39 protein-coding genes and 3 pseudogenes (2 of these 42 cut by a window edge) are annotated in these 57,671 nt (G+C 72.0%); 21 read left to right on the top strand and 21 right to left on the bottom strand.

Going from position 1 to position 57,671, the window contains the following annotated elements; translation table 11 throughout:
• A protein-coding gene (locus L6444_RS02230; RefSeq protein ID WP_236980129.1) for a lysylphosphatidylglycerol synthase transmembrane domain-containing protein crosses the window boundary here: on the bottom strand, window positions 1–910 show its 5' portion. It extends 266 nt beyond the left edge of the window; 910 of the gene's 1,176 nt are visible here — the first part of the coding sequence; it begins with the start codon at window positions 908–910; its stop codon lies off the left edge, out of view.
• A gap of 130 nt (window positions 911–1,040) precedes the next feature.
• Between L6444_RS02230 and L6444_RS02235 the strand changes: the two genes are divergently transcribed.
• Entirely contained in the window at window positions 1,041–2,180 is a 1,140-nt protein-coding gene (locus L6444_RS02235; protein WP_236980131.1) for an AI-2E family transporter, read from the top strand.
• Between the two features lie 131 nt (window positions 2,181–2,311).
• On the opposite strand, the pseudogene mmpL3 reads toward L6444_RS02235, so the two are convergent.
• The 3 genes and pseudogenes from mmpL3 to trmB form a co-directional block, all read right to left on the bottom strand.
• Window positions 2,312–5,247: pseudogene (gene mmpL3, locus L6444_RS02240) on the bottom strand (trehalose monomycolate exporter MmpL3).
• Window positions 5,248–5,323: 76 nt separating this feature from the next.
• Window positions 5,324–6,073 carry an NYN domain-containing protein gene (locus L6444_RS02245; RefSeq protein WP_236980133.1) on the bottom strand — a complete coding sequence of 250 codons (750 nt, stop codon included), beginning with the start codon at window positions 6,071–6,073 and terminating at the stop codon, window positions 5,324–5,326.
• Window positions 6,070–6,816, bottom strand: a complete 747-nt coding sequence (gene trmB / locus L6444_RS02250; RefSeq protein WP_236980135.1) for a tRNA (guanosine(46)-N7)-methyltransferase TrmB — start codon at window positions 6,814–6,816, stop codon at window positions 6,070–6,072. The genes L6444_RS02245 and trmB overlap by 4 nt, the downstream gene beginning before the upstream one ends.
• A gap of 135 nt (window positions 6,817–6,951) precedes the next feature.
• On the opposite strand from trmB, the gene L6444_RS02255 reads away from it, so the two are divergent.
• From L6444_RS02255 to L6444_RS02285, 7 genes are all read left to right on the top strand, one after another.
• Window positions 6,952–7,950 (top strand): hypothetical protein, encoded by a 999-nt coding sequence (locus tag L6444_RS02255; protein ID WP_236980137.1) that lies wholly within the window; start codon window positions 6,952–6,954, stop codon window positions 7,948–7,950.
• Window positions 7,947–9,476, top strand: coding sequence for a hypothetical protein (locus L6444_RS02260; protein ID WP_236980139.1), 1,530 nt, complete (start codon window positions 7,947–7,949; stop codon window positions 9,474–9,476). Before L6444_RS02255 ends, L6444_RS02260 begins: the two co-directional genes overlap by 4 nt.
• 178 nt (window positions 9,477–9,654) lie before the next feature.
• Complete coding sequence (locus L6444_RS02265; RefSeq protein WP_236980141.1) at window positions 9,655–11,475, top strand: phosphoenolpyruvate carboxykinase (GTP); 1,821 nt, start codon at window positions 9,655–9,657, stop codon at window positions 11,473–11,475.
• 428 nt (window positions 11,476–11,903) lie between these two features.
• Window positions 11,904–13,178: a sodium:proton exchanger gene (locus L6444_RS02270; protein ID WP_236980142.1), complete on the top strand. Its 1,275-nt coding sequence runs from the start codon at window positions 11,904–11,906 to the stop codon at window positions 13,176–13,178.
• Between the two features lie 43 nt (window positions 13,179–13,221).
• Window positions 13,222–14,745 (top strand): fatty-acid--CoA ligase FadD4, encoded by a 1,524-nt coding sequence (gene fadD4, locus L6444_RS02275; protein ID WP_236980144.1) that lies wholly within the window; start codon window positions 13,222–13,224, stop codon window positions 14,743–14,745.
• Window positions 14,746–14,748: 3 nt separating this feature from the next.
• Complete coding sequence (locus L6444_RS02280; protein WP_236980146.1) at window positions 14,749–15,684, top strand: enoyl-CoA hydratase/isomerase family protein; 936 nt, start codon at window positions 14,749–14,751, stop codon at window positions 15,682–15,684.
• A 148-nt stretch (window positions 15,685–15,832) separates the two neighbouring features.
• Window positions 15,833–16,834, top strand: a complete 1,002-nt coding sequence (locus L6444_RS02285; RefSeq protein WP_236980148.1) for a MaoC family dehydratase — start codon at window positions 15,833–15,835, stop codon at window positions 16,832–16,834.
• A 58-nt stretch (window positions 16,835–16,892) separates the two neighbouring features.
• Here the strand turns inward: L6444_RS02285 and L6444_RS30375 are convergent, their stop codons facing one another.
• Both L6444_RS30375 and L6444_RS30380 read right to left on the bottom strand, forming a co-directional pair.
• Window positions 16,893–19,100: a PE family protein gene (locus L6444_RS30375; RefSeq protein WP_459551899.1), complete on the bottom strand. Its 2,208-nt coding sequence runs from the start codon at window positions 19,098–19,100 to the stop codon at window positions 16,893–16,895.
• Between the two features lie 1,557 nt (window positions 19,101–20,657).
• Entirely contained in the window at window positions 20,658–22,475 is a 1,818-nt protein-coding gene (locus L6444_RS30380) for a hypothetical protein (RefSeq protein WP_459551900.1), read from the bottom strand.
• Window positions 22,476–22,706: 231 nt separating this feature from the next.
• Between L6444_RS30380 and L6444_RS02310 the strand changes: the two genes are divergently transcribed.
• The 3 genes from L6444_RS02310 (at window position 22,707) to L6444_RS02320 (ending at window position 24,344) form a co-directional block, all read left to right on the top strand.
• Window positions 22,707–23,486, top strand: a complete 780-nt coding sequence (locus L6444_RS02310; protein ID WP_236984662.1) for a hypothetical protein — start codon at window positions 22,707–22,709, stop codon at window positions 23,484–23,486.
• 420 nt (window positions 23,487–23,906) lie between these two features.
• Window positions 23,907–24,116 (top strand): hypothetical protein, encoded by a 210-nt coding sequence (locus L6444_RS02315; RefSeq protein ID WP_236984665.1) that lies wholly within the window; start codon window positions 23,907–23,909, stop codon window positions 24,114–24,116.
• Window positions 24,117–24,122: 6 nt separating this feature from the next.
• Window positions 24,123–24,344, top strand: coding sequence for a hypothetical protein (locus L6444_RS02320; protein WP_236980150.1), 222 nt, complete (start codon window positions 24,123–24,125; stop codon window positions 24,342–24,344).
• A gap of 731 nt (window positions 24,345–25,075) precedes the next feature.
• Here L6444_RS02320 and L6444_RS02325 read toward each other — a convergent pair.
• From L6444_RS02325 to L6444_RS02360, 8 genes and pseudogenes are all read right to left on the bottom strand, one after another.
• Window positions 25,076–25,447, bottom strand: a complete 372-nt coding sequence (locus L6444_RS02325; RefSeq protein WP_236980152.1) for a hypothetical protein — start codon at window positions 25,445–25,447, stop codon at window positions 25,076–25,078.
• 482 nt (window positions 25,448–25,929) lie between these two features.
• Window positions 25,930–26,730, bottom strand: coding sequence for a hypothetical protein (locus tag L6444_RS02335; protein WP_236980154.1), 801 nt, complete (start codon window positions 26,728–26,730; stop codon window positions 25,930–25,932).
• On the bottom strand, window positions 26,690–28,114 hold the full coding sequence (locus L6444_RS02340; RefSeq protein WP_236984666.1) for a hypothetical protein: 1,425 nt from the start codon (window positions 28,112–28,114) through the stop codon (window positions 26,690–26,692). The genes L6444_RS02335 and L6444_RS02340 overlap by 41 nt, the downstream gene beginning before the upstream one ends.
• Complete coding sequence (locus tag L6444_RS30385; RefSeq protein WP_459551901.1) at window positions 28,018–30,918, bottom strand: PE family protein; 2,901 nt, start codon at window positions 30,916–30,918, stop codon at window positions 28,018–28,020. Before L6444_RS30385 ends, L6444_RS02340 begins: the two co-directional genes overlap by 97 nt.
• 203 nt (window positions 30,919–31,121) lie before the next feature.
• Window positions 31,122–31,550 (bottom strand): hypothetical protein, encoded by a 429-nt coding sequence (locus L6444_RS30005; RefSeq protein WP_255731135.1) that lies wholly within the window; start codon window positions 31,548–31,550, stop codon window positions 31,122–31,124.
• A 354-nt stretch (window positions 31,551–31,904) separates the two neighbouring features.
• Window positions 31,905–33,859 (bottom strand): annotated as a pseudogene (locus L6444_RS02355) (PE family protein); the annotation flags it as partial.
• Window positions 33,860–34,210: 351 nt separating this feature from the next.
• Window positions 34,211–34,405: a hypothetical protein gene (locus L6444_RS30390; RefSeq protein WP_459551902.1), complete on the bottom strand. Its 195-nt coding sequence runs from the start codon at window positions 34,403–34,405 to the stop codon at window positions 34,211–34,213.
• Window positions 34,402–36,969 carry a PE family protein gene (locus L6444_RS02360; protein ID WP_459551903.1) on the bottom strand — a complete coding sequence of 856 codons (2,568 nt, stop codon included), beginning with the start codon at window positions 36,967–36,969 and terminating at the stop codon, window positions 34,402–34,404. The genes L6444_RS30390 and L6444_RS02360 overlap by 4 nt, the downstream gene beginning before the upstream one ends.
• 343 nt (window positions 36,970–37,312) lie before the next feature.
• Here L6444_RS02360 and L6444_RS02365 point away from each other — a divergent pair, with 343 nt between their 5' ends.
• Together L6444_RS02365 and L6444_RS02370 are read left to right on the top strand one after the other, a co-directional pair.
• Window positions 37,313–38,452 (top strand): CoA transferase, encoded by a 1,140-nt coding sequence (locus L6444_RS02365; RefSeq protein ID WP_236980157.1) that lies wholly within the window; start codon window positions 37,313–37,315, stop codon window positions 38,450–38,452.
• Window positions 38,446–39,749, top strand: a pseudogene (locus L6444_RS02370) (amidohydrolase family protein). The gene L6444_RS02365 and the pseudogene L6444_RS02370 overlap by 7 nt, the downstream one beginning before the upstream one ends.
• Here L6444_RS02370 and L6444_RS02375 read toward each other — a convergent pair.
• Window positions 39,734–40,642, bottom strand: a complete 909-nt coding sequence (locus tag L6444_RS02375; RefSeq protein WP_236980159.1) for an alpha/beta hydrolase — start codon at window positions 40,640–40,642, stop codon at window positions 39,734–39,736. The pseudogene L6444_RS02370 and the gene L6444_RS02375 overlap by 16 nt on opposite strands.
• 387 nt (window positions 40,643–41,029) lie before the next feature.
• Here L6444_RS02375 and L6444_RS02380 point away from each other — a divergent pair, with 387 nt between their 5' ends.
• The 6 genes from L6444_RS02380 (at window position 41,030) to L6444_RS02405 (ending at window position 48,616) form a co-directional block, all read left to right on the top strand.
• Window positions 41,030–42,229, top strand: a complete 1,200-nt coding sequence (locus tag L6444_RS02380; RefSeq protein ID WP_236980161.1) for an alpha/beta hydrolase — start codon at window positions 41,030–41,032, stop codon at window positions 42,227–42,229.
• 43 nt (window positions 42,230–42,272) lie between these two features.
• Window positions 42,273–43,682: a WS/DGAT/MGAT family O-acyltransferase gene (locus L6444_RS02385; protein WP_236980163.1), complete on the top strand. Its 1,410-nt coding sequence runs from the start codon at window positions 42,273–42,275 to the stop codon at window positions 43,680–43,682.
• 59 nt (window positions 43,683–43,741) lie between these two features.
• Complete coding sequence (locus tag L6444_RS02390) at window positions 43,742–44,518, top strand: crotonase/enoyl-CoA hydratase family protein (protein WP_236980165.1); 777 nt, start codon at window positions 43,742–43,744, stop codon at window positions 44,516–44,518.
• Window positions 44,519–44,748: 230 nt separating this feature from the next.
• The gene (locus L6444_RS02395) at window positions 44,749–46,242 is read left to right on the top strand and encodes a class I adenylate-forming enzyme family protein (protein ID WP_236980167.1); all 1,494 of its coding nucleotides are present in this window, start codon (window positions 44,749–44,751) and stop codon (window positions 46,240–46,242) included.
• Entirely contained in the window at window positions 46,239–46,535 is a 297-nt protein-coding gene (locus tag L6444_RS02400; RefSeq protein ID WP_236980169.1) for a hypothetical protein, read from the top strand. Before L6444_RS02395 ends, L6444_RS02400 begins: the two co-directional genes overlap by 4 nt.
• Before the next feature lie 272 nt (window positions 46,536–46,807).
• Window positions 46,808–48,616 carry a PE family protein gene (locus L6444_RS02405; RefSeq protein WP_236980170.1) on the top strand — a complete coding sequence of 603 codons (1,809 nt, stop codon included), beginning with the start codon at window positions 46,808–46,810 and terminating at the stop codon, window positions 48,614–48,616.
• Between the two features lie 51 nt (window positions 48,617–48,667).
• Here L6444_RS02405 and L6444_RS02410 read toward each other — a convergent pair whose 3' ends face one another.
• Window positions 48,668–50,134 carry a PE family protein gene (locus tag L6444_RS02410; RefSeq protein WP_236980172.1) on the bottom strand — a complete coding sequence of 489 codons (1,467 nt, stop codon included), beginning with the start codon at window positions 50,132–50,134 and terminating at the stop codon, window positions 48,668–48,670.
• A gap of 188 nt (window positions 50,135–50,322) precedes the next feature.
• The gene (locus tag L6444_RS02415; protein WP_236980173.1) at window positions 50,323–50,934 is read right to left on the bottom strand and encodes a TetR/AcrR family transcriptional regulator; all 612 of its coding nucleotides are present in this window, start codon (window positions 50,932–50,934) and stop codon (window positions 50,323–50,325) included.
• Window positions 50,935–51,237: 303 nt separating this feature from the next.
• On the opposite strand from L6444_RS02415, the gene L6444_RS02420 reads away from it, so the two are divergent.
• Window positions 51,238–52,017: a crotonase/enoyl-CoA hydratase family protein gene (locus L6444_RS02420; RefSeq protein WP_236980175.1), complete on the top strand. Its 780-nt coding sequence runs from the start codon at window positions 51,238–51,240 to the stop codon at window positions 52,015–52,017.
• A gap of 140 nt (window positions 52,018–52,157) precedes the next feature.
• Here L6444_RS02420 and L6444_RS02425 read toward each other — a convergent pair whose 3' ends face one another.
• Window positions 52,158–53,627, bottom strand: a complete 1,470-nt coding sequence (locus tag L6444_RS02425) for an aldehyde dehydrogenase (protein ID WP_236980177.1) — start codon at window positions 53,625–53,627, stop codon at window positions 52,158–52,160.
• Between the two features lie 98 nt (window positions 53,628–53,725).
• A complete protein-coding gene (locus L6444_RS02430; protein ID WP_236980185.1) occupies window positions 53,726–54,493 on the bottom strand; it encodes a class I SAM-dependent methyltransferase in 768 nt (255 codons plus the stop codon).
• Window positions 54,494–54,536: 43 nt separating this feature from the next.
• Between L6444_RS02430 and L6444_RS02435 the strand changes: the two genes are divergently transcribed.
• Window positions 54,537–55,691, top strand: a complete 1,155-nt coding sequence (locus L6444_RS02435; RefSeq protein ID WP_236980187.1) for a glycosyltransferase family 4 protein — start codon at window positions 54,537–54,539, stop codon at window positions 55,689–55,691.
• 65 nt (window positions 55,692–55,756) lie between these two features.
• On the opposite strand, the gene L6444_RS02440 is transcribed toward L6444_RS02435, so the two are convergent.
• Together L6444_RS02440 and L6444_RS02445 are read right to left on the bottom strand one after the other, a co-directional pair.
• On the bottom strand, window positions 55,757–57,439 hold the full coding sequence (locus tag L6444_RS02440; protein WP_236980189.1) for a hypothetical protein: 1,683 nt from the start codon (window positions 57,437–57,439) through the stop codon (window positions 55,757–55,759).
• A 5-nt stretch (window positions 57,440–57,444) separates the two neighbouring features.
• A protein-coding gene (locus L6444_RS02445) for a PorA family protein (RefSeq protein ID WP_236980191.1) crosses the window boundary here: on the bottom strand, window positions 57,445–57,671 show its 3' end. The gene runs 1,057 nt beyond the window's last position; only the last 227 of its 1,284 coding nucleotides appear in the window; its start codon lies beyond the right edge, outside the window — the gene reads right to left on this strand; its stop codon occupies window positions 57,445–57,447.

Raw genomic sequence — 57,671 nt, forward strand, 5'->3', positions numbered from 1 at the left:
CCACCACCAGCAGCCCGCCCGGCATCAGCGGGATCGTCCCGACCGCGCGAGCGGCCGCGTACGCGACCGTCAAACCCGCCACCGACGCGTGGTCACCGGCGGCGTACGCGGCAAAGCCCAGGCAGGCGACGTCGGCGACCCAGTTGAACAACGACCAGCTGAACGCCACCCCCAGATCGCGACGGCTCAGGCTCACCGACTCGAGCTGCATCAGGATCTCGCGCCACTTCGCCGCACCGGCGTCGGCGGGCTTGCCGCGGACCGAGTTGACCCACGACAGGACCTTGACGCCGATGCCCTCGATCAGCTCCGGCCGCGACGCCACCGCCTGCGCCAACAGCAGCAGCACCACGAACCCGCCCAGGGTGAACAGCAACGTGAACGGGTTGTTCCTGGCGCCCAGGAAGAATGCGCCGCCCAGCCCGAGCACCGCCAGCCCCACCGCCTGCAGCGCCCCCGACATCACCAGCTGCCACGACGCCACCACCGTCGAGGCGCCCCAGATGCGCTGCTGGCGCAACAGGAACGTCGCCGAGATGACCGGGCCGCCGGGCAACGTGGTACTCAGTGAATTCGCGGCGTAAAACGCCGCCTCCGAACGCATCTGCTTGACGTGCACGCCGGCCGAGGTCAGTAGCGTGCGCTGGATCTGGGCGAAACTGTGCATCGACGCCGCGGCGGCGATCATCGCGGCGACCAGCCACCACCACTTGGCCTCGAACAGGCTAGTCCACGCCTTGGCCAATTGGTCGCGGACCAGCGCGATCTCGACGACGAGCACGATGGCCACCACCGCGAGCACCACCCAGCGCAGCCACCAGTACCTGCCGCGCGGGGCCGCCGCGCTGCTGCGTGCGACCGTGCTCGGCCACCAAGCCACGAGCTTGCGGGCCACGGCGTCCGGTGACATCGAACTAGGGTAACCGCGCGTGCCGCGGTCCCATCGACGCACGTCGCCGACGTGTCGGGGTCGTTCCAGGGTCGTAACCGGATCGTGCCGGGCGGGTTTGCCGGTGCAGCCGGCCGGATAGTCTTGCCGCATGTCTGTCGACGACGACGCGGTGAGCCCACTGGTACGCAAGACCGCGGCCTGGTCGTGGCGGCTGCTGGTCATTGTGGCGGCCGGGGTGGCGCTGCTGTGGGTGGTGGAAAAACTCGAGGTCATCGTCGTTCCGGTGCTGCTCGCGTTGATGTTCAGCGCGTTGCTGATGCCGCTGGTGGACTGGCTGGACAAGCGGGGGGTGCCGCGCGGCGTGGCGGTGACGCTGGTGTTGCTGGCCGGCTTCGCGATTCTGGGCGGCATTCTGACGTTCGTCGTCAGCCAGTTCATCGTCGGGCTGCCCGACCTGGTCACCCAGGTCGAGCACAGCATCGACTCCACCCGCCGATGGTTGATCGAGGGCCCAGCGCACCTGCGTCGCGAACAGATCGACAACGCGGGCAACTCCGCGATCGAGGCGCTGCGCAACAACCAGGCCAAGCTGACCAGCGGTGCGCTGTCCACCGCGGCCACCATCACCGAGCTGGCGACCGGGGCGGTGCTGGTGCTGTTCACCCTGATCTTCTTCCTCTACGGAGGGCGCAACATCTGGGAGTACGTCTCCAAGATCGTGCCCGCGCACGTTCGCGACCGGGTCCACGAGGCCGGCAAGGCCGGATATGGCGCCCTGACCGGATACATCCGCGCCACGTTCCTGGTTGCGCTGACCGACGCCGCCGGGGTGGGTGCGGGGTTGGCGATCATGGGTGTGCCGCTGGCGCTGCCGCTGGCCTCGCTGGTGTTCCTCGGTGCATTCGTGCCACTGATCGGTGCGCTGATCTCCGGGCTGCTGGCGGTCGTGGTCGCTTTGCTGGCCAAGGGCATGGTGTATGCGCTGCTGACCCTGGGCTTGCTGATCGTGGTCAACCAGCTCGAAGCGCATGTGCTGCAGCCGCTGGTGATGGGGCGTGCGGTGTCGATCCATCCGCTGGCTGTGGTGCTGGCCATCTCTACCGGCGGTGTGTTGGCCGGGATCGTCGGGGCTTTGCTGGCTGTGCCGACTGTGGCGTTTTTGAACAACGCTATGCAGGTGCTGCTGGCCAAGGATCCCGAGGCCGAGGCGGAGGAGCAGGCGGAGGGGGAGACCGGCGCGATCGTTGCGGCCCAGCCCGACAAACCCCACGCGGTGGCCGAGGACTGACCTCGCTGCGCCCCGTGCGTGCGCGAGCAGGGGGCGTGAGCGGCCGCAAATGTACGGTCCACGGCGCTTTTGGACGGCATTTTGGGGCCGCTCACGGCGTGGGGGCGCGCAGCGAAGGGACGTCCGCCAGCTCAGATGCGGCGGCCCTCGCGGCGCAACAGATCCTGCGCGGACAGTCCGCCGCCGCCGGTACGCCGACGCCGCCCGGGGTCCACCGCGTTCTCGTCCTGGATGTCGCGCGCCTTGAGTTTCTCGGTGGCGGTATCGGAGTCGTTCTCGGCAGGACGTTGGGCCGGCAGGGCAGCGGTCTTGTCGGCCGGGTCCCCCGGCTCCGGCTTGGTGGCCGAGCGGCCGCCCGCGGCGGGCATCTTGTTGGTCTCGCCCGCGGAGGGCGGCGGAGTGGTCTTGGCCGGCGGAGCGGTCTTCGGCGCCGGAGCGGTCTTGGGCGTCTGAGCCCGCAGCGGCGCGGTCGGCGGGGCGGGTGCCGACGGCGCCGAGGGTGCGGTCGGCGCGGAGGGCGCCGCCGAGGCTGCGGGCCCGTTGCGCGGCGCGCCGCTCTGCGGAGCCGACAGACGCGTCGTCGGAGCGTCCGCCGGCTGACTCGCAGGCTGAGCCCGAACCGGCGCCGGCGGACCTCCCGCGGGGCCGTTGGACGCGGAGCCCAGCTCGGGCCGACCAGCCGGGCGCGGCAGCGGCGCCGGGTGCGTCGGGTCGTGCGGCGCCCGCGGGGTCGCCGCCACCAGCCCGGCCGTCACCGGCGGCCGCGCCTTATTGACCGGTCGCTTGCGTTCGTCGGGCAACTGGATCTCGCCGAGGCCGATGCGGGTCTGCAGGCGCCGCATCCAGCGCGGCGCCCACCAGCAGTCGTCGCCGAGCAGCTTCATCACCGACGGCACCAGGAACATCCGGACCACGGTGGCGTCCAGCAGCAGCGCCGCCATCAGGCCGAATGCCAGGTACTTCATCATCACCAGGTCGGAGAACACGAACGACCCGGCCACCACGGCCAGCACCAGCGCGGCCGCGGTGATCAGCCGCCCGGTGGTCGCGGTGCCGATCCGGATCGACTCCTGGGTGGACATGCCGTTCTCCCGGGCCTCGACCATGCGGGAGACCAGGAACACCTCGTAGTCGGTGGCCAGGCCGTAACCGACCGCCACCACCAGGGCGATGATCACCACCATCAGCGGCGTCGGTGTGAAATTCAGCAGTCCGGCGCCGTGCCCGTCGATGAAGATCCACGTCAAGATCCCCATCGTGGACCCGAGCGTCAACACGCTCATCACCGCCGCCTTGATCGGCAGCACCACCGATCCGAACGCCAGGAACATCAGCAACATGGTGGTGGTGATCAGCACGATCACCATCAGCGGGGCCTTGTCCACCAGGCTGTGAATCGAGTCCTGCTCCAGCGCGGGCGTACCCCCCGACAAAGATCTGGATGCCCTTGGGCGGCGTGATCGACCGCAGTTCGGCGAGTTTCCTCGCCGAATCCGCCGGGTTCGTCAACGCGTTCTGCAGCACCCGCACCGACGGGTCCTTCGAGGCCCCCCGGCGCCTGCGACCGTTCCTGCCACATGTTGGCCGGGTTGTTGTCCTGCTCGATGAAACCGCTGATCGACATGGCCTTGGCGCGGACATCGGCGATCTGCTGGTCGGTGACCGGCTGATGGTTGGTCGACTGGATCACCAGCGTCAGCGGATTGGTCCGGTAGCCGGGGAAGAGCTGGTCGAAATGCTCCTGAGCTTGGCGTGCCGGGTTGTCCGGTGGCAGGTACTTCTCGCTCATGCCGCCCAGCGACATGTTGCCCAGCGGGATCCACAGCAGGATCATGCCGAAGGCGATCGGGATGGCGAACGCCAGCGGCCGTTTCATCACGAAGTTCGTCAGCTTGCCCCAGAAACCCGCCTCGACCTCTTCGCGGGTCTTGGTCTTCTGCAGCCGGTCGGCCAGCCAGTTCAGGTAAGCCCGCGACACCTTCCAGTTCCGCAGGAACGGCACCCGGAACGCGGTCCGCACCCCCAGCGCGTCGACATGCTTGCCCAGCACACCCAGGCAGGCCGGCAGCAGCGTGATGGACAGGATCGCGGCCAGCGAAACCGCGGTGATCAGGGCGTAGGTCAGCGACTTCACGAAGCCCTGCGGCAACAGCAGCAGGCTGGCGCCCGACGCGGCGATCAGGACCGCCGAGAACACCACCGTCCGGCCGGCCGTCATCACCGTGCGGCGGACGGCGGACTCCGTGTCATACCCCTCGGCGATCTCCTCCCGGAACCTGCTCACCACGAACAGCCCGTAGTCCACCGCGATGCCCAGGCCGATCAGCGACACGACCGGCTGGGCGAAGAAGTGCACCGGCCCGAACATCGCGATCAACCGCAGGATGCCCAGCGAGCCGGCGATGCTCAGGCCGCCGACCATCACCGGTAGGCAGGCCGCGACCGCGCCGCCGAACACCAGGAACAACACCACCGCGACCAGCGGCAGCGCCAGCACCTCCATGCGGCGCTGGTCGGTGGCGATGGTGCCGGTCAGCGCACTGGCGATCGGCTGCAGCCCGGCCAGTTGGACGGTGCCGCCGTCCAGCTTCTGCAGCGCGGGTTCGATGTCTTTGAAGTTGGTCAGGATGGTGTCGTCGTCATCGCCCTTGAGTGGGATGGAAACGAACGTGTAGTGCTTGTCGTCGGTGGCCATGCCCTTGATGACCGGGCTGGTGCTGTCCGGGGCGCGCAGGTAGCCGGCCCAGCCGAGCACCTGCTTGGGGTGGTCGGACACAAACTGGTTGAGCTCGTCGGTGATCTTCTTCGACCACGCCGGGTCGTTGACCGTCTTGCCGTCCGGAGCCTTGAAAATGGCCACGATGTGGCCGGTGCGGTCGCGCCCGTAGACCTCGTCGCCCAGGATCGAGGCCTTGACCGACTGGCTGCCCTCGTCGTAGAACCCGCTCTGCGTGACGTGCTTACCGAGGCTGAGCCCGAAAATGCCGCCGCCCAGGCACAGCGCCACCGTGACCCCGATTACGATGTACCGCAGTCGGTACACAGTTCGACCCCACCAGGCGAACACGTATGCTCCTCACCGGATCTGTAGCGACCCACGCATTGAACTGCACTGCTTTTCGATTTTCTCCGACGCTCGCTCCCTATACCCGCGAGGTCAACAGCGAGGACAGCGGCCGGAACGGCTGCAACCATGCTCCCTGCTCGGGTAGCGAATCCAGGCCGATCCGCGGCAGTGGCTCCCGGAAAACACCTGCGATGTCCTCCAGGTCGACGAACTCCAAGCTATCCGACGCTAGCGCCCAACTAGCGTGTTCACGAAATCCAAGCACTTGAACAGGGGTTCCGCCGCGCGCCACCTCCTCCAGCGGCAGCCGGAACGCCTGGCCGTCGGCGGAAGCCACCATCAGCGCCGCCAGACCCTCCCGATACCGCAGCTCGATGTGCTCGAGCATGTCGCGGTCGACGTCGCTGTCCTCGTCGATCTTCGGCTTGGCGAAGACCGCGAAACCGACGTTGCGCAGCGCGTCCACCCACGGGCGCACCACCTCGGCGCTGCCGGGGGCGATATTGGTGAAGACGGTTGCCTCCGGCTCGATCCGGACGTCCGGCTCATCGACCATCCGATTGGCGATCTCGGCGGTGCGGGCCAGCAGCCACCGGCCCAGCGCATCGAAGCGGGGCCGTTCCACGCCCGTCGGACGGCGCCCCAGGATGGAGCCCAGCCCCATGTCGAGATTGGGCGCGTCCCACACCAACAGGACGCGCTTCACCGCCTGCTGGGCCGGGGCCGCCAGGCCGGCCAATCCTTCCTGCACCATGTCACCGGCCGCCAGCATCGGGCGGGCCAGGGCTTCCGACGGTGGGGTTTCATCGGTTTCGGTCAGGCTCATCTGTCTTCGCGCCTCTTCCATACGAACTCGCAGACGCTGCTGCCCGCTTCTTGAGCTTTCGTCTCGTACTTGGTGGTGGGACGGGTCACCGAGATCGGCAACGCTTCGGCGCCGGGGTCGACGCGCACCAGCCGGTGCTCGGCGTCACCGACCGCGGCAATGTGCTCGGCGTAGCCAGGGTGATCGGTGGCCGCGTGCAGCACACCTGCTGGGAGTAGCCGATCCGCGATCAGGGAAACCGTGCCGGTCTGCAGCAACCGGCGCTTGTGGTGGCGCGCTTTGGGCCACGGGTCGGGGAAGAACACCCGGACCCCGGTCAGCGAGGCGGGCGCGATCAGATCCTTGAGCACGTCCACGCCGTTCCCGCGGATCAGGCGGATGTTGGTGACGCCGGCGTTGTCGATCGCGCACAACAGTTGCGCGAGGCCGCGCCGGTAGATCTCCACAGCGATCACGTCGATGTCCGGTTCGGCCTGTGCCATCGCCAGCGTCGAGGTGCCGCTGCCGCAGCCGATCTCCACGACCAGGGGGGCGTCCCGGCCGAACCAGGCACGCGTATCCAGCGGCGCACCGTCGTCGGCCTGCCGTCCGAGCTGCGGAAACAGCCGGTCCCAGGTCTCCCGCTGGGTGTCGGACAACGCCGAACGCCGAGACCGGAAACTGGTGGGCGGCAGATAACCCCAGGGCGTGTCGGGCCGTAACCCCACCCCGGGTTGCGCATGCATTCGTCCATGGTGGCCCATGAACCGCGGATGTAGCCGCCTCTGGTCCGGATTGATACCTAACAGTTGCCTTCGGCTGGTAACGGGGGACACCTGGCTCGCGCGCCGTCGGCGACAATGCCACCATTCGGTGGGGGCTGGCACGGGCCAGGAAGCGTGAACAGGACGAGGAGCAGGGGGCACCAGATTTTCGTCGACGAGCTGACTTTGTTCGCCCGACACGCCGCTGACCAGCGGATAACGGCCATCGCCGATCGAGTCGCCGCGCCGCTGGCGGTGGCCGTCCGCGGCCGTCGAGGCGTGGGCGGCAGCACCGTCGCCCGGGTCCTGGACCGCGCGGGTTCGGGCATCCGGGTGCAAAGCACGGCCGCCGACCTGACCGTCCACGTCCTGGCCGAAGTCGTCAAACCCGAGGACACCCGGGCGCCGCGTCCGTCGCTGGCGGTGCTGAACAAGGCCGACGCAAGCCTGGCCGGCGGTGGGTCCCCCGGCGCGTGGTGCGACAGATTCGCCGAGTTGCTCGGTGCGCCGGTGGTGGCGATGAGCGGGTTGCTCGCCGCCGCGGCGCTGGACGACCTCGACGCGCAGTGCTGGGCGGGTCTGCGGGAGCTGGCCGCCGACCCCGGCGCGTTCGCCGGGCTGGACGGCTCCTTCGACGGTTTTCTGGCCGCGCCGCTCGCGGTGGCGTCGTCGACGCGGGCCCGGTTGCTGCAGAAGCTCGACCTTTTCGGAATCGCTTTGACGGTGGCGGCGCTGCGTCGCGGCGCCGGCCCGGCGCAGGTCCGGGCGTTGTGGTGGCGGGCCAGCGGCGTCGACGCGGTGCTGCGGCAACTGGCGACGTCCGGCGCCGAGGTGCGCTACCGGCGGATGCTGCGCGCGGTCGACGAATTGGAGGCGCTCGCGGTGCGCGACGACGCGGTGGGTGCGTTCCTGTCCCGCGACGACACGGTGACCGCCCGGATGACGACCGCCCTCGACGTCGTCGACGCCAGCGGCCTGGACCCCGGTCCGGACGCTCCGCTGGCACGCGCCGTGCACTGGCAGCGCCGCGCACCGCGCAGTGATCTGCATCGCGCCTGTGCGCGCGACATCACCCGGGGATCGCTGCGACTGTGGTCGCGAACCGGCGCGCTGCCACGTCGGGAGTCGGTGTGACGCGCGACGACCCGGTCGGCCGGGTCGACGCCCTGGTGGGTTCCATCGGGCCGAACCTGACGGCGCCGGTGGTCAACCGCCGGGACGTGGTGCTGGTCACCGGCCCCTGGCTGGCCGGGGTGACCGCGGTGGCCACCGCGCTGCGCCAAGGGCTGCCGCAGCACACCTTCGTCGAGTCGGCCGAGCTGGAATCCGGTGCAGCGCCCAAGGCGGTGGTGTTCGTGGTCTCGGCGGCCGCCCCGCTGACCGATTCCGACTGCGCCCTACTGGACGCCGCCGCCGAGAACACCGACGTGGTGGTGGCCGTGGTCACCAAAATCGACGTGCACTACGCCTGGCGCGACGTGCTGGCCGCCAACCAGGCCAAGCTGGCCGGGCATGCGCCGCGCTACGCCCAGGTGCCGTGGGTCGGAGTGGCCGCCGCGCCGGAAGTGGGTGACCCGCAGGTCGACGACTTGATCGCCGCAGTGCAGGGGCAGCTGGCCGATTCCGACACCGCCCGGCGCAATCGGCTACGGGCCTGGGAATCGCGGCTGCAGAAGGCGGCGCAGCGGTTCGACCGCGACGCCGACGGCGCCGGGCGCCGGGCCCGGGTCGACGCGCTGCGCGAGGAGCGCAGCGCCGCGTTGCGGCAGCGCCGCCAGTCCAGGTCCGAGCGCACGATCACGTTGCGCGGCCAGATCCAGCAGGCCCGGGTCCAGTTGTCGTACTTCGCGCGAAACCGGTGCTCCTCGGTGCGCACCGAGCTGCAGGAGGACATCGCGGGCCTGCCGCGGCGCGCGATGGCCGGGTTCGAGGAGCAGGTGCGGGCGCGGCTGGGTGAGGTCGCCGACGAGGTGGCCGCCGGCGTCGACACCGACCTCGTCGAGGTCGCGCGCCACGTCGGCGTGCCGCTGGAGCTGCCCGCCGCCGAGCGCCCGACCGTCCCGGTGCCGCCGGCCCAGCTGAAATCCCGCCGGCTGGAGACCCGGCTGCTGATGGTGTTCGGGGTGGCGTTCGGGCTGGGTGTCGCGCTGACGCTGAGCCGGGTGGTGGCCGGTCTGGCACCGCGGCTGCACCCGGGCCTGACGGCCGCCGGGATCGCGGTGTGCTTGGCGCTGGGTTTGGCCATGGCGGCGTGGGTGGTGCACATCCGCACCCTGCTGGGTGACCGGGCCGCGCTCGACCGCTGGGTGGGGGAGGCGACGTCGGCGTTGCGGTCGGTGCTGGAGCAGACGGTGGCCAGCCGGGTGGTGCTCGCCGAGTCGCTGCTGAGCACCGAGGTGACCGCCTACGACGAGGTGGAGAACGCGCGGGTGACCGACAAGGTGAGCCTGATCGACGGTGAACTGCGCGAGCACGCCCTGGCCGCGGCGCGTGCCGCCGCCGCGCGCGATCGGGAGATGCCGACGATCCAGGCCGCCCTGGATGCGGTGCGCGCCGAACTCGGCGACCCCGGCCACCCCTTAGCTCCTGAAGCAGCACCCGGCGCCTCCGCCGATTCGACCGCCGCCCCGCGTCCAACCGCAGGTGGTGGCGGATTCTGATCTTCTGAATCGGTCTTGTGAGCAGTCTTATACCTGCCCAGGACTTCCCCCACAAGTGATGCGCGATAACCTGTAACAAAGCGCCATCGCTGTGAGTAGCCACATGCGTTCGTGCCCACGGGACCCTAACAAACCGACAACCGCCGATTACGCAGCAGCAGAATTCAGGAGAGTTCGAATGACCTCAGCAACCATCCCCGGCTTGGATACCGCACCCACCAAACACAAGGGGTTGCTGTCCTGGGTAGAGGAGGTTGCCGAGCTCACCCAACCCGATCGGGTGGTGTTCACCGACGGTTCCGACGAAGAGTTCGCGCGGCTGTCCGAGCAGCTGGTCGAGGCCGGTACGTTCCAGCGCCTGAACCCCGACAAGCACAAGAACTCCTTCCTGGCGCTGTCGGACCCCTCCGACGTGGCCCGCGTGGAGTCGCGCACGTTCATCTGCTCCGAGCGCGAAGTCGACGCCGGCCCCACCAACAACTGGTACGACCCGGCCGAGATGCGGTCGCTGATGACGGACCTGTACCGCGGTTGTATGCGCGGTCGCACCATGTACGTGGTGCCGTTCTGCATGGGCCCGCTGGGCGCCGAGGACCCCAAGCTCGGCGTGGAGATCACCGACTCGGAGTACGTCGTGGTGTCCATGCGCACCATGACCCGGATGGGCAAGGCCGCGCTGGACAAGATCGGGGACGACGGCTTCTTCGTCAAGGCGCTGCACTCGGTGGGTGCTCCGCTGGAAGAGGGCCAGCAGGACGTGCCGTGGCCGTGCAACGACACCAAGTACATCACCCACTTCCCCGAGACCCGCGAGATCTGGAGCTACGGATCGGGCTACGGCGGCAACGCGCTGCTGGGCAAGAAGTGCTACTCGCTGCGGATCGCCTCGGCGATGGCCCACGACGAGGGCTGGCTGGCCGAGCACATGCTGATCCTCAAGCTGATCTCGCCGGAGAACAAGGCGTACTACTTCGCCGCGGCGTTCCCGTCGGCGTGCGGCAAGACCAACCTGGCGATGCTGCAGCCCACCATCCCGGGCTGGCGCGCCGAGACCCTGGGTGACGACATCGCCTGGATGCGATTCGGCAAGGACGGCCGGCTCTACGCCGTCAACCCGGAGTTCGGCTTCTTCGGCGTCGCGCCGGGCACCAACTGGAAGTCCAACCCCAACGCCATGAAGACCATCGAGGGCGGCAACACCGTCTTCACCAACGTGGCGCTGACCGACGACGGCGACGTGTGGTGGGAGGGCCTGGAAGGCGACCCCCAGCACCTGATCGACTGGAAGGGCCGCGACTGGACGCCGGACAACGGCGAGAAGGCCGCGCACCCGAACTCCCGCTACTGCACCCCGATGTCGCAGTGCCCGATCCTGGCCCCGGAGTGGGACGACCCGCAGGGCGTGCCGATCTCGGGCATCCTGTTCGGCGGTCGCCGCAAGACGACGGTCCCGCTGGTCACCGAGGCCCGCGACTGGCAGCACGGCGTGTTCATCGGCGCCACCCTGGGCAGCGAGCAGACCGCCGCCGCCGAGGGCAAGGTCGGCAACGTGCGTCGCGACCCGATGGCGATGCTGCCGTTCCTGGGCTACAACGTCGGCGACTACCTGGGCCACTGGATCAACCTGGGTAAGCAGGCCGACGAGTCCAAGCTGCCGAAGATCTTCTTCGTGAACTGGTTCCGCCGCGGTGACGACGGCCGTTTCCTGTGGCCGGGCTTCGGCGAGAACAGCCGGGTGCTGAAGTGGATCGTGGACCGCATCGAGCACCAGGCCGGCGGCCGGACCACCCCCATCGGCACCGTGCCCTCCGCCGAGGACATGGACCTCGAGGGCCTCGACGTGGACGCTGCCGATGTGGCCGCGGCGCTGGAGGTCAACGCCGACGAGTGGCGCGAGGAGCTGCCGCAGATCGAGGAGTGGCTGGAGTTCGTCGGCGAGAAGCTGCCGACCGGCGTCAAGGACGAGTTCGACGCTTTGAAGGAGCGACTCGCCCAGTAACGCGAGCAGACGTAAAAGAGCCCCCATTGCCGAATGGGGGCTCTTTTCATCTGGCTCGGCCGGGTGGTGAGGGCGGCACGGACCGCTTCAGACGGTTTGCCGGATAATAATGTTCGGCTGGGCGAACTCACCGATCCACGCCTTTGAACTGCGGATCTAAGGTAACCCTGTTTAAGTAACCGGTAGCCGCGCTAAGTTGCCATCGGCTGAGAATCGGGTTACCGTCATAGCTAGCGAAGGGGAGTAGTTCCAGATCGCCGCGCACAGCCGGCGACTGCGGATGGTCGACATACTGGCGATCTAGATCGCCCGGTCATCCACCGGAGAGGTTTTCCGGCGAGCGAGACCTTCGGCCGACAGCACGTCGGTCCGAGGTCTCGCCGCGCGCCGACGGACCAAGGATCGCCAAACGGGAGGATCCACCGGACATGGCCCTACTCGCCAACCGCCGCCGACCCCGGTCGGCCGCCCACACCCTGATCCGCTCACTGCTCATCACCATGCTGTTCATCAGCCCAGCGCTGGTGGCGCGCTTCGGTGGACTGCACCCGACACCGGTGGTCGCCCTGATCAGCTACGGGGCGGCCGTCGTCGCCGCCAGCTTCCTGCTCGCCTGGGCGGCCGAGGCCGCGCAGATCGACGTATCCGGCGGGCTGGCCATCGCGGTGCTCGCCCTGATCGCGGTGCTGCCGGAATACGCCGTCGACCTCTACTACGCGTACACCGCCGGGCACAACGCCGACTACACCCAATACGCGGCCGCCAACATGACGGGATCAAACCGGCTGCTGATGGGGTTGGGCTGGCCGGTCGTCGTCCTGGTCGGCCTCTGGGTGGCGCGCCGGATCGTGCGCAAAGCCGACGGCGTGACCCTCGAACGCGGCAACCGCGTCGAACTCGGGTTCCTGCTGATCGCCGGGGTGGTCGCGTTCGTCGTCCCGGCCACCGGCCACATCCACATCGTGCTCGGCGTCGCGCTGCTGGGCTGGTTCGGGTTCTACCTCTACAAGCTGACCCGCGGTGAGGTCGAAGAGCCGGAGCTGATCGGCACCGCCGCGGCACTGGGCACCCTGCCGCGGCGGGTCCGCCTGACCGTGGTCTGCACGATGTTCGCCTTCGCCGCCGCGGTCATCCTGGCCTGCGCGCAACCATTCGCCGAGAGCATGATCGCCGCGGGTGACCAGCTCGGGATCGACCGGTTCCTGCTGGTCCAGTGGCTGGCGCCGCTGGCCTCAGAGGCGCCGGAGTTCGTGATCGCCATCATCTTCGCCGCCCGCGGCAAGGGCACCGCGGCCATCGCGACGCTGATCTCGTCGAAGGTGAACCAGTGGACGCTGCTGATGGGCTCGCTGCCGATCGCCCACCTGGCCGGCGGGGGCGGGAGCAGCCTGGTCCTGGACGGCCGCCAGGTCGAGGAGATGCTGCTGACCGCGACCCAGACCATGATGGGCGTCGCGCTGATCCTGGCGCTGCGGTTCCACCGCTACACCGCGTGGACGCTGTTGGCGTTGTTCGTCGTGCAGTTCCCGATCACCTCGACCGAGGGCCGGCTGGTGCTCAGCGGCGTCTATGCCGCGGTGGCGGTGGTCGCGCTGGTGGTGAACCGGCACCACATCCTGCCGACGCTGCGCGCGCCGTTCGTCCGTGCCGAGGAGTCTGCAGAGCCGGTTCGCCGGATCGCGCCGGTGCTTGCCCTAAGTTAGTTCGGCTAGCGGCCCGCGAATCCGCGCGTCGTAAAGTTCAGCCATGCAGATTCGCTCGCACGCCCAGGCGCACCCCGACAAGCCCGCGGTGATCCTGCATCCGTCGGGCACGGTGGTGACGTTCGGTGAACTCGAGGCGCGTGCCAACCAATTGGCGCACTACTTTCGCCGAGCCGGGCTGGCCGAGGGCGACGCCGTCGCGATCCTGATGGAGAACAACGCGCACATGCACGTGGTCATGTGGGCGGCCCGGCGCAGCGGGCTGTACTACGTGCCGATCAACACCCACCTGACCGCAGCCGAGGCGGCCTACATCGTCGACAACAGCAACGCCAAGGCCATCGTCGGATCGGCGGCGCTGCGGGAGGTCTGCGCCGGCCTGGGTGAGCACCTGCCCCACGGCCTGCCGGAAGTGCTGCTGATCGCCGACGGCTCGCTTGCGGGCTGGCAGCGTTACCCGGAATGCGTTGCCGGGCAACCGGATACCCCGATCGAGGACGAGATCGAAGGCGACCTGCTGCAGTATTCGTCGGGAACCACCGGCCGGCCCAAAGGTATCAAACGCGAATTGCCGCACGTCCCACCGGAAGACGCGCCGGGCATGATGTCGGCGCTGGTCGATTTCTGGATGGGCCCTGCCGCCGTTTATCTGAGCCCGGCGCCGCTGTACCACACCGCGCCGTCGGTGTGGTCGATGACCGTGCAAGCCGCCGGACTCACCACGGTGGTGATGGCGAAGTTCGACGCCGAGGGCACGCTGGACGCGATCCAGCGCTACGGCGTGACGCACGGTCAGTTCGTGCCGGCCATGTTCGTCCGGATGCTCAAACTGCCTGAGGCCGTGCGCAATTCGTACGACCTGTCCTCGTTGAAGCGGGTCATGCACGCCGCGGCCCCGTGCCCGGTGCTGATCAAGAAGCAGATGATCGAATGGTGGGGGCCGATCGTCGACGAGTACTACGCCTCCTCGGAGGCGATCGGTTCGACGCTGATCAGCGCCGACGAGTGGCTGGCGCATCCGGGCTCGGTAGGCAAATCCATGATCGGCACGGTGCACATCGTGGGCGAGGACGGCAGCGAGTTGCCGCCCGGGCATCCCGGCGAGATCTACTTCGAAGGCGGCTATTCCTTCGAATACCTCAACGACCCGTCGAAAACCCAATCCGCCCGCGACAAGCACGGCTGGATGACCGTCGGCGACATCGGTTACCTCGACGAGGAAGGCTACCTCTATCTCACCGACCGCCGGCACCACATGATCATCTCCGGCGGGGTGAACATCTACCCGCAGGAGACGGAGAACCTGCTCGTCACTCATCCAAAAGTGTTGGACGCCGCGGTTTTCGGTGTTCCGGACGACGAGATGGGGCAGCGGGTGATGGCGGTGGTGCAAACCGTCGACCCCGGCGAGGCCACCGAGGAGTTCGGCGAGGAGTTGCTGGCCTGGTTGCGGGAGAATCTGTCGCATTTCAAGTGCCCACGGTCCATCGCGTTCGAGAAGGCGTTGCCGCGCACCGACACCGGCAAGCTGTATAAGAACGAGTTGGTCGAGAAGTATTCGGTGTGACCGATGCTCCGGGTGGTCGACCTGTCCAACCCGCCGGACGTCGACGTGGGCCGGCCGCCCGGTGTGATCGTGGCGCACGGGTCGGTAGCAGATGAATTCTGGCTCCAGACAGCAACTTTCACGTTGACCGAGCAACCGTGCGCGGATAGGCGGGTCATCACCGTCGGCTCGGTGCGGCGGGCACTCGATGAGCTGACCGCACGGTGTGAGCGGTGGCCGCAGGCCAGTGCGATCTGCGACGACGTGCTGCGCAGCCTCGACCCGGCCGGTCCGGCGACGGCAGGGTTGGTCACCGAATCGCTGGCATATTCCACCCTGCAGGCCGGGCCGGAATTCGCGCGCTGGCTAGCCGAACGCGGCCCGGCTCGGATGCCCGAAACCACCGATCCGGTTGTAGCCCAACGGGACGGGGATATAGTGCGCGTCACCTTCAATCGGCCCGGACGGCACAACGCGTTCTGCACCGATACCCGGGCGGCGCTGCTGGAGGCACTCGCGGTCGCGCAACTGGACACTTCGGTCACCGGAATCGTGTTGAGCGGCAACGGCCCCTCGTTCTGCAGCGGCGGCGATCTCGCCGAATTCGGCAGCTTCGCCGACCCGGCGGGCGCTCATCTGGCCCGCACCCGACACAGCCCAGCCCTGGTGCTCGACGAACTCACCACGCGACTCGGACACGCCTGCCGCGCCGAGGTGCACGGGCAGGTGCTCGGCAGCGGGCTGGAAATGGCCGCATTCTGCGGATGGGTGGTCGCGGCAACGGATTCGGTCTTCGGATTACCGGAGCTGAGCCTGGGCCTGATCCCCGGGGCCGGCGGCACGGTCAGCGTCGCCCGCCGGATCGGGCGTTGGCGCACCGCATATCTGGTGCTCTCCGGTCACACCGTCGGCGCCGAGACGGCCCTGCAGTGGGGTCTGGTGGACGCGATCAGCGCTTGAATTGGTCGCCACCGGCGTTGCCGGGCGCCGAGAGTGAGTCTCGCGACGCAAAACCGGGGCGTGTCGCGTCGTGCGGTTCACTCTCGGGAAGGGGGGTGACGGGGCTGCGTTTGACCCCCCTCGAGCCAGCCTGCCAGCATGTGGCCTTGTGACTAACGGCTACACGGGCATCCGGGCGGGCGGGCCCTACTTCGACGACCTCACAGTGGGCCAGGTGTTCGACTGGGCGCCCTCGGTGACCCTGACCGGCGGTCTGGCCGCCGCGCACCAGGCGATCGTGGGGGACCGGCTGCGGCTGGCCCTGGACGCCGACCTGAGCACCGCGGTGACCGGCGCGCCGGCGGCACTGGCCCATCCGGGGCTGGTGTGCGACGTGGCGATCGGACAGTCCACGCTGGCCACCCAGCGGGTCAAGGCCAACCTGTTCTACCGCGGACTCACCTTCCACCGATTCCCAGTCCTCGGAGACACCCTCTACACCCGCACCGAAGTCGTGGGCCTGCGCGCCAACACCGTGAAGGCGGGCCGCCCGCCCACGGGTCTTGCGGCGCTGCGGATGACCACCATCGACCAGTCCGACCAGCTGGTGCTGGACTTCTACCGCTGCGCGATGCTGCCGGCCAGCCCGGACTGGGTTGCGGGATCCGGCCGCGCCGACGACCTTTCCGGTGTCGGGGCCGATGCCGCCCCGCCGGCGGTGTCGCCGACCGAATCCTGGGACGCCGCGGCATTCCGGCGCCGGGTGCCGGGGCCGCACTTCGACGCCGGGATCGCAGGCGCGGTGCTGCACAGCACCGCCGACGTGGTCGGCAGCGCCGCCGAGCTGGCCCGACTCACGTTGAACGTTGCTGCCACACATCATGATTCGCGGGTGGGTGGGCAACGGCTGGTGTACGGCGGACACACCATCGGGCTGGCGTTCGCGCAGGCCAACCGGCTGCTGCCCAACCTGGTGACCGTGCTGGGCTGGGAGTCCTGCGACCACACCGGGCCGGTACGCGAAGGCGACACCCTGTACAGCGAGTTGCACGTCGAATCCGCTGCAGATGGTGTGCTGGGGCTGCGGTCGCTGGTACACGCCGTCAGCGACGTCGCGGGTGAGCCGGACCGCCAGGTGCTGGACTGGCGTTTCAGCGCGCTGCAGTTCTGAGCTTGCAGAACGACCGCCCGGGCCCGCTGCTGGACCGGGGCGGTCGGACTGCCCGTCTCTAGGTGCCCGGGGTCCCGGCGCTACCGGAACCACCCTGAGTGCCGCCAGTGCCGGTACCGGCGCCGTTGCCGCCTCCGCCGCCGACGCCGGCGGTGCCGCCGCCGCCCCCGGAGCCCGCCGAGCCGTTGCCGCCCGGGTTGCCACCGGGGCCGGCTGCGCCGCCGGTGCCCAGGGTGCCGCCGTCACCGCCGTTGCCGCCGCTCGGGCCCTTGCCGCCGTTGCCGCCGTTGCCGTTGGTGCCGGTGCCGGCGTTGCCGCCCACCCCGCCGGTCTGACCGCCCAGGGTGCTGCCGCCGCTGCCGCCGGCCCCGCCGCTGCTGCCCGCTCCGCCATTGCCGGAGGTCGCGCCGCCGTTGCCGCCGACCGCGCCGTTGCCGCCGTCGCCGCCCTTGCCGCCGGTGCCGCTGTCGCCGCCGTTGCCGCCGTTGGGGTGGCCAACGGTCCCGGTGGCTCCGTTGCCGCCGGTGCCGGGTGCGCCGCCGTCACCGCCCGTGCCCGCAGTGCCGGCCACACCGCCATTACCGGCACCCAGGGCATTGCCGCCGGCGCCCGCGTTGCCTCCGGACCCGCCGTTGCCGCCGGTGCCGCCCGAGCCTCCGGCGCCGTTGTTGACGACGAAGCTGGCGTCTCCGTTTGCGCCGGTGCCGCCCGCGCCGCCGGCGCCGCCCGCCCCGCCGCTACCGCCGGTGCCGCCGTTACCGGAGATCGATCCGCCCAGCCCGCCGGCGCCGCCGTTGCCGCCTGAGCTGCCGGCACCACCGTTGGTGCCGTTGCTGCCGGCGGTCGGGCCGGTGGTGCCTGCGGTACCGGTCGCGCCGCCGCCGCCGTTGCCGCCCTTGCCGCCGTTGCCGACGTTGCCGGCGTTGCCGCCGCCGCCACCGTTGCCGCCGTTGACGCCGGGCGTCGTGGAGGTCCAGCCGTTGCCGCCGGTACCACCGTCGCCGCCGCTGGTGGGTGCGGTGCCGTTGGAGCCGGGGCTCGGGGTGCCCGAGCCGGTGCCGACGGAGCCCGCGTTGCCCGCGGTGCCGCGGTCGCCGCCGTTGCCGCCGTTGCCGCCGTTGGGGTTGGCGGCGCTGACGCCGTTGGCGCCGGTGCCCCCGGTGCCGCCGGCTGCGGCGTTGCCGCCGGAGCCCGCACTACCCGCGGTGCCGACGGTCGATCCGGTGCCGCCGTTGCCGCCGTTACCGCCCGTGCCGCCGCTACCGCCGTTCCCGGCGTTGCCCGCATTGCCGCTGTTGGTGCCGGCCACCCCGGCCGCACCGTCGCCGCCGGCCGCTCCGTTGCCGCCCTTTCCACCGCTGCCGGCATTGCCGCCGGAACCGCTGGCCGCCTGCGTTCCGGTGCCGCCGAGCGTCTTACCGCCGGCGCCGCCATTGCCGCCGCTGCCGCCGCTGCCGCCCTGGCCGCCGCTGCCGCCGGCCTGACCGGTCCCGCCGGCGACCCCGTCGCCGCCGTTACCGCCCTGGGCTCCGGTGCCGCCGTTGCCGCCGACGCCGGCGTTGCCCGAGATCGAGCCACCGTTGCCGCCGTTGCCGCCGACGCCGCCTGAGCCGCCGGCCTGGCCGGCGTTACCGCTGGCTCCCGCGCCGGAGACCGGGGTGGCGTCCGTGCCGGCCACCCCGTTGCCGCCGTTGCCGCCCTTGCCGCCGTTGCCGACGTTGCCGCCGTTGCCGCCGTCACCGCCTGCCGTGCCACTGGCGCCCGGCGTGGTGGGGCTGAAGCCGTTGCCGCCGTCGCCACCGTTGCCGGCCGGCGTGGTCACCGAGGTGCCGGGATTGCCGTTGACACCCGCGCCGACGCCGGCCTTGCCGGTACCGGCGCTGCCGCCGCCGCCTGCGGTGCCGGCGTCGCCGCCGTTCCCACCCCGGGCGCCGGTGCTGGCCGCGCTGGTGGCGTCACCGCCCTTGCCGCCGTTGCCCGGTGTTCCGGCGTTGCCGCCGTCGCCGCCAGACCCGCCGAAGCCCTGGTTGCCCGAGGTGACCGCGCCCGCGTTGCCGCCGGCGCCGCCGTCGCCGCCATTGGCACCGCTGCCGCCGTTGCCGCCGGCTGGCCGGGTCGCCGTCGATGCCGTTACCGCCGGTTCCGCCGTTACCGCCGCTGCCGCCCGTGCCGCCGTTGCCGCTGTTACCGGAGATGGTGCCGCCGGCGCCGCCGCTGCCGCCCGCGCCGCCCTTTCCGCCGGCTGTTCCGCTGGTTCCGGAGGCACCGGCGCCGGTGCCGTCGACACCGTTGGTGCCGTCGGCCGCGTTGCCGCCGGATCCGCCTGCGCCACCATTGCCGTAGGTGCCGCCGCTACCGCCGTTGCCGCCGTTGCCGCCGTTGGCGCCTGCGACGGTGCCGCCGGAGGCGTCGTAGCCGTTACCGCCGGCGCCGCCGTTGCCGACTGTGCCCAGTGGCGTTCCGTTGCTGCCGGCGGTGCCATCGGCCGCCGGGTTGGCGCCGTTACCGTCGGTGCCGCCGGTGCCGGTTTGGCCGGCCTTGCCGACGTACGCGGTGCCGCCGTTGCCGCCGTTGCCGCCGTTGGGGTTGGTGACAGTGCCGTTCGCGCCGTTGCCGCCGTTGCCCGGGGTGCCACCGTTGGCGCCGTTACCGGCGTTGCCGCCTGCGCCGCCGGCGCCGACGGTACCGGCGGGTGCCGCTCCGCCCTTGCCGCCGTTGCCGCCGGCGCCGCCGTCGCCGCCCGCACCGCCGTTGCCGCCGTTCTGGGCGCTACCGATGCCGGTGCCGTACTGGTTGACGTCGGTCACGCCGTTGCCGCCACTGACGCCGTTGCCGCCCGCGGTGCCGTCACCGCCGTTGCCGCCGTAGCCGCCGGTGCCGCCGTTGCCGGCTTTCGAGCCGCCGCTGCCGCCGTTGCCGCCGGCGCCGCCGGCGCCGCCGTTATGTCCGGCGGTGCCGCTGCCGCCGGCAGCGGTGGCGTTGCTACCGCTCACCACGGCTGAAGCTCCGCTGCCGCCGTTGCCGCCGTTGCCGCCGCTGCCGTACATCCCGCCGTTGCCGCCGTTGCCGCCGGACCCGCCGCTCTTGCCCGGGGTCAACGCGTTGTAGCCGTTACCGCCCTGGCCGCCGTTGCCGTTCAGGCCGCTGACCGATGTGCCGGGGGTGCCACCGCCGCCGGGGGTCGACCCGGCACCGCCGCTCCCGGCGGGACCGGCGGTGCCGGCATTGCCGCCGTTGCCGCCGTTGCCGCCGTTGCGGTAGGTCTGGGTGCCGTTGGCGCCCGCGCCGCCGTCGCCGGCTGTTCCGGCGTTGCCGCCGTTGCCGCCCTTGCCGCCGGCACCCTGGGCACCCGCGGAGCCGTTGGTGAACCCGCCGCCCGCGCCGCCGTCGCCGCCGTTGCCGCCGCCGCCGCCACTGCCGCCGCTGCCGCCGTTCTGACCGCCGCCGACGCCATTGCCCTGGCCGTAGTCCTGGCCCGCGACACCGTATTTGCCGATCACGCCGTTGCCACCGTTGCCACCGTTGGCGCCGATCCCGCCGGCACCGCCGGTGCCGCCGTTACCGGCTATCGTGCCGCCCTGGCCGCCGGCACCGCCGGTGCCGCCGGAGCCACCCAGCCTGCCGCTCTTGCCGCTGTCGCCGGGGTTGGTGCCGTTGATGCCGTTGTCACCCGCGACGCCGTTGCCGCCGACACCGCCGGTGCCGCCGTTGCCGTACTGCCCGGCGTCGCCGCCCGCCCCGCCGACGCCGCCGCTGGCGCCCGCCGTGGTGGGCGTGTATCCGGCGCCGCCGGTGCCGCCGGCGCCGCCGGCGGTGCTGGTGTTCACGCTGCCGGAGCCACCCTTGGCGCCCGGAGTCGTGCCGGTGCCGCCGTTACCGCCAGTGCCGACCACGGTGATGTCGCCAGGGTTGCCGCCCGTGCCGCCCTTGCCGCCGGTGGTATGGCTGGCGTCGCCGGCCGAGCCGACACCACCATTGCCGCCGAGGCCGGTAGTGCCGCCAGCTCCGCCGTTGCCTCCGTTGCCCACGGTGCCGTTGGTGACCGTTCCGGCGTTGCCACCTTGCCCGCCGGTACCGCCCTTGCCGCCGGTACCGCCGGTACCGCCGTCGGGAGAGTTGAGCGTCCAGGAACCGGCACCGCCGGTGCCGCCGGTGCCCCCGGTTCCACCGGTACCGCCGTTACCGCCGTTGCCGCTGTTGCCGGCCGTCCAACCGCCGTTGCCGCCCTTGCCGCCGTTGCCGCCGACGCCGCCTTGCTGGCCGGTGCCACCGGGACCGCTGGGGAAGTTACCCGTGTTACCGGTGACGCCGGTACCGCCGGTGCCGCCGTTGCCGCCGTTGCCGCCGTTGCCGTAGGCGCCGGCGTCGCCGCCGTCACCGCCGCTGTAGCCCTGCTGGCCGGCGCCTGGGACGCCGAAGGCGTTGCCGCCGTTGCCGCCGTCGCCGCGATGGGTGCCGCCGGCGAGGTTTTGACCGTCGGTGCCGGGCGAGGCGGTTGCGCCTGAACCGGCGCTGCCGGTGCCGGGGTACCCGCGGCGCCGCCCTTGCCCGGGTTGCCGCCGGCACCGCCGTCGCCGCCGCCGAGGAATCCGTCGCCGCCGGCGCCGCCCTGACCGGCGGTGCCGCCGTTGCCGCCCTTGCCGGCGTTGCCGCCGGTACCGGCCGGGTTGTTCCAGCCGTTGCCGCCGGTGCCGCCGTCGGCGCCGCTGCCGGCGTTGCCGCCCGCCCCGCCGTAACCGTTGTAGATACCGCTCTTGCCGCCGGCGCCGCCGTCACCACCGTTGCCGCCGGTCTGACCGTCGGCCCCGTTGGGGTTCGTCGCGGAATTGCCGTTGCCGCCGTTCGCGCCGGCGACACCATTGCCGCCGTCGCCGCCGTTACCGCCGTTGCCGTAGTCGCCGCCAGCACCGCCGGCGCCGCCCTTGCCGCCGCTGGCGCCGGGTGTCGTCGGGTTGTAGCCGTCGCCGCCGTCGCCGCCGTTGCCGCCGACGCCGGTGGGAGTGCTGCCGGTGTTGCCATTAGCGCCGTTGTTACCGGTGGTCGACCCCGCGCCGCCGGTGCCGCCCGCGCCGCCGCCGGCGCCGACACCGGCGTCGCCACCCTTGCCGCCCTTGCCGCCGTCCGGGTTGGCCTTGGTGCCGTCGGCGCCGCGGCCGCCGTTACCTTCCTGGCCGCCGTTGCCGCCGTCGCCGCCGTTGCCGGCGTTGCCGCCGGCCCCGGTGGTGCTGCCCGCGCCGCCCGTGCCACCGTTGCCGCCGGCTCCGCCGGTGCCGCCGCTACCACCGTTTCCGGCGTCCTGACCGCCGCCGATACCGTTGCCGTACGCGTTGACGTTGGCCACGCCGTTGGCGCCGCCGGCGCCAGTCCCGCCGTCGCCGCCGTCGCCACCGTTGCCGCCCGAGCCCGCTGCGCCGCCGGCGCCCTGGGTGCCGGCGAAGCCGTACAGGCCGGCGGTGCCGCCTGCGCCGCCGGCGCCGCCGTTGCCTCCCGTGCCGCCACCGCCGCCGATGCCACCGTTCTGGCCGCCGCCGGCAGCCTGACCGGTGCCGGAGTATCCGCCTGCGCCGGTGCCGCCGTTTCCGCCATCGCCACCACTGCCGCCGACGCCGCCCTGGCCGCCCTTACCGCCGTTGCCCATCATCGAGCCGGCGTTGCCGCCGACGCCGCCCTGGCCACCCTTGCCGCCGGCCTGGCCCGCGGTGCCGTTGATGTCGTTGGTGGATCCGCTGACGCCGTTGAGGCCGTCGGAACCGTCTGCACCGTTGCCGCCGATACCACCGTCGCCGCCGCTGCCGTAGGTGCCGCCTCTACCGCCGGCGCCACCGGTACCGCCGTCAGCGCCAGGTGTGGAAGGCGTGTATCCGGCCCCACCGTGTCCGCCGTTGCCGGCCGGAGCAGTGGGGATGGCACCGTCGCTGCCGTCGGCGCCGGCTGTGGAGCCGCTACCGCCAGTGCCACCGCCTCCGGCCCTGCCCGGGTTGCCGCCGTTGCCGCCGGCCCCGCCGGTCGTGTAGCTCGCGACGCCCGCCGCGCCGCTGCCGCCGTCACCGGGTGTCCCGGCGTTCCCACCGTTGCCGGCCGCGGCGCCGGCAGCAGTGCTGCCGTTGCTGGCGCCGTTCTGTCCGGCGCCGCCGACGCCGCCGTTGCCGCCGTCCCCGCCGTTGGCGCCGTTGCCGCCGCTGCCGCCGTTCTCGCCGCCGCCGACGCCGTTGCCGTAGAGGGTGGAACCGGACTGTCCGTCGCGACCGGTCCAACCGGTACCACCCGAGCCGCCGTTGCCTCCAACGCCCGCGGCCCCGCCACTACCGCCGTGCTGCCCGGCACCGTAGCCGATGCCGCCCGCACCACCGTTTCCGCCGCTACCGCCGGCCTGACCGTCGGTGCCGTCGTGGTGCGTCGCGGTGCCGTCGACGCCGTTGGCGCCGGCTATACCCTTGCCGCCGGCACCGCCGTCGCCGCCGTTGCCCTGCGATCCGCCGTTACCGCCGGCGCCGCCGTTACCACCGCTGGACCCTGCGGCAGCGGACGTGTAACCCGCGCCGCCCTTACCGCCGTTACCGGCCGAGCCGACAATCGAGGCGCCGGCGCTTCCGGCGTTGCCGGCGGAACCACCGGAGCCGCCAGTGCCGGCCGCACCGGCCGTTCCGCCTAAGCCGGCGGTGCCGACGTTGCCGCCGCTGCCGCCGTTGCCGCCGTGGATGTAAGCGGAGGTACCGTCTGCGCCGTTGCCGCCGTCGCCCGGTCGTCCGGCGTTGCCACCGTTGCTGGCGTTGCCGCCGTTGCCATTGGTGCCTACGCTGCCGGCCGTGCCGCCGTTGGTCGCGCCGGCAGCCCCGCCGCCACCACCGGCCCCGCCGTTACCGCCCTTGCCGCCGTTGCCGCCGTTGCCGCCGTTGTAGCCGCCGCCGTTGTTGCCGGCAGTGTTGTTGACGCCTGAGACACCGTCGGCGCCGCGCGCACCGGCCCCGCCGTTACCTGCGGTTCCGGCCGAGCCGCCGTTGCCCCCGCTGCCGCCACTGCCCGCGGTCCCGGCAGTGCCGCCGGATGCGCCGCCGGCGCCCCGGCTCCACCCGTGCCGCCGCTGCCGGCGTTGCCGCCGCGCAGGCCGTCCTGGCCGGTGCCGCTGGTGTTCGCGCCGCTGGCGCCCTCCAGGCCGCTGCCGCCGTTGCCGCCGGTGCCGCCGTTGCCGCCCGCGCCGCCGTTCCCGTCGACGGTGCCGGCCGTCGCGGACGCGCTGCGGGTGCCGCCGTTGCCGCCCTGGCCGCCGGTCCCGCCACCCTGACCGTTAGTGCCGTCCGGGCTGGTGGTGCTGGTCCCATCGGTTCCGGCCGCGCCGTTGGCGCCGTTACCGCCGTTGCCGCCGTTGCCGCCGCTGGCGCCGGCGCCGTTGCTGCCGGCCGCGCCGGCGCCGTTGCCGCTGGTGCTGCCGGCGGCGTTGGCGCCCTTGGTTCCGGCCGATCCAACGGTGCCGGCGTTGCCGCCGGCCCCGCCCTTACCGCCGTTGAGGTAGCTGGCGGTGCCATCAGCCGCGCCCCCCGACCCGCCGGCGCCGGCGTTTCCGCCGTTGCCCGCGGTGCCGCCGGTGCCGTTACCGGCCGAGGTGGTGCCATCGCCGTTGAGGCCGCCGGCGCCGGCCTTACCGCCGTTGCCGCCGGTACCGCCGTTACCGCCGTTACCGCCGTTGGAGGCCCCGCCCAGCCCGTTAGCGCCGTTGGTGACCCCGGCGACCCCGTCAGCGCCCCTGGCGCCGTACCCGCCGGCCCCGGCGTTGCCGCCGTTACCGCCGTTAGAACCGATCTGACCGCTGCCGTTGGCTGCTGCCGAGGCGCTGCCGTCACCGTTGAGGCCCTTGGCGCCGCCGCCGCCGGCCGCGCCGTTACCGCCGGCCCCGCCGGCCCCACCCTTACCGCCATCACCGACACCGGTGCCGTAGTTGACCCCGGTGATGCCGTTGGCCCCGGCCGCCCCGGCGCCACCATTGCCCGCGGTCCCGGCCGCCCCACCGTTGCCGCCGGCCCCGCCGGCACCGGTGGTGCCGGTCGCTCCGCCGGCCGCACCGCCCTGGCCGCCGGCCCCGCCGCCACCAGCCCCGGCGTCACCACCCTCTTGCCCGGCATTACCGACACCGTTGGCGGTGGTGCCCGTGGCGTCAGCGCCCTTGACCCCGGAACCACCGGCCCCGCCGACCCACCGGCGCCGCCGGCGCCGTTGCCGTCCACGGTGCCCACAGTGTTGGCCGCGCTACGCGCCCCACCGGCACCACCCTGGCCGCCCTCCCGGCGTTCCCGCCGGTCGTACCGCTGTCCCCGGACTGACCCCGTCGTGACCGGCCGCGCCGTTGGCGCCGTTACCCCCGTTGCCGCCGTTGCCGCCGCTGGCGCCGGCGCCGTTGCTGCCGGCCGCGCCGGCGCCGTTGCCGCTGGTGCTGCCGGCGGCGTTGGCGCCCTTGGTTCCGGCCGATCCAACGGTGCCGGCGTTGCCGCCGGCCCCGCCCTTACCGCCGTTGAGGTAGCTGGCGGTGCCATCAGCGCCGCGCCCCCGACCCGCCGGCGCCGGCGTTTCCGCCGTTGCCCGCGGTGCCGCCGGTGCCGTTACCGGCCGAGGTGGCGCCATCACCGTTGAGGCCGCCGGCGCCGCCCGCCGTTGCCGCCGGTACCGCCGTTACCGCCGTTACCGCCGTTGGAGGCCCCGCCCAGCCCGTTAGCGCCGTTGGTGACCCCGGCGACCTCTGCCGCGCCCCTGGCGCCGTACCCGCCGGCCCCGGCGTTGCCGCCGTTACCGCCGTTAGAACCGATCTGACCGCTGCCGTTGGCTGCTGCCGAGGCGCTGCCGTCACCGTTGAGGCTTGGCGCCGCTGGCGCCGCCGGCCGCGCATTACCGCCGGCCCCGCCGGCCCCACCCCTACCGCCATCACCGACACCGGTGCCGTAGTTGACCCCGGTGATGCCGTTGGCCCCGGCCGCCCCGGCGCCACCATTGCCCGCGGTCCCGGCCGCCCCACCGTTGCCGCCGGCCCGCCGGCACCGGTGGTGCCGGTCGCTCCGGCCGGCCGCACCGCCCTGGCCGCCGGCCCCGCCGGCGCCACCAGCCCGGCGTCACCACCTTTGCCCGGCATTACCGACACCGTTGGCGGTGGTGCCCGTGGCGTCAGCGCCCTTGACCCCGGAACCACCGGCCCCGCCGACCCCACCGGCGCCGCCGGCGCCGCCGTTGCCGTCCACGGTGCCCACAGTGTTGGCCGCGCTACGCGCCCCACCGGCACCACCCTGGCCGCCGCTCCCGGCGTTCCCGCCGGTCGTACCGCTGTCCCCGGGACTGACCCCGTCGTGACCGGCCGCGCCATTAGCGCCGTTACCGCCCGCACCACCGTTGCCGCCGCTGGCGCCCAATCCACTGGCCGCCGGACTGGGGCTACCACCCGGTCCGGTCCCCACAGCGCCACCGGCACCGACCGCGCCGGCGTTGCCGCCGGCCCCGCCCTTACCGCCGTTGAGGTAGCTGGCGGTGCCATCAGCACCCCGGCCGCCAGCGGCCCCAGCCCCGGCGTTACCGCCGACACCACCGGCACCGCCGGCGCCCTGGACCGTGCCGTCCGCGCCGCCGCCACCCACGGTGGTGCCTTTCAGACCCGCGGTGCCACCCGTTCCGCCGTTGCCGCCGGTACCGCCGCTGCCGCCGTTGCCGCCGTCCTGACCGCCACCGAGTCCGTTGCCGTACTGGCTGGACCCGGCCACCCGTCGCGCCCTTGGCGCCGGCGCCGCCGTAGCCGCCGGCCCCGCCAGCCCCGCCGCTGGAGGCGTTGCCCCCATTACCGTTGGTGCCCACAGAGGCCCCGACCCGCCGGCGGCGCCGCCGTTACCGCCGTTGCCGCCGTTGGCGCCGGCCCGGTCCACCACCGTTCCCGCCGTTTTGGCCGCCGCCGACACCGGTGCCGTAGGCGTTTTGCCCGGCCACCCCGGCCGCGCCGGTGATACCGACTCCGCCCTTGCCGGCAGTGCCCGCGTTACCGCCGCTCCCGGCCGCGCCGCCGTTGCCGGCGCTACCGGCGACCCCGCCGCCGGTCCCGGCGCCACCGGCCGCACCGCCCTGACCGCCGTCACCGCCCCTGCCGCCGGCCCCGGCGCTGCCACCATCCTGGCCGGCTCCGACTCCGTTGCCGTAATTCTGTGCGGACCCGTCATGACCGTCGGCGCCCGAACCGCCCTGACCGCCGGCGCCACCCTTACCGCCGGCACCACCGGTACCACCGTGGGTCTGTGCTCCCGCGGGGGTTTGCGAGCCACTGGCCGTACCACCGGCACCACCCTGACCGCCCCGGCCACCGTCACCGCCGGCGGTTCCGCTGGCGCCAGGCGTAGTACTACTGACACCGCTGGCGCCGTTCGCGCCATTACCGCCGGCACCGCCGTTGCCGCCGTTGGCGCCGAACCCTGGGTTGGCCGTGCCGCCGCCCGCGTTCGCGCCTCCTGCGCCGACCGTGCCGGCATTTCCGCCGGCCCCGCCCTTGCCGCCATCGAGGTAGGAGCTACCGGTGACGCCGTCAGCGCCGCGGCCGCCGTCACCGGCGATCCCGGCGTTGCCGCCCACACCCCCGGACGCGTTGGCGCCGTTGTTGCCGGCCGTGGCGGTGCCGCCGAAGACCTGACCACCGGTGCCGCCGCTACCACCGGCGCCGCCCTGACCGCCGTTGCCCCCGTTGCCGCCGTCCTGACCGCCACCGACACCGTTGCCGTATTGGCTGGACCCGGCCACCCCGTTGGCACCGGTGGCGCCCGCGCCGCCAGCTCCGCCGGCGCCGCCCACACCACCGCCGCTGGCATTGCCGCCGTTCCCGTAGCTGCCGGTGGTACCGCCGGTGCCGCTGCCTGCGGCCCCGCCTTTACCGCCGTTGCCACCGTTGGCGCCTTTACCGCCGTCACCGCCGGTACCGCCACTTTGGCCGCCGCCGACACCGGTGTTGTAAGCGTTCTGGCCAGCGATGCCGTTGGCCCCGGTCGCGCCGGCTCCGCCCTTGCCGGCGGTGCCGGCGTCGCCACCATTGCCGGCGTTGCCGCCGCTACCGGCGTTGCCCGCGACCCCGCCGCCGGTCCCGGCGCCGCCGGCGTCACCGCCGCGGCCGCCATCGCCACCGGCGCCACCGGCGCCTGCGCTGCCGCCGCTTTGTCCGTTGCCGCCCGGCCCGCTCAATGCGTAACCGCTGGCCCCGTCCAGGCCGCTACCGCCCTTGCCGCCGGCACCGCCGTTGCCGCCGGTGCCGCCGGTGCCGCCGTGTGTCTGCACGCCGGCCGCGGTCTGGCTGCCGCTGGCGGTGCCGCCGGCGCCGCCGGCGCCACCCTTGCCGCCGTTGGTTCCGGCGGTGCCGCTGTCGCCGGGGTTGAGGCCGCTGGTGCCGGCGCCACCGTTGGCGCCATTACCGCCGGCGCCGCCGTTGCCGCCGTTGGCACCGAACCCGGCGCTGCCGGCCGCGCCGACCCCGAGGTCAGCGGGATTAGTGCTGCCCGCAGCGTTAGCCCCACCGGCGCCCGCGGTACCCACCGCGCCGGCGTTGCCGCCCTCCCGTTGCCGCCGTCGATGTTGGCGGTGCCGGCCACGCCGTCGGCGCCCTTACCGCCGGTGCCGCCCGCCCCGGCCGCGCCGCCGTTGCCGCCGGTGCCGCCGGTGCCATCGGCGGCGTGAGTGCTACTGCCGCCGTTGAGCCCGCCGGCGCCGGCCTTACCGCCGCCACCGCCGGTGCCGCCGCCGCCGCCGTTACCGGCGTCGGTGCCCGCACCGAGCCCATTGGCCGTGGTGACCCCGGCCTTGCCGTCGACACCATTCGCGCCGGTGCCGCCGGCGCCGGCGTTGCCGCCGTTGCCGCCGTTGGAGCCGGTCGCGCCGTTGCCGTTGGCTGCTGCCGAGGCGCTGCCGTCACCGTTGAGGCCCTTAGCGCCGCCGTTGCCGCCGGCCGCGCCGTTACCGCCGGCCCCACCGTTACCGCCTTTACCGCCGTCACCGACACCGGTGCCGTAGTTGACCCCGGTGATCCCGTTGGCCCCGGCCGCCCCGGCCCCGCCGTTACCCGCGGTCCCGGCCGCCCCACCGTTACCGCCGGCCCCGCCGGCACCGGTCGTGCCGGTCGCTCCACCGGCCGCGCCGCCCCTACCGCCGGCCCCGCCGTTACCACCGGCCCCGGCGCTACCACCGGTCTGCCCGGCGTTACCCACCACGCCGGCGGTGGTCCCGCTGCCATCAGCACCCTTGACCCCACTACCACCGGCCCCACCGACCCCGCCAGCGCCACCGGCGCCGCCGTTACCGTCCACGGTGCCCGCAGTACCGGCCGCGCTACGCGCCCCACCGGCACCACCATCGCCGCCCTTACCGGCATTCCCGCCGGTCGTACCGCTGTCCCCGGGACTGACACCGTCGTGACCGGCCGCGCCGTTACCGCCGTTACCGCCCGCACCACCGTTGCCGCCGCTGGCGCCCAATCCACTGGCCGCCGGACTGGGGCTACCACCCGGTCCGGTCCCGACTGCGCCACCGGCTCCGACCGCGCCGGCGTTGCCGCCGGCGCCGCCCTTACCGCCGTCGAGGTAGCTGGTGCTGCCGGCTAGACCATCAGCACCGTGGCCGCCGGCGGCTCCAGCACCGGCGTTACCACCCACACCACCGGCTCCGCCAGCACCCTGGGTGGCGGTGGTGACGCCGTTGCCGTCTTGTCCGGCAGTCCCGCCCGTTCCGCCTTTACCGCCGGTACCGCCGCTACCGCCGTTGCCGCCGTCCTGACCGCCACCGAGCCCGTTGCCGTACTGGCTGGACCCCGCCACCCGTTGGCGCCGGTGGCACCGCGCCTCCGGCGCCGCCCGCACCACCTGCGCCACCGCTGCTGGCGTTTCCGCCGTGCCCGTAGTTGCCGGCGCTGCCACCGGCGCCGTTGCCGGCGAGGCCGGCCGCGCCGCCCTTGCCGCCATTGGCGCCGTTACCACCGGCCCCACCGGCCCCGCCGTCCTGACCGCCACCGATACCGGTGCCGTACTCGTTGACACCCGCGACTCCGTTGGAGCCGCTTGCTCCGGCCCCACCCTTACCCGCCGTACCCGCCGAGCCACCGTCGCCGGCGTCACCGCCGCTACCCGCGGTGCCGGCCACTCCGCCACCGGTCCCGGCGCCACCGGCGTCTCCGCCCTGCCGCCGGCCCCGCCGTCGCCGCCTGCCCCCGCGTTGCCACCGCTCTGTCCGGCGCTGACGCCGTTGCCGTACTGGTTGACCCCGAGCACCCCGTTGTTGCCGTCGAGCCCGCTACCACCGTCACCGCCGGTGCCACCGTCACCGCCGGCGCCGCCGTTACCGCCGTGCGTCTGGACCCCGGCCGAAGTCTGGCTCCCACTGGCAGTACCGCCGCCGCCGCCCGCGCCGCCCTTGCCGCCGATGGTTCCGGCGGTGCCGCTGTCGCCGGGGTTGAGGCCGCTGGTGCCGGCGCCACCGTTGGCGCCATTACCGCCGGCGCCGCCGTTGCCGCCGTTGGCACCGAACCCGGCGCTGCCGGCCGCGCCGACCCCGAGGTCAGCGGGATTAGTGCTGCCCGCAGCGTTAGCCCCACCGGCGCCCGCGGTACCCACCGCGCCGGCGTTGCCGCCCTTGCCACCGTTGCCGCCGTCGATGTTGGCGGTGCCGGCCACGCCGTCGGCGCCCTTACCGCCGGTGCCGCCCGCCCCGGCCGCGCCGCCGTTGCCGCCGGTGCCGCCGGTGCCATCGGCGGCGTGAGTGCTACTGCCGCCGTTGAGCCCGCCGGCGCCGGCCTTACCGCCGCCACCGCCGGTGCCGCCGCCGCCGCCGTTACCGGCGTCGGTGCCCGCACCGAGCCCATTGGCCGTGGTGACCCCGGCCTTGCCGTCGACACCATTCGCGCCGGTGCCGCCGGCGCCGGCGTTGCCGCCGTTGCCGCCGTTGGAGCCGGTCGCGCCGTTGCCGTTGGCTGCTGCCGAGGCGCTGCCGTCACCGTTGAGGCCCTTAGCGCCGCCGTTGCCGCCGGCCGCGCCGTTACCACCGGCCCCACCGGCCCCGCCTTTACCGCCGTCACCGACACCGGTGCCGTAGTTCACCCCGGTGATGCCGTTGGCGCCGTTGGCGCCTGTACCGCCATCACCCGCGGTGCCTGCAGCCCCGCCGTTACCGCCGGCCCCACCGGCCCCGGTGGTGCCAGCACCGCCGCCGTAGGTACCCGCGATGCCGGCCGCGCCGCCTTTACCTCCGCCGCCACCGTTGCCGCCGGCCCCGGCGTTCCCGCCGGTCCCGCCGGAGTTGCCTACCCCTGCTGCGGTCGTGCCGGTCGCATCCGCACCGTCGATGCCGGACCCACCGGCACCACCGACACCACCGCTGCCGCCCGTGCCACCAGTACCGCCGGTGGTGCCGACCCGACCGGCCGCGCCGCCCTTACCGCCGTCGCCGCCCCTGCCGCCGTCAGTTCCACTGGTGCCGCTGGCCCCGGCGCCGACGCCGTCCTTGCCGGCTGTGCCGGCCGCGCCGTCTCCGCCGGCCCCGCCGTTACCGCCGTTGACGCCCGCGCCGTCGTGTCCGCTCGCGCCGTCGGGGCCGATGCCGTTGTGGCCGCCCTGGCCACCCAGTCCGGACAGCCCGGCGTTACCGCCGTCGCCGCCGGTGCTGCCGTCAAGGTGGGCGACGGTGCCGTCGGCGCCGCGACCACCGTCTCCGGCGGCTCCGGCCGCGCCACCGTCGCCACCCGCGCCGTTGGCGCCCGCGGCGGCAGCGTTGCCGATGCCCTTTACCTGACCAGCCGCGCCGCCGGCGCCGCCTTGGCCACCGGTCCCACCGCTACCGCCGTTGCCGCCGGTCTGACCCGCGACACCCGCCGTCGTGCTGTCCTTGCCGTCGACCCCGCCCCGCCGGCCCCGCCGGTCGCACCGTTGCCGCCGGCCCCGCCCGCCCCGGCGTTACCGCGCACCGAGCCCCCGTTGCCGCCGTAACCACCCGTGCCGCCGTTACCGCCGGCAGTGCCGTCGGTGCCGCTGTCGCCGGGGCTGATACCGGAGGTGCCGGCCTTGCCGACCGCGCCGTTGCCGCCGGCGCCACCCGCCCCGCCGTTGCCGTAATTGCCGCCGTTACCACCGTGGCCGCCGTTGCCGCCACTGGCGCCGGCGACGGTGCCGGTCGATGCGTCATATCCGGCCCCGCCGTTACCGCCGTTGCCACCCGCTCCGGTGACGGTGGTGCCCGCCGCTCCGTGCTGGCCGATGACCGAGCCGTAGCCGCCGGCGCCGCCGCTGGCCGCTCCGGCGCCGTTATTGCCGCCGTTTCCGCCGTTTCCGCCGTTGGGGCTGGCTGCGTTGCCGGCCGCGCCGTTTCCACCGTTACCGCCGAGGCCGCCGGTGCCGCCGGCCCCGCCGTTGCCGCCGCGGCCCATGATTCCGGATTCGCCGAACAGCAGGCCGCCCTTGCCGGCTGCGCCGCCGTTGCCGCCGTTGCCGCCGATGGCCCCGACACCACCGTCGCCGCCGTCTTGGCCGTTACCGCTGGGGAAGGTTCCGTCGGCCCCGTTGGCCCCGGTGGTGCCGATACCACCCTTGCCGCCCATGCCGCCGTTGCCACCGTTGCCGCCGTCGCTGAACAGTAAGCCGCCCCGACCGCCGGCGCCGCCGTTACCACCGTTGCCGCCCGCGATGCCGGTGGTTCCTGCCCCGCCGTTGGCGCCGTTGCCGCCGACGCCGCCGTTGCCGTACAGCCAGCCACCGTTGCCGCCGGCCCCGCCGCCACCGCCGTTGAAGCCGGCGCCGCTGGATCCGCCGCTGCCGCCGACGCCGCCGGTGCCGAGTAGCCAGCCCGCGTTGCCGCCCCGTCCGCCGATGCCGCCGGCGTTGGCGCCGGCCCGCCGGTTCCACCGGCCCCGCCGGAGCCGTACAGCCCGCCGGTTCCACCGGCGCCGCCGAGGCCGCCGTCGCCGGTGCTGCCGATACCTCCGACGCCGCCGGCGCCGCCCGAACTGCCGGACAGCCAGCCGGCGTCGCCGCCGTCGCCGCCGCTGCCGCCGGTGGAGCCGGTGCCGCCGCCGCCACCGGCGCCACCCGCGCCGGCCAGCAAGCCGCCGTGGCCGCCGTCACCACCGGTACCGGCGTGGCCGCCGACCGAGGGCCCGGCACCGCCGGCGCCGCCGGCCCCACCGTCGCTGATCAGCCAGGCGTCGCCGCCGCGGCCACCGGCCCCGCCGACGCCGGTCGGACTGGTGTTGCCGCCGCCGGCGCCGCCGGTGCCGCCGTCGCCGTATATCCAGCCGCCGCTGCCGCCGGACGCGCCGGCACCACCGCTGGCGCCGGTGCCGCCGGCACCGCCGATACCACCGGTGCCGATCAGCCACGCCCGGCCGCCGGCGCCACCCGCGCCACCGAAGCCGTAGGAATTCAGGTTGGCGCCACCGGCGCCACCGGCGCCACCGGAGCCGTATAGCCATCCACCGTTGCCGCCGGCACCGCCGGCGCCACCGTTGGCGGTGGTCGAGGCACCGCCGGCGCCACCCGCGCCGCCGTTGCCGATCAGGCCGGCATTGCCGCCGGCCCCGCCGGCCTGTCCGGCGGCCCCGCCTGCGCCGGCGCCGCCATTGCCGAATAGCAATCCGCCGGCCTGCCCGGCGCCGCCGGGCGTGGTGGCGTTGGCGCCGTCGCCGATCAGTGGCCGGTTCAGCAGTGTTTCGGTCGGCGCGTTGATGACGTTGAGGACGGCTTGCCCGAGGCCCTGTAAGGGTGCCGCCGCGGCGGCCTCGGCCTGGGCGTAGGAGCCTGCCCCGGCGGACAGGTTCTGCAGGAACTGCGCGTGGAATGCCGCGGCTTGGGCGCTGATCGATTGGTAGGCCGCGCCGTGGCTGCCGAACAGCGCCGCGATGGCGGTCGACACCTCGTCTTGGGCTGCCGCCAGGACGTTGGTCGTGGACGTGACCGCGACGGCGTTGGCCGTCTCCAGCGTCTCGCCGATGGCGGCCAGGTTGGAGGCCGCGGCACTGAGCACGTCGGGGGCTGCGATTAGGTACGACATAGGGAACCGTCCACTACTAGGTCACGACCTCAGAGGTCGTGACGTGTCCCCCGGTCATGCTGATTGGCAGAGCTGATACTTACGATAACTCGACTTGTGTCAAACCAGACTAGCTTTCACTCAAAAAGGGAGAAATTCATCCAAATAGTTTTTACGGACGGGATCTCACCCCAACCGAGATGATCTGCACGGCGGCTTCTGCTATCGGGAGATCGGTTCCGCCGGTTACCCGTGACCACTGGTACCGGATCGCGGGATTAACGGCCTAGTAAGGCCGACATCCACCGGCCAGCCGTGCGCGAACTGGCTGGCACCGTCACCCACTGGCTGCGGAACTTGCCTGGCTGGGTGTCAACCCGCCGGACCGGTTGACCCGTCCTGGCCGAAGAACCCGCCGTGGCCGGCGCCGCCACCGGTTCCGCCGGTTCCGGTGGGCGTCCCCTTGCCACCGGCGCCACCGGCGCCACCGTTACCACCGTTGCCGATGATGGTGGCGCTGCCGCCGTTACCTCCGCCGCCGCCGGGTCCACCGCTCAGGTTGTTCACGTTGTCGCCGCCGGCGCCGCCGGCGCCGCGCCGCCGCCGCTGCCGAAGATGAATCCGCTGTTGCCGGCCGCACCGCCGTGGCCGCCGGCCGCGCCGACGCCGTTGACGCCACTGCCGGAGCCGCCCGCTCCGCCGCCGCCGCCCGACCCGCCGTCACCGAAGAGGATGAAGTTGCCGGCGCCGTTGCCGCCGGCACCGCCGGCACCGCCAACCGCCGTGGCCGATCCGATCCCACCGGCGCCGCCGTGTCCGCCGAGCGCACCGTTGCCCCAGATGAAGCCGGTGGCGCCGGCGCCGCCGCCCTGGCCACCACTGCCGGCCGCCGAGCCGGTGCCGGCGAGGCCGCCATTGCCGCCGCTGCCGCCTGCGCCGCCGCTGCCGAACAGCCACGCCCGGCCGCCGTTGCCGCCGGCACCGCCGAGGGCTCCGGTGCCCAGCGCGTTGCCGGTTCCACCGGTTCCGCCGCCGCCGCCGTGACCGCCGACGCCCCAGATCCACCCGGCGTCACCGCCGGCACCGCCAGCGCCGCCGGTACCGGAACCGGCGATGGTGACCAGGCCGTTGCCACCGGTGCCACCGGCACCGCCGAAGCCGAACAGAATGCCGGCGGTTCCGCCGTTACCGCCGCTCCAGCCGTTTCCGTCGGCCACCGTGGCCACCCCGTTGCTACCGGTGCCGCCGTGGCCGCCGCTGCCCAGCAGCCACGCTCGGCCGCCGTTACCCCCGTTGCCGGGGACTTCGACGCCGCCGTTGCCGCCGTGTCCGCCGTTGCCGAACAGCAGGCCGCCGTTGGCGCCGGCTCGGCCGGTGCCTCCGTCGCCGCCGTTGCCGATCAGCAGTCCGGCCCGGCCGGCGGTGCCGCCGATGACGCCGTTGCCACCATCACCGCCGCTGCCGAGCAGGTAGGAGTTACCGCCACCGCCGCCGATTCCGTTGCCGATTCCGTTGCCCAGTCCGCTGGAACCGGCGTTACCCCCGTCGCCGCCGCACCCGAGCAGGAATCCGGAGTTGCCGCCGTTGGCGCCGTTGCCGCCGAAGCCGCCGGTGCTGTTGCCGCCGCTGCCGCCGTGGCCGCCGTTGCCGATCAGCCAGGCGTTGCCGGCAGTTCCACCGTTGCCCGCGATCCCGTTGAGGAAGGTGGTCGAGCCGCCGTGGCCGCCGGAGCCGCCGGAGCCGAGCAGGATCCCGGCGTTTGCTCCGGCGCCACCGCCGCCGCCGTCGCCGGACACGCTGTTGCCGCCGCTGCCGCCGTGGCCGCCGCTGCCGAGCAGCCAGGCGTTGCCGCCGGCTCCGCCCGCGCCGCCCGAGCCGCTGCCGCCGAGGTTGGCGCCGCCGTTACCGCCGTGCCCGCCGCCGCCGAGCAGTAGACCGCCGCCGGCTCCTGCCCCGCCGGCCCCGCCGAAGCCGGCCATGCTGTTGCCGCCGGCTCCGCCCCAGCCGCCGAAGCCGAGCAGCCAGGCGGCCCCGCCGGCGCCACCGGCACCGGCATCGGCGCCGACGCTGGATCCGCCGGCTCCGCCCCAGCCGCCGACGCCGACCACAAACGAATTGCCGCCGATGCCGCCCGCGCCACCGGCTCCGGTTCCGCTGGCGTTTCCGCCCGCGCCACCTCCGCCGCCCCAGCCCAGCAGCGCGTTACCACCGTCACCGCCGGCGCCGGCAGCTCCGAGACCTGCGGCGTCGCCACCGTTGCCGCCGTATCCAGCACAGCCGAGCAAGCCGGCGTGGGCGCCGGCCCCGCCGATGCCGCCGGTTCCGGTGAGGCCGGCGTTGCCGCCGCTGCCGCCGGTCCCGCCGCCGCCATAGAGCAGCCCGCCGGCCCCGCCGTTGCCACCGGCGCCGCCATCCGCGCCCACGCTGGATCCACCGGCTCCGCCGGTTCCGCCGTAGCCGAGCAGTCGGGCGGCGCCACCGGCGCCGCCGTGTCCGCCTGCGCCCACACCGCCGGTGCTCGAGCCGCCCAAGCCGCCGGCGCCGCCGTTACCCCACAGCCAGCCGCCGTTGCCACCGGCGCCACCGGACCCTGCTGCCCCGTTCGCCGAGTTGCCGCCGGCGCCGCCGGCACCGCCGTGTCCGATCAGCCCGGCCGATCCGCCGGCGCCACCGTTCTGCCCGGTCCCGCCCGAGCCGCCGCTGCCGCCGTTGCCGTAGATGTAGCCGCCGGGTTGTCCGGCACCGCCCGTTCCGTCGACCCCGTTGGCGCCGTCACCGATCAGGGGGCGACCGAACAGGAAGTTGGTGGGGGCGTTGATCAGGTCGAGCAGCGGCTGCAGGGGGGTTGCGGCCGCGGCTTCTGCGGCCGCGTAGGACTGCGCGCCCGCCGCCATCGCCTGGGTGAACTGCGTGTGGAACGCCGCGGCCTGACCGCTGATGGCCTGGTAAGCCTGCCCGTGGCTGCCGAACAGCGCCGCAATGGCGGTCGACACCTCGTCCTGGGCCGCGGCCAGCAGGCCGGTGGTCGACGCGGCCGCGGCCGCGTTCGCTGTTTCCAGCGACGTGCCGATAACGGCGAGGTTTGACGCCGCGGCGGTCAGCACGTCGGGCGCTGCAATTAAGTACGACATCGGGAACCGTCCACTAACTAGGTCACGACCTCAGAGGTCTTGACATGTCCCCCGGTCATGCTGATTGGCACAAGCCGATACTGACGATAACTCGACTCGGCCCAAAACAGACTAACTTTCACTCAAATAGTGATGAAATCATCCAAACGGTCTCTTGCGGCAGCTCAACCCTGCACCTGATTAGGCCTAGCGCGGGCATCTTCTGCGGCATGGCATCGGTTTCGGTTCTCCCCGAACCGAGTGACGGCGATCGGCCTCCCGGTCACGACAAGCGCCAGGTGAGCACCCTGACGGCGGCCCACCCGCCTGAGTCGTGGCCGATCATGCGCGCAACCATGGAGGAGTGAGTTCGCAGCAGGCCGCCTGGGGCAGTAGTGGGCTGGCCTACCTGACGGGTCGGCCCGACGGCGCCCCCGACTTCTGCCGCGCCGGTGTACTCGAGCGCGCCGCCCGGATTGTCCCCGACGCGGCTGTCCTGCTCGCCGGCCGGGCCGGGTTGCTGGGTCTGACCCGCGGTGGTCGCGTGTCGGCCGGCGGCGCCTCCCGGCTACTGCAGGCCCGTGACGGCTGGTGTGCCATCACGTTGTCCCGCGCCGACGATGTCGCTGTGCTGCCCGCGCTGTTGTGCGAAGACGAGGTGCCCGACGACCCCTGGCCGGTGCTGCAGCGCTGGGTGGCGACGCGGGCGTCGACCGAGATACTCGATCGGGCCGAACTGCTCGACATCCCCGCCGCCGCCCTCGGGGAGGCCGCCGCGGCACCGCCGCGGATTCGCCGGATGGCCCCGCGGGGTCCGGTGCGCAGCACGGCCGGTTTGCTGGTGGCCGATCTGTCCTCGATGTGGGCCGGTCCGCTGTGCGGGTACCTGCTGGCCCGGGCGGGCGCCACCGTCGTGAAGGTGGAAAGCCCTGTCCGGCCCGACGGCACCCGCGCCGGCGACAGCGCCTTCTTCGACTGGATCAACGCGGGCAAGCTGTCCTGCTGCCTGGATTTCGACGGGCACGCCGACGAACTGCGCGCGCTGCTGACGGCCGCCGACGTGGTGATCGAAGCGTCCCGCCCGGACGGGCTGGCGCGCCGCCGGCTCGGCCCCGAGGATCTCGAGCCGCGGCCCGGTCGGGTCTGGCTGCGGATCCGCGGTCACGTTTCACGGCGGCCGGCGTTCGGCGACGACGCCGCCGTGGCCGGCGGTTTGGTCGGCCGCGGTCCGGTGTTCTGCGGCGATGCGATCGCCGACCCGCTGGCCGGGCTGGAAGCATTCGGCGTGGTGTGCGAATCGTTGGAGCGCGGCGGTGGTGAGCTGATCGAGGTGTGCATGGCCGCCGTCGCCGCGACGTACGCCGCGCTGCCCGCCGGCCCGGCGGTCGCGCCGGTCGAGGCGCCCGCGCCGTCTCCACCGCTGGTCGCCGGGAAGGCCGCCGCCTTGGGCGCCGACAACGAGGCGGTGCGCCGCTTGGTCGCGAACCGACGCTGCCCATGTTGATTCAGCGGGCCACGCTGCTGGACGGGTGCGGCGTCGATATCCGGGTCGGCGCGCGGATCGAGGAGGTGGGCCAGCGCTTGGCGCCGCGACGCGGGGAGGGCGTGCTGGACGCCGGCGGCGGCACGGTGCTGCCCGGATTGCACGACCACCACGTGCACCTGCGTTCGGCGGCCTCCGCGCTGGATTCGCTGTCGGTTGGTCCGCCTGCCGTGTTCACCGAAGAGCAACTCCGACAAGCACTTTCGTCTGCGGTGCCCGGGCCGGACGGTTGGATTCGCGCTGTCGGCTATCACGAGTCGGTGGCCGGGGAGCTGAACCGGGCCACCTTGGATGCGGTACTGGCCAACGTTCCGGTGCGCATTCAGCACCGCAGCGGCGCGCTGTGGATGCTCAACTCCGCTGCGCTGGGGCGGGTGGGTCTGGCCGCGCATCCTGACGGGCGGCTGCGCAGCGCGGACCCGTGGTCGGAGGCGCTGCAGCGGCGCGAAACCGATCTCGCCGAACTAAGTCGGCGCATCACCGCGACCGGTGTCACCGGAGTCACCGACGCCACCCCGGATATCGATGCGGCAGAACTGATCTCGCTGATGATGGCGCACCGCAGCGGCGAATTCCGGCCCGGCATCCGGTTGTTGTCGCCGGGCAAGAGGATTCTGCACGACGACGGCCTGGATCTGGATGCGCTGGCTGAGTGGATCGCGCAACGGCACGCGCTGGGGCAGCCGGTCGCCGTGCACTGCGTGACAGCCGCCCAGCTGGTGGTGACGATCGCGGCGTTGCGCGTGGCCGGCAGCCATCCGTTCGATCGGATCGAGCACGCCGCCGTCGTCGCCGACGACAATGTTGCCGACTTGGCCGAGCTGGGTGTCACCGTGGTGACCCAGCCCAACTTCGTCGCCGAGCGGGGGGGACCAGTACCTGACCGACGTGCCGGCCCACGAACACGACCAGCCTGTGGCGGGTCGCGTCGTTGCTGGATGCTCAGATCCCGGTCGCGTTGTCGACGGACATGCCGTTCGGACACGGCGACCCGTGGGCGGCGATGCGGGCCGCGGTTTCTCGCACCACGCGCAGTGGCGCCGTGTTGAATGCGAGCGAATGTGTCTCGGGGCGAACGGCTTTGACGATGTTTCTGGGCTGGCCGGATCGCCCGGACCGGCCGCGCACGGTGGAGATCGGGGAGCCGGGCGATTTGTGTGTGCTTTCCGAACCGCCCGCGGTGGTGCTGGCAGAACTGGATGCCGGACTGGTGGCGGCCACCGTGATCAGGGGCGAACTCGTCTACTTCGCCATGTGACCGAACAGGGCCGGTCGCAGCGCGTCGCACTGCATCCCGAAAAACTGTTGCGAGACACCGGCTTTGGAGGCCACCAGGTCGAAGCCGTGAAACGCGCCCGGGATCGTCTCGAGTTGGCAGGGCACTCCGGCTTCGGTGAGCCGGCGCGCGTATTCGACGTCTTCGTCGTGAAACAGGTCGTGGGTGCCGACGCCGATCCACGCCGGCGGCAGCCCGCTCAGATCGGTGCGGCGCGCCGGGACTGCGCGAGTGGGGTCGGCGTTGCCCAGATAGGAGGTCCAGCCGAACCGGTTGGCCGCCGGGTCCCACAGCCGGAAGTTCGGGTCGGCCGGCGCCGCGGAGCTGCGGTCGTCGAGCATCGGGTAGACCAGCAGCTGAAAGGCGGGCGTGAGTTCGCCGCGGTCGCGGGCCAGCAGCGCCAGCGCCGCCGCCAGGCCGCCGCCCGCGCTGGCTCCCCCGATGGCGACCCGGTCGCGGTCCACTGCGGGCAACGCGGCCAGCCACTCGAGCACCGCGTAGCAGTCCTCGAGGGGAGCGGGGTAGGGGTGCTCGGGGGCCAGCCGATATTCCACTGACGCCACGGTGATCCCCAGTCTGCTGCTAAAACGCAGGCACAGCTCGTCGTCCTGTTGCGCCGAACCCAGCACGTAGCCGCCGCCGTGGATCCATAGCATCGCCGGGCCCGGCTCGAGCGCCTCGGTGGGCCGGTACAGCCGCGCGCCGGCGCCGGACGGCAGGGTGAGGACCTCGACGTCTTTCGGGGTCCGGCCCAGCCGGGTTTGCAGTCCCATCACGGCACGTATCAGCGGCAACGTGCGGGGGCTGGCCAGCCGCTTCGGGGCAAACCGGGCGATGCGGCGCAGATCGGGGTGGACGTCGGCGTTGGCTGCCATCGGACCAGTATCCAAGTTGCCCGCCGGCGGCTTCTCAAGGGGTGGTCGGCCGCCGTACCTAAGTCCGAATATTGTTCTAAATCAACGTATTTCGATGTGTAAGATGGGTGAAGCCCGCCATGGAAGCTCAAAACTGCTGGGCTGCAACAGGTTTAGATGAAATCACCGGAAGTTTCGGGGTCCGGCCCGCCTGCGCCGAGCCGGAGCGGCTTCAGACCTGGACGGATCCCCACCCGGGATCACCCCAGTAGCAAACACCGAAATGATCCCTGAGCATGCATCGGTCAACCCCCCGGCAAGCCCAGTACAACGAGTTTTCGGACTGGGGGCACGCAACCGCGAGATATTGCTGGGTTATTACCCGTCAGTAGGGGTACGCTCCCCTGCATGACGTCGACTGGACAGTCCAAATCCTGCGTCAAGTGGATGTTGCGGGCTGGTCCCGCGGACTACCTGCTGGCACTGAGTCGCGCGGGGGCAGCGCTGCCGGTCATCGGCAAGCACCTGGAACCGCTGGGCACCGTCACCGCGATGAGCGTGTGGGGGATGCGCTTCGCTCCCGAACTGGTGACCGCCACCGCCAAGGGGCGGTTCGCCCCGGGCAGCGGCGAGGTGCGCCGGCGCGAGCGGGACAGCACCAACGACGTCTCGATCGCGGCGCTGCGCGGAACCGTCTCTCCGGAGGAGCTGGACCTGGAGTGGCCGGCGGCCGACCGCCGGCCACCGTTCTGGGAAGCGCTGCGCCGCAGCAAGTATCTGCACCGCCGCGGCGTGCACTACGGCGACCACCCCGCGCAGACGCTGGATGTGTGGCGGCGTAAGGACCTGCCCGCCGAACCCGCTCCGGTGTTGGTGTTCGTGCCCGGTGGGGCCTGGGTACACGGCAGCACCGTCATGCAGGGCACCGCGCTGATGTCGCGGCTGGCCGAGCAGGGCTGGGTGTGCCTGGCGATCAATTACCGGGTCTCACCGCACAACCGCTGGCCGCGGCACATCACCGACGTCAAGACCGCCATCGCCTGGGCGCGGGCCAATGTCGACAAGTTCGGTGGCGACCGCAGTTTCGTCGCGGTCGCGGGCTGCTCGGCCGGCGGGCACCTGGCCGCGTTGGCCGGCCTCACCGACGACGACCCGGCCCATCAGGCGCGGCTGCCCGAGGGCGCCGACAGCTCGGTCGACGCCGTGGTCGGCATCTACGGCCGGTACTGCTGGGAAGACCGCTCCACGCCCGAGCGGGAACGGTTCGTCCAGTTCCTGGAGCGGGTGGTGGTGCAGCGTTCGATCGACCGCAACCCCGACGTGTTCCGCGACGCCTCTCCGATGGCGCGGGTGCACCGAAATGCGCCGCCGTTCTTGGTGATTCACGGCAGCCGGGACAGTGTGATCCCGGTGGCGCAGGCGCGCAGCTTCGTCGAGCGGCTGCGGTCGGTGTCCGCGTCGCTGGTCAACTATGTGGAGCTGCCCGGCGCCGGTCACGGCTTCGACATGACCGACGGCCCCCGGGCCGGCGCGATGGCCCACGCCACCGCCCTGTTCCTCAACCAGGTGCACCGCACCCGGACACAGTTCGCCAAAGAGGTCATCTGATAACCGGCCGCTTGTAAGGTCGCGCTATGGCTAGGGAACTGCGGTGAAACGGCTCACCGGCTGGGACGCGGTACTGCTGTACAGCGAGACGCCCAATGTGCACATGCACACCGTCAAGGTCGCCGTCATCGAGTTGGACGCGGCCAGGCGGGGATTCACCATCGACGCGTTCCGCGAGGTCATCAAGGGCCGGATGGACAAGCTGGTCCCGCTCGGCTATCAGCTGATCGACGTGCCGTACAAGTTCCACCACCCGATGTGGCGGGAGAACTGCGAGATCGACTTCGAGTATCACGTCCGGCCGTGGCGGGTGCCGGCGCCGGGCGGCCGTCGCGAGCTCGACGGGGCGGTCGGGCAGATCGCCAGCACGCCGCTGGACCGTGCCCGTCCGCTGTGGGAGATGTACTTCGTCGAGGGTCTGGCCAACGACCGGATCGCGGTGGTGCTCAAGATCCATCACGCGCTGGCCGACGGCGTCGCATCGGCGAATCTGATGGCCCACGGCATGGATTTGATGCCGACGCCGCAGTCCGAGTCCTACCAACCCGATCCCGCTCCCACCAAGCGCGAGTTGATGAGCACGGCGTTCGTCGACCACATGCGGCACATCAAGCGGATCCCGGGAACGCTCGCCTACACCGCGCAGGGCATCGGCCGGGTGCGACGCAGTTCGCGCAAGCTGTCACCGGAGCTCACCCGCCCGATCGAGCCACCGCCGTCGTTCATGAACCACATGCTCACCCCGGAACGCAGGTTCGCCACCGCGACGCTGGCGCTGGCCGACGTCAAGGAGACCGGCAAGAAGCTCGGCGCGACGATCAACGACATGGTGCTGGCCATGTCCAGCGGTGCGCTGCGCACCCTGTTGTTGCGCTACGACGGCAAGGCCGAGGCGCTGCTGGCCTCGGTGCCGGTGGCCTACGACTTCTCCCCGGAACGCATCTCCGGCAACCATTTCAGCGGGATGATGGTCACAATTCCGACCGACGTGGACGACCCGCTGAAAAGGGTGCAGGCCGCGCACGACAGTGCGGTCTCGGCCAAGGAGAGCCACCAGTTGCTGGGGCCGGAACTGATCAGCCGGTGGGCCGCGTATTGGCCGCCGCGTGCGACCGAGGCCATGTTCCGGTGGCTGTCCAGCCGCGACGGGCAGAACAAGGTGCTGAACCTGAACATCTCCAACGTCCCGGGTCCCCGCGAGCGCGGCCGGGTGGGCGGCGCGCTGGTCACCGAGATCTATTCGGTGGGCCCGCTGACCGCGGGCAGCGGCTTGAACATCACCGTGTGGAGTTACGTCGACCAGCTCAACATCTCGGTGCTTACCGACGGCGCGACGGTCGATGACCCGCACGAGGTGACCGCGGCGATGATCGCCGACTTCGTCGAAATACGCAGGGCGGCAGGTCTTTCCGAGGAGTTGACGGTGGTCCCGGAGGCGATGGCTCAAGCCTGAGCGGGCTTTACACGCACCGGCCGGTTCGTCACGCGGGGTGGCGGCTAACATCTCCCCTTGTGAGCGACGAAGCTACCGAACCCGAGGTCCTGGTCGAACAGCGTGACCGGATCCTGGTCATCACCATCAACCGTCCCAAGGCCAAGAACGCGGTCAATTCCGCGGTGGCTCATGGGCTCGCCGACGCCATGGACCGACTCGACGGCGACGCCGGCCTGTCGGTGGCCGTCCTGACCGGAGCCGGTGGCTCGTTCTGCGCGGGCATGGACCTCAAGGCCTTCGCCCGCGGCGAGCTGCCCATCGTCGAGGGCCGCGGCATGGGGTTCACCGAGCGTCCGCCGGAGAAGCCACTCATCGCCGCGGTGGAGGGTTACGCGCTGGCCGGTGGCACCGAGCTGGCGCTGGCCACGGATTTGATTGTGGCAGCCAAGGATTCGGCGTTCGGCATCCCGGAGGTCAAGCGCGGCCTGGTGGCCGGCGGCGGGGGACTGCTACGGCTGCCCGAGCGCATCCCGTACGCCATTGCCATGGAGCTGGCGCTGACCGGTGACAACCTGTCCGCCGAACGCGCCCACGAGCTGGGTCTGGTGAACGTGCTCGCCGAACCGGGCGAGGTGCTGGACGCCGCGCTGAAGCTGGCCGAGAAGATCGCCGCCAACGGCCCGCTTGCGGTGGCCGCGAGCAAGAAGATCATCGTGGAGTCCCGCGGTTGGAGCCGCGACACCATGTTCGCCGAGCAGATCAAGATCCTGGGTCCGGTGTTCGCCTCCAACGACGCCAAGGAGGGCGCGATCGCGTTCGCCGAGAAGCGCCCGGCGCGCTGGACCGGCACCTGATCCGACAACACCGGCCGTCGTCGCGCCGTCGGGATTCCTGATCTGCTCACCGCCACACTGGCCGCCGCGCACCGGCTAACGGTGGTTCACTACGACGCCGGCTTGGTCGGGGCCTTCGATCATCGGTGGGTGCTGCCCCGAGGCAGCATCTGAGCATCATCTAGACTAAGTTGCTAGTTACACTATGGCCAGGATTTGTAAAGGGTCGGGGATCCCGGAGGGGATTTGATTTGAGCATTTCGTTGCTGCTCGAGATGGCTGCGTCGAGCAACCCGGACCGCATCGCAGTCGTCACCGACGATCTGCGGCTGACCACCCAGCAGCTCAGTGACCTCGCCGACGGCGGAGCCGGAGTGATCGCCGCCTCGGGCGCCCGGCACGTCGTGTACGTCGGTACCGGCGGCACCATGTTGCCGCTGCTCATTTTCGCCACCGCCCGCGCCGGCCTGGCCTTCACCCCGATCAACTACCGGCTGTCCGGCGAGGGCATCGGGGCCCTGATCGAGCGGCTGCCCGAACCGCTGGTGGTCGTCGACGACCGCTACCGCGACATGGTCGCCGGCTCAGCCAAGCACCTGATGACCTCCGACGAATTCCTGACCGCCGCCAACACCGCCGAGCCGGCCGCGGAATTTCCCGACCCGGACGCGGTGGCCGTCGTGCTGTTCACCTCGGGCACCACGTCGCAGCCCAAGGCCGTCGAGCTCTCGCACAACAATCTGACCAGTTATGTCACCGGCACCGTCGAATTCGATTCGGCCGCACCGCAAGACGCCGCGCTGATCTGTGTACCGCCGTATCACGTAGCCGGAGTCGGCGCGGCACTGTCCAACCTGTACGCCGGGCGCAAGATGGTCTATCTGCCCAATTTCGATGCGCAGGAATGGGTCCGGTTGATCGAGGCCGAGCACGTCACGACGGCGACCGTGGTGCCGACCATGCTGGACCGCATCGTCACGGTGCTCGAGTCGGGCGAGCATCGGCTGCCGTCGCTGCGCAACCTGGCCTACGGCGGCTCGAAAGTGCCGCTGCCGCTGGTCCGCCGGGCTCTCGAGTTGTTGCCGCATGTGGGTTTCGTCAACGCCTACGGGCTGACCGAGACCAGTTCGACGATCGCCGTGCTGACCCCCGACGACCACCGGGCGGCACACACTGCGGCCGACGCCGCCGCCGCCCGGCGACTGGGATCGGTCGGCCAACCGGTGCCCGGCATTGAGCTGCAGGTCCGTGACGAGGACGGCAACGTGCTGGGGCCGGGGGAGACCGGTGAGCTGTTCGTGCGCGGCGAGCAGGTGTCGGGTCGCTACACCGGGATCGGCTCGGTGCTCGACGAGCAGGGCTGGTTTCCCACCCGGGACATCGCCATGCTGGACGAGGACGGCTTCCTGTTCATCGGCGGACGCAGCGACGACACCATCATCCGCGGCGGGGAGAACATCGCACCCGCCGAGCTGGAAGAGGTGCTGATCGAGCACTCCCATGTCCGCGACGTGGCGGTGGTCGGTGTCGACGATCCGCAGTGGGGCCAGGCGATCGTGGCCGTGGTGGTGCCTGCCGTGGGTATCGACCCCGATCCCGAGGAACTGCGCGAACATGTGCGCAAGAGTTTGCGGGGGTCGCGTACCCCCGACCGAGTAGTGTTTCGCGACGAGCTGCCCACCACCCCGACCGGCAAAGTGCTGCGGCGGGAGATCATCGAGGGGCTGAAGGGACTGCACGCATGATCAAGAACGGAACCCGTCTCGCCAGCCAGGTGTGTGACACCCAGATCATCGTTGTCCGCAGCGCGGACAGCCTCGACGACCTGCGCTGCGGCGGTGCGCCGATGGTGGAGATGGGCGCCGAGCGTTCCGGCGAGCTGGACCCCGCTTTCGCCGACGGCAGCGTGATGGGCAAGCGCTACGTCGACGAGTCGGGTGCCGAGGTGCTGGTCACCAAGCCGGGCGCGGGCTCGTTGAGTGTCGGGGACATCAAGCTGACCCTCAAAGAGGTCAAGCCGCTGCCGGCCAGCGACTGAGAATTACAGCGCGGGTCCGCTAGGCCCGTCTTCCCCGGGGAGGCCCAGGAGCAGCCCGCCGTTGCCACCGGCGCCACCTGCCCCCGTTCCGGACGGTGGGAGCCACCGTCCTTCCGCCGCCGGGTGGGCGGTCGGCTGCATCCTCGCCGCAGATTTCGGGCCGGTAAACGAAGGAATAAATCTAATCTGCCTTCGGATCCGGAAGGTTCGTTTTACGCTCAGCTCAGTGGCACTGACTCTGGGTGGCTCGCAATGAAGCGAGGGAGGCGGACATGTCCTACGTTGTCGCGGCAACGGACCTGCTGGAAGCGGCAGCATCGGATCTGGCAGGAATCCATTCCGTGCTGGGCGAAGCGGCGGCCGCAGCGGTAGTCCCGACTACGGGAGTCGTGCCCGCTGCTGCTGACGAGGTTTCGGCCGCCCTGGCCGCGCTGTTCGGCAACTTCGGCCGGCAATTCCAGATGATGAGTGCTCAGGCGCAGAGCTTCCACGCGCAGTTCGTCGCGATGCTGAACTCCGGCGCCGGCGCCTACATCAGCGCCGAGATCGCCAATGCCGAGCAGGCTATCGCCAACGCGGTGATTGCGCCGGTGCAGTCACTGCTCGCGGGCGCCGGCTCGCTGGGTTCGGCGGCATCCAGCGGCAACGGACTGCTGGGCGGGCTCATCGGGGCGACGAGCGGCAGCGGCACGGTGGGCTCGCTACTCGGCGGTGTGACCAGCAGCACCGGCGGTCTGACCGGCGTCAGCACCGGCCTGGGCACCGGCCTCGGCGGAGTGTTGAGCGGCGTCACCGCGAGTACCGGGGGTCTGGGCGGCCTCACCGCGGGTCTCGGCAGCGTGGGCAGCACCATCAGCAGCGCCGTGGGCGGATTGACCGGGGCCAGCACGGGTTTGGGTGGGCTGCTCGGTGGCGCCACCCCCTTGAGTGGGCTGCTGGGCGGCCTGACCGGCGGCACCGGCAACATCGGGTCGCTGCTGGGCAACCTGGGTGGCGGCTTGAACGGGGTCGTCGCCTCGCTGGGCGGCTCGCTGGGTGCGCTCGGGAACATCGGTTCGGTCACCGGTTTCCTGAATTCGGTCCCCGGCCTGCTGGGCACGGTCAACAACCTCGGTGCGCTCGGGGCCAACCTGCAGACGACGTTGGCCAGCCTGCTGCCCGGGCTGCCGACTTCGCTTACCGGCCTTGAGAATTCGTTGTCCGGTCTGGTGAACTCGCTGCTGCCCAACCTGGTCAACGTCAACTTCGGCAATGCCGGTCCGGTGTTCACCGGCTTGTTCGGGCCCTACAACCAGTTGGTCTACAACACGGTGACCAACCTGCAGGCGCTCGGCGCCGACTGGCTGGCCGACCCCTTCCCGTTCCTGCGCCAGTTCCTGGCTAACCAGGCGGGCTACGGCCAAACCATCCTGACCGCGCTGCAGACCGGAAACTTCGCGCCGGTGTCGGCGATCCCCGGCAAGATCGCGACCAACTTCGGCAACGTGGTGCACACGCTCACCGACATGTCCGTCACGCCGACCATCGAGGTGCTCACCAGTGGTGGCGCGCCGCTGGCGGTGAACAACATGATCGGGTTGCCGCTGGTGGCGGGCGCGGCGGTGATCGGTCCACCGACCGCCGCATTCCAGGCGGCCCAGGCGGCCGGCGCCGCGTTCACCAGTGCGGTGCAGGCCGGCAATGGCGCGGCAGCGTTCGCCGCCGCGTTCGGGTTCCCGGCGACGGTTTTGGACGGCTTTCTCAACGGACATGCCGTCTTCCCGTACTCGCTGAACTTGGGGCAAATCGCCATTCCGGCAGTGAACTTGTTTGGGATAAACCTGCCATCGATTGTCAACGCCACCGCGGTGGCGAATCTCCCGCTCGACGGCTTGCTCGTGCAACCCGGCTACTACCCCATATCGGTGACTCTTTCGACGCTCGCGGCTCCGATCGTGCCGATCACCTCCGTCGATATCGGCGCCGGCGGTACACCCTTCAGCGGACTGCTGCAGCTCCTGATCAACTACGCACCGCAGCAATTGGCCGTGGCGATCGGCGCGCCCACGTCGCCGCCGCCGCTCATCTCGATCCCGATCTGAGGCCGACCCCCGGACGGCACGGGCCGCAGAGGCGGCTACCTTCGGGGCCTCTCACGGCCCCTGCCGACCGTCGGTTCCGGGCACTCCGAGTATCAGGCCTCCGGCGCCGCCGGTACCGCCGGCAGTGTTGAAGCCGCTACCGCCGTTGCCGCCGTTGCCGATGAATTGCGCGTCTCCGCCGTTACCGCCCGCCGCTGTCAGCAGCCCGATGCCACCGGCGCCGCCTGCTCCGCCGCTGCCGATGATGGCCCCGTTGCCGCCCCGGCCACCAGCTCCTCCCTTGGCCGCGGCTTGGCCGCCATCGCCGGCGTCGCCGCCGCTGCCGATCAGGCCAATAGCGTTGCCGCCGGCGCCACCGTTGCCGCCGGTGTTGTCGACGCCGGTGGCTGATTGGCCACCCGTGCCGCCATGACCGCCGTCGCCGAACAGGCTGCCCCCAGTGCCGCCGTTGCCGCCGTTGCCGCCGATGACGCCCAAGGTGTTGGCGGTGGCCGCACCCCCGGCACCACCTGCGCCGCCGTTGCCGACCGCGCCCGCCGCTCCGCCGTTGCCGCCGTTTCCGCCACCCGCGCCGGCCCCGCCGTTGCCGCCGTTGCCGCTCAACATTCCGCCGGCCCCGCCGTTGCCACCGTTGCCCTTGTAGTGGCTCAGGCTGTTAAGGGCGCCCGCGCCGCCGTTGCCACCGTTGCCGCCGTTGCCGTTGATCAGTCCGCCGTGCCCACCGTCGCCGCCGCTGCCGCCGTATCCGCGTTCCAGCGCGCTGCCGCCGTCGCCGCCCGCCCCACCGGTGCCGAACAACCCGCCGGCATCTCCGCCGGCGCCGCCCTGTCCAGCGGCGACGTGACCGGTGCTGTTGAGGTTGACGCCGCCGACACCGCCGGCACCACCGTTGCCGAACAGCAGCCCGCCGGCCCCTCCGGCGCCACCAGCGCCGGGGAAGAAGTTGACGTTGGCGGATGTCCCGCCGGCCCCGCCGGCGCCACCGTGGCCGATCAATCCGGCGGCGCCGCCGTTGCCACCATTGCCGGCCGCGGAAGTGGCGGTCGCGGGTGTGCCGGATCCACCGTTGCCGCCGTTGCCCCACAGCAGGCCGCCGGGGCCCCCGTTTTGCCCGGTGCCCGCAACGCCGTTGGTGCCGTTGCCGATCAGGGGGCGGCCCAACAGTGCCTGGGTGGGTGCGTTGATCGCGGCGAGTATCTGCTGCTGCAGCAGCTGCCACGGGTTGGCGGCGGCCGCGGCATTGGCCGCTTCGGCGGCGGCGTAGGCGCCGCCGGCCGCGTTCAGGGCCTGCACGAATTGTTGGTGAAACACTACGGCTTGGGCGCTCAGCGCCTGGTAGGCCGCCGCGTGCTCGCCGAACAGCGCAGAGATGGCCACCGATATCTCGTCGGCGGCGGCGGCCAGGATGCCCGTGGTCGGTGCCGCCGCGGCCGCTCCGGCCTCGGCGACCGCCTCGCGGAGGGTTGCTAAATCCGTTGCAGCCGTGCCGATCACGTCAGGAATCGCGGAGACGAACATGCTTAACCCCCAGCTTTGCGGCCTGAGTGTGGCCCGTGTGGCCGCAGCGCGGGGCGATCATCCAGCGACGTGATCGCCCTCACAGCTTAACCAGATCCGCAAGGCTTCACAGGGTATTCCCAGTTAATTGTGCGTATCGAGCAACAAACGCGTGTTGCCGGCGGAGATCCAGTCCTCAGACCGGGAGCTTACGGCTGATCGATCTTATTGCGAGCAACGAATTCCCTTGCCTTGACCAGGAATTCGAGTTGTTCCCCGACGTCTCGCAACGGTCCCACGCTGCGCGTGGAGCGGCACAACATGATCGCGCCTTCCAAAGCGGCGATCGACGTCACCGCCAGAGATGCCGCGTCGCGCCCGTCGAAGCCGTCGGCGACGAACGCGCGTGTCATGGCCGCACACCAGCGGCCCAGGATGTCGCCGGCCTCGGTCTTGAGTTCGAGTTCTTCGTCGGCCGAGCCGAGTGCGGCCGCCGCGACGGGGCAGCCGGCGGTGAAGTCACCCTCGGTCAGTTGGCGTTCCCAGTGCTCGACGAATTCGCGGATCAGGGCCCGTGCGCCGCGGTCGGCGGCCCGGTCGATGACGGTGGTGATGGTGTCGCCCGAGTAGCGCAGCGCCTCGGCCAGGATCTGGTTGCGTCCGTCGGGGAAGTGGTAATACACCGACCCGCGCGGCGCGCCGCTGCGGGCGAGCACCGAATCGATGGTGACCCCGGCGGCGCCACGCTCCCGCATCACCTGGGCTGCGCTGACCACCATCTTGTCCCTGGTGCCGCCGCGCTTGGTGGAGACGGATGTCATGCCGCGTGCGAGGGCTCGGGAGTGGATCCGGTGAGTGGGAAGTGCTGCTCGCGCGGACGAAGTCGACTTCGACGCGGCTCGGGAATCTCACGCGTGAAACGGAGGCCGGCGATATTGAACTCGATGACCCACATTGGTCTCTCCTGGCGCTTCGCACAGGCCTGGGACGCGCCTGTGAATATGTTAAGAAGCATATTCGACGGATGGTTAGTAAGCAAACGCTCGCTGGGCACTTGTGATCTAGACCACCTAGGTAATTATGCAATATTGCATAATTCATACCTTTGGGGTTCACTCACCCGTATGACCACGGTGACCCTGGAGCGGGACGGCCACGTCCTGCTGATCGGCCTGAACCGGCCGCACAAGCGCAATTCCTTCAACCGCGAGATGCTGGCCGACCTGTCTCGCGCCTACGCGGTACTGGAATCCGACGACGAGTTGCGCGCCGGTGTGCTGTTCGCCCACGGCGACCATTTCACCGCCGGTCTGGACCTGATCGACGTGGCGCCCGGCATAGCCGCGGGGGAATCCGTTCAGCCCGCGGACGGCCGAGACCCCTTCCGGTTGGACGGCCCCTGGCAGACCCCGTTGATCGCCGTCGCGCACGGTTGGTGCATGACGCTGGGCATCGAACTGCTGCTGGCCGCCGACATCCGCATCGCCGCCGCCGGCACCCGGTTCACCCAGCTGGAGGTGCAGCGCGGCATCTATCCGTTCGGCGGCGCCACGATCCGGCTGCCCCGCGAGGCGGGGTGGGGGAACGCCATGCGCTGGCTGCTCACCGGCGACGAGTTCGACGCCGCCGAGGCTTACCGTCTCGGGCTGGTCCAGGAAGTCGCCGACGACGCGGCGACCGCGCAGGCCCGGGCCCGCGAGATCGCCGCCACCATCGCCGAACGCGCCGCCCCGCTGGGGGTGCGGGCCACGCTGGCCTCGGCGCATCTGGCGCGTACTCGGGGTGAGGCCGCGGCGATCGAACGGCTGCGGCCGGCCGCGGCCGAACTGTTCGCCAGCGCCGATGCCGCCGAGGGTGTGCAGTCGTTCGTCGAGCGCCGACAGGCTAGGTTCCAGGGCCGCTAGGCCCGTTCACCCCGCCGCCAGCCCCCGCTCAGCCGGCCTCGAGTCCCGCCGACTGCGAACTAGACGACGCTCAATCGGCGTGTCGCGCAGCACAATTCACACTCGGCGGCCAGAAACCGGCTACGGCAACCAGAAACGAGTTACTCGACCGTGTAACCCATCGGCATCAGCACGCTCTTCTGCTGGGTGAAGTGCTCGACACCCTCGGGTCCGTTCTCCCGGCCGATGCCCGAGTTCTTGTACCCGCCGAACGGGCAGCACGGGTCGAACGCGTACCAGTTGATCGCGTAGGTCCCGGTGCGGATCTGCTCGGAGATCTTGATGCCGCGCGGCACGTCGGTGGTCCACACGCTGCCGGCCAGGCCGTACACCGAGTCATTGGCGATCTTGATCGCGTCCTCTTCGGTGTCATAAGGGATGATGCTCAGCACCGGCCCGAAGATCTCCTCCTGGGCGATCGTCATCTTGTTGTCGACGTCGGCGAAAACCGTTGGCTGCACAAAGAATCCGTTGTCCAGGCCCTCGGGACGGCCGCCGCCGCAGACCAGCCGCGCGCCTTCCTCGATGCCCTTGGCGATGTAACCCTCGACCCGTTCGCGCTGCTTCTCCGAGATCAGCGAGCCGATCTGGGCGGCCGGGTCCGACGGCGGCCCCACCGGCAGTGCCTGCACGAAAGCGCTTACCGCGTCCACGATTTCGTCGTAGCGCGACCGCGGCGCCAGGATGCGGGTCTGGCCCACGCAGGCCTGTCCGGTGTTCATGATCCCGGAGAACACCATCATCGGGACGGCGGCGGCCAGGTCGACGTCCTCGAGCACGATGGCCGCCGACTTCCCGCCCAGCTCCAGGGTGCACGGCTTGAGCATGTCGGCGGCGCGCTTGCCGATCTCCTTGCCGACCGACGAGCTGCCGGTGAAGGTGAACAGGTCGACATCGGGGTTGGAGGTCAGCGCCTGCCCGGTCTCGATGCCGCCGGGCACCACCGACAGCACGCCCTCGGGCAGCCCGGCGTCGGCGAACACTTCAGCCAAAGCGTTTGTGGTCAAAGGGGTTTCGGCGGCCGGCTTGAGCACCACGGTGCAGCCGGCCAGCAGCGCCGGACCCAGCTTGTTGACCGCCAGGAACAGCGGCACGTTCCACGCCACGATCGCGCCCACCACGCCGATCGGTTCGCGGTGCACGATGGTCTGCCCGTAGGAGCCGTTGCGGATCTCGCGCCACTTGACCTGGTCGACGGCGGGGCCGGCGAAGAAGCTCATCGCCCCCATCGAACCCATCCAGTGCATCGTCTCGATGGTCATCGGCGGCTGCCCGGTCTCGTCGGCGAGCAGCTTGGCGAACAGCTCCTTGCGCTCCTCGAGCAGCTGCTGTGCCTTGGCGAGGACGGCAGCACGCTCCTGGGGCGGCATCGTCGGCCAGGGACCGTTGTCGAACGCGGCGCGCGCCGCGGCGACGGCCGCGTCCACGTCGGCCGGCGCGGCCAACGGCACCTTGCCGACGTACTCGCCGGTGGCCGGGCAGTGCACCTCGATGACCTGGTCGGTCGACGGCTCGACCCACTTGCCGCCGATGAAGAGTTTGTCGTACTCCGTCGTGTCGCTCTTGGTCATATTCCGCGGATCCTCCTCATTGCTCCGCCCTGCATCGTCGCCGGCGGACTCATGCGCGCCACCCTACCCAAGCCGCCGCGAAATTAGAACACGTTGCATTATCGCGGTGAGAGGACCAGCACCAGATTGCTCACCAGGAACTCCCGCAGCAGCGGCACCCACGTCAACCCCCACGCCCAGCGCGGGTGGTAGCGAGGGAAAGTCGCGATCAACGCGCCGGTGCTGGCGGCCCACTCCAGGCCGTCGGCGGCCGACACCGCGAACAACGACGACCCGTAGTTGTTTTTGGCCGGGTGGCCGTGTTTGCGGGCATATCGGGCGGCGGCGCGGGCGCCGCCGAGGTAGTGGGTCATACCCATTTCGTGCCCGCCGAACGGGCCCAGCCACACGGTGTAGGAAAGCACCACCAGCCCGCCCGGCCGGGTCACCCGCAGCATCTCGTTGCCGAGTTGCCACGGCCGCGGCACGTGCTCGGCGACGTTGGACGACAGGCAGATGTCCACCGAGTCGTCGGCGAACGGCAGCGCCATGCCCGACGCCCGGACGAACCTGCCGACCCGGGGCGCCAAATTGGGCCCGGCGGCGTGCATTTCGCCGGGATCGGGCTCCACGCCGAGGTAGCGGACCCCGGCGTCGTCGAACGCCGACGCGAAGTAGCCGGGCCCGCCGCCAACGTCGATCAGCGTGGTCCCGGCCAGGTCCCGGCCGCGCAGCGCCAGCCACAGGTCCCCGACCATGGCGACGGTGTCGGCGGCCAGCGCGCCGTAGAACCGCGCCGGGTCGGGCTGCTCGTAGCGGAATTCCGAGAGCAGTCGCACCGACCGGCGCAGCGTCGCGCGCCGCGCGAAGAGGTCGGTGACCGGCATGCGGAAACCCTACGGCCCGCACCTGCCACTACGCTGGTGACCGATGTCTGACCTGCGCTCCGTCCTGCTGCTGTGCTGGCGCGATACCGGCCACCCGCAGGGCGGTGGCAGCGAGACATATCTGCAGCGCATCGGCGCGCAGTTGGCCGCCGAAGGCGTCGCCGTCACGCTGCGCACCGCCCGGTACCCGGGCGCGCCCCGCACCGAGGTGGTCGACGGGGTGCGCATCAGCCGTGCCGGCGGGCGCTACTCGGTCTACATCTGGGCGTTGCTGGCCATGGCGCTCGCCCGGGTCGGGCTGGGTTCGCTGCGGCACGCCCGGCCCGACGTCGTCGTGGACACCCAGAACGGCCTGCCGTTCCTGGCCCGGCTGGTGTATGGACGACGCTCGGTGGTGCTGGTGCATCACTGTCACCGCGAGCAGTGGCCGGTGGCCGGCCCGGTGCTGTCCCGGGTGGGCTGGTTCGTCGAATCGTTGTTGTCGCCGCGGCTGCACCGGCGCAACCAGTACGTGACGGTGTCGCTGCCGTCGGCGCGCGACCTGGTGACGCTCGGGGTGGACAACGAGCGGATAGCGGTGGTGCGCAACGGCCTCGACGAAGCGCCGCCGCAGACGCTGTCGGCGCCGCGGGCGACCGCGCCACGGGTGGTGGTGCTGTCCCGGCTGGTGCCGCACAAGCAGATCGAGGACGCGCTGGAGTCGGTCGCCGAACTGCGCCCGCGGATCCCGGGTCTGCACCTCGACGTGGTCGGCGACGGCTGGTGGCGCCCGCGGCTGGTCGACTACGTGCACAAGCTGGGTATCGGTGACGCCGTCACCTTCCACGGCCATGTCGACGACGTGACCAAACACCATGTGCTGCAGAGCGCTTGGGTGCAGCTGCTGCCGTCCCGCAAGGAAGGCTGGGGTCTGGCGGTGGTCGAGGCCGGCCAGCATAGCGTGCCCACCATTGGATACCGGTCCTCCGGCGGTCTGTCCGACTCGGTCATCGACGCGGTGACCGGCATCCTGGTCGACCACCGCGGTGAGCTGGTGGACCGGCTGGAGGAGTTGTTGGACGACCAAGTGCTGCGCGATCAGCTCGGCGCCAAGGCACAGGCGCGCAGCGGGGAGTTCTCCTGGCGGCAGAGCGCCGCCGCGATGCGTGCGGTGCTGGAGAAGGTGCAGGCGGGCGAGTACCTCAGCGGTCTGGTCTGAGTAAGCCCCCGGCTTCGCCCGCTGCGCCCCGTTGCCGCGTCGCCTGACGTGAGATCAGGGCGGTCTCAAGACCGGTTTTCCGCCCTCATTTCACGCGAGACGAGCGCTCCGACCGCCCCGCCGACGAGCATCAGCAGCCACGCCCAGTGGGCGGCCAGCACGGTGCGACGACGCCCGGCCGGCACACCCGGAGCCGCCCCGCCGATCCGGTATAGCGTCAGATCGCCGTCCCGGTAGACCGGCGACAGCCCCGCCGCGGTCCGCGCAAAGGCGCCCATGTCACCGGGCGTGCCCGACTCGACCACCAGCCACCGCACCCCCGCCGAAGCCAATGCTGACGGCTCGGTTCCAGCCAACAGCGCCTGCTGAACCGCGCGGGCGTGCGAGCCCTCGCCGGGCACGGTGACGCCGGAGATCACCAGGTCGCCGGTGCTCAGCACGTCGGCGCGCACCCAGCGGGGCAGCGGCTCGAGCACCGGCGCCGGGCCCGACCAGGCGAAGCGCCGCATGGTGCCGGCCGGCAACACCGCCACCGGTCCGGGATCGCCGTTGATCCGGCTGGCCACCGCCGTCCAGCCCGGCGGATAGCGCACCGGCGTCACCTTGCCCCACACACCGAACGCCAGGTCGGGCAACGCCAGCAGCAGCGCCACGCAGCACACCGTGGCAGCGACCGCCGGCCGCCAGCGGCGGAGCGTCACCACCGCACCCGCGCCGGCCAGCGCGTAGCCAGGCATCGCCAGCGCCACCCACTTCTGCCCGTCGCGCAGCATCCCGAAGGCCGGTGCCTGTTCGACCAGCGCCCGCAACAGATGCAGGCCCGGGCTGGTGGCCAGCAGCGTCGGCGCCAGCACCGACACCCCGGCCAGCGCCAGCAGCGGCAGCGCCGTACCCCGGCGCAGGACCACGGGCAACCCGGCCGCCACCACCGCGAGCAGTACCAGAGCCGACACCACCGCGAACAGCGTTGTGCGTGACGACGGGACGGCCGATCCGTTCCATATCCCGCCCAGGCTGGCCAGGCTGACCAGGGTGCCCAGCCCCGGTTCGGCGCGCGCGGCGAACACGTCGACGCCGACGGCATCGCCGGCGTTCAGCGACGAGCCCAGCACGGACGCCGTCAGCCACGGCAAAGCGCCCACCACCGCGCAGCCCGTGGCTGCCACCGCGCACAGCCACCGCGGCCGGCCCGACCCCGGGGCGGCCACACACACCAGTGCCACCGCCGCCGCCAGCAGCAGACCGGTCGGCGTCAGCCCGGCCAGCCCAATCCAGCACGCCAGCCCCCAAAATCCGCGGCCCCGCGACCGCAACTGCAGACTGGCCGCAGCCACCCACGGCAGGCACCCGTATCCGACCAGCAAACTCCAATGGCCTTGCAGCAGCCGCTCGGCGACGTAGGGATTCCACACCGCCAGCGTCGCGGCGACGAACTCACCGGGCACACCCGCGTCGGGCAGCACCGACCCGGCCAGTCGCGCCGCCCCCCAGCCGGCCAGCCACAGCCCGAGCAGCAGCAGCGCTTTGACCAGTACTCCGCCGTCGACCAACCCCGACGCCAGCGCCAGCGCGAAATCCTGGGGTGTGGCGCGCGGTGCGGCTGTGAGACCCAACGCGGTGTCGGACAGATAGGAGCGCGGCGTGGAGACCGCGTCCCGCAACAGCAGATAGCCGGGACGCAGCAGCGGCGCGCCCACCAGCAGCGCCAGGGTCAAGGAGTACGCCGGCCGGGCCAGCTCGGCCCGCACCGCGGTCAGTCCCGTTCGGGTGGGCCCGTCGGAGGTTCAGCGGGCGGGCCGGTGGGGCCCGGGTCGCCCGACTCGGCCGTCGGTGAATCCGCCGGCGGTGGCTCGTCGGGCGGTTCGGGTCGCTGCGCCGGTATCTTCTCGGTCACGGCTTCGGCGCCGGGCACCGGCGGTTCCAGGCCGGCGCGGCGCAGGAAGTCGGTGTCGTCGCGGTCCAGGCCGGGATCGGTCAGCG

Source organism: Mycobacterium kiyosense (assembly GCA_021654635.1).
Taxonomy (GTDB): Bacteria; Actinomycetota; Actinomycetes; order Mycobacteriales; family Mycobacteriaceae; genus Mycobacterium; species Mycobacterium kiyosense.

Bases quoted from the DNA above. Each gene is read 5' to 3' on its own strand.
- L6444_RS02235 (WP_236980131.1), top strand. From the start codon at position 1,041: ATGTCTGTCGACGACGACGCGGTGAGCCCACTGGTACGCAAGACCGCG.
- L6444_RS02360 (WP_459551903.1), bottom strand. From the start codon at position 36,969: ATGTCGTACTTAATTGCAGCGCCCGACGTGCTGACCGCCGCGGCGTCA.
- trmB (WP_236980135.1), bottom strand. From the start codon at position 6,816: ATGGGCCACCATGGACGAATGCATGCGCAACCCGGGGTGGGGTTACGG.
- L6444_RS02265 (WP_236980141.1), top strand. From the start codon at position 9,655: ATGACCTCAGCAACCATCCCCGGCTTGGATACCGCACCCACCAAACAC.
- L6444_RS02375 (WP_236980159.1), bottom strand. From the start codon at position 40,642: ATGGCAGCCAACGCCGACGTCCACCCCGATCTGCGCCGCATCGCCCGG.
- L6444_RS02280 (WP_236980146.1), top strand. From the start codon at position 14,749: ATGCTCCGGGTGGTCGACCTGTCCAACCCGCCGGACGTCGACGTGGGC.
- L6444_RS02430 (WP_236980185.1), bottom strand. From the start codon at position 54,493: ATGCCGGTCACCGACCTCTTCGCGCGGCGCGCGACGCTGCGCCGGTCG.
- L6444_RS30380 (WP_459551900.1), bottom strand. From the start codon at position 22,475: ATGATGGGCAACGGCGGTAAGGGCGGCCAGGGCGGCGTCGGCGGCAGT.
- L6444_RS02400 (WP_236980169.1), top strand. From the start codon at position 46,239: ATGATCAAGAACGGAACCCGTCTCGCCAGCCAGGTGTGTGACACCCAG.
- L6444_RS02415 (WP_236980173.1), bottom strand. From the start codon at position 50,934: ATGACATCCGTCTCCACCAAGCGCGGCGGCACCAGGGACAAGATGGTG.
- L6444_RS02425 (WP_236980177.1), bottom strand. From the start codon at position 53,627: ATGACCAAGAGCGACACGACGGAGTACGACAAACTCTTCATCGGCGGC.
- L6444_RS02270 (WP_236980142.1), top strand. From the start codon at position 11,904: ATGGCCCTACTCGCCAACCGCCGCCGACCCCGGTCGGCCGCCCACACC.
- fadD4 (WP_236980144.1), top strand. From the start codon at position 13,222: ATGCAGATTCGCTCGCACGCCCAGGCGCACCCCGACAAGCCCGCGGTG.
- L6444_RS02435 (WP_236980187.1), top strand. From the start codon at position 54,537: ATGTCTGACCTGCGCTCCGTCCTGCTGCTGTGCTGGCGCGATACCGGC.
- L6444_RS02325 (WP_236980152.1), bottom strand. From the start codon at position 25,447: ATGGCGCCACCTCGGCCGGTAACGGCACCGGCGGCACCGCGGGCAACG.
- L6444_RS02405 (WP_236980170.1), top strand. From the start codon at position 46,808: ATGTCCTACGTTGTCGCGGCAACGGACCTGCTGGAAGCGGCAGCATCG.
- L6444_RS02420 (WP_236980175.1), top strand. From the start codon at position 51,238: ATGACCACGGTGACCCTGGAGCGGGACGGCCACGTCCTGCTGATCGGC.
- L6444_RS02410 (WP_236980172.1), bottom strand. From the start codon at position 50,134: ATGTTCGTCTCCGCGATTCCTGACGTGATCGGCACGGCTGCAACGGAT.
- L6444_RS02380 (WP_236980161.1), top strand. From the start codon at position 41,030: ATGACGTCGACTGGACAGTCCAAATCCTGCGTCAAGTGGATGTTGCGG.
- L6444_RS02245 (WP_236980133.1), bottom strand. From the start codon at position 6,073: ATGAGCCTGACCGAAACCGATGAAACCCCACCGTCGGAAGCCCTGGCC.